The 52,297-nt window shown below is 70.8% G+C and carries 39 protein-coding genes; 14 read left to right on the top strand and 25 right to left on the bottom strand.

The features are described from left to right. Positions 1 to 63: 63 nt before the first annotated feature. The 3 genes from VNE60_05765 to VNE60_05755 form a co-directional block, all read right to left on the bottom strand. Positions 64 to 540 (bottom strand): c-type cytochrome, encoded by a 477-nt coding sequence (locus VNE60_05765; GenBank protein ID HVB31017.1) that lies wholly within the window; start codon positions 538 to 540, stop codon positions 64 to 66. Positions 541 to 614: 74 nt separating this feature from the next. Further along, positions 615 to 1,907, bottom strand: a complete 1,293-nt coding sequence (locus VNE60_05760) for a Zn-dependent hydrolase (protein ID HVB31016.1) — start codon at positions 1,905 to 1,907, stop codon at positions 615 to 617. After that, entirely contained in the window at positions 1,850 to 5,263 is a 3,414-nt protein-coding gene (locus VNE60_05755; GenBank protein ID HVB31015.1) for a PDZ domain-containing protein, read from the bottom strand. Before VNE60_05755 ends, VNE60_05760 begins: the two co-directional genes overlap by 58 nt. Positions 5,264 to 5,402: 139 nt before the next feature. Here VNE60_05755 and VNE60_05750 point away from each other — a divergent pair, with 139 nt between their 5' ends. Together VNE60_05750 and VNE60_05745 are read left to right on the top strand one after the other, a co-directional pair. Further along, the gene (locus tag VNE60_05750) at positions 5,403 to 6,254 is read left to right on the top strand and encodes a class I SAM-dependent methyltransferase (GenBank protein HVB31014.1); all 852 of its coding nucleotides are present in this window, start codon (positions 5,403 to 5,405) and stop codon (positions 6,252 to 6,254) included. A 102-nt stretch (positions 6,255 to 6,356) separates the two neighbouring features. Further along, a complete protein-coding gene (locus VNE60_05745) occupies positions 6,357 to 8,399 on the top strand; it encodes a sialidase family protein (GenBank protein HVB31013.1) in 2,043 nt (680 codons plus the stop codon). A 19-nt stretch (positions 8,400 to 8,418) separates the two neighbouring features. On the opposite strand, the gene VNE60_05740 is transcribed toward VNE60_05745, so the two are convergent. Then, positions 8,419 to 11,271, bottom strand: coding sequence for a prolyl oligopeptidase family serine peptidase (locus tag VNE60_05740; GenBank protein HVB31012.1), 2,853 nt, complete (start codon positions 11,269 to 11,271; stop codon positions 8,419 to 8,421). 122 nt (positions 11,272 to 11,393) lie between these two features. On the opposite strand from VNE60_05740, the gene VNE60_05735 reads away from it, so the two are divergent. Then, entirely contained in the window at positions 11,394 to 12,098 is a 705-nt protein-coding gene (locus VNE60_05735; GenBank protein HVB31011.1) for a VTT domain-containing protein, read from the top strand. A 33-nt stretch (positions 12,099 to 12,131) separates the two neighbouring features. Here VNE60_05735 and VNE60_05730 read toward each other — a convergent pair whose 3' ends face one another. The 5 genes from VNE60_05730 to VNE60_05710 all read right to left on the bottom strand — a co-directional run bounded on the left by VNE60_05730 (position 12,132) and on the right by VNE60_05710 (position 16,856). Further along, on the bottom strand, positions 12,132 to 12,977 hold the full coding sequence (locus VNE60_05730; protein HVB31010.1) for a GGDEF domain-containing protein: 846 nt from the start codon (positions 12,975 to 12,977) through the stop codon (positions 12,132 to 12,134). 3 nt (positions 12,978 to 12,980) lie between these two features. Further along, a complete protein-coding gene (locus tag VNE60_05725; GenBank protein HVB31009.1) occupies positions 12,981 to 13,709 on the bottom strand; it encodes a class I SAM-dependent methyltransferase in 729 nt (242 codons plus the stop codon). Beyond that, positions 13,706 to 15,016 (bottom strand): amidohydrolase family protein, encoded by a 1,311-nt coding sequence (locus tag VNE60_05720; GenBank protein HVB31008.1) that lies wholly within the window; start codon positions 15,014 to 15,016, stop codon positions 13,706 to 13,708. Before VNE60_05720 ends, VNE60_05725 begins: the two co-directional genes overlap by 4 nt. Positions 15,017 to 15,050: 34 nt before the next feature. Then, positions 15,051 to 16,259 (bottom strand): MFS transporter, encoded by a 1,209-nt coding sequence (locus tag VNE60_05715; protein ID HVB31007.1) that lies wholly within the window; start codon positions 16,257 to 16,259, stop codon positions 15,051 to 15,053. A 66-nt stretch (positions 16,260 to 16,325) separates the two neighbouring features. Then, positions 16,326 to 16,856: a nuclear transport factor 2 family protein gene (locus VNE60_05710; protein ID HVB31006.1), complete on the bottom strand. Its 531-nt coding sequence runs from the start codon at positions 16,854 to 16,856 to the stop codon at positions 16,326 to 16,328. 271 nt (positions 16,857 to 17,127) lie between these two features. On the opposite strand from VNE60_05710, the gene VNE60_05705 reads away from it, so the two are divergent. The 8 genes from VNE60_05705 (at position 17,128) to VNE60_05670 (ending at position 26,625) form a co-directional block, all read left to right on the top strand. Next, positions 17,128 to 17,739 (top strand): hypothetical protein, encoded by a 612-nt coding sequence (locus VNE60_05705; GenBank protein HVB31005.1) that lies wholly within the window; start codon positions 17,128 to 17,130, stop codon positions 17,737 to 17,739. Positions 17,740 to 17,940: 201 nt separating this feature from the next. Next, positions 17,941 to 18,516 (top strand): TonB-dependent receptor plug domain-containing protein, encoded by a 576-nt coding sequence (locus tag VNE60_05700; protein HVB31004.1) that lies wholly within the window; start codon positions 17,941 to 17,943, stop codon positions 18,514 to 18,516. A gap of 218 nt (positions 18,517 to 18,734) precedes the next feature. Beyond that, a complete protein-coding gene (locus VNE60_05695; protein HVB31003.1) occupies positions 18,735 to 20,003 on the top strand; it encodes an HlyD family efflux transporter periplasmic adaptor subunit in 1,269 nt (422 codons plus the stop codon). A gap of 41 nt (positions 20,004 to 20,044) precedes the next feature. Continuing rightward, complete coding sequence (locus tag VNE60_05690) at positions 20,045 to 20,752, top strand: ABC transporter ATP-binding protein (GenBank protein HVB31002.1); 708 nt, start codon at positions 20,045 to 20,047, stop codon at positions 20,750 to 20,752. A 35-nt stretch (positions 20,753 to 20,787) separates the two neighbouring features. Beyond that, a complete protein-coding gene (locus VNE60_05685) occupies positions 20,788 to 23,211 on the top strand; it encodes an ABC transporter permease (GenBank protein ID HVB31001.1) in 2,424 nt (807 codons plus the stop codon). Positions 23,212 to 23,231: 20 nt separating this feature from the next. After that, on the top strand, positions 23,232 to 23,891 hold the full coding sequence (locus tag VNE60_05680; protein ID HVB31000.1) for an ABC transporter ATP-binding protein: 660 nt from the start codon (positions 23,232 to 23,234) through the stop codon (positions 23,889 to 23,891). Between the two features lie 55 nt (positions 23,892 to 23,946). Further along, positions 23,947 to 25,308, top strand: coding sequence for a sigma-54 dependent transcriptional regulator (locus tag VNE60_05675; GenBank protein HVB30999.1), 1,362 nt, complete (start codon positions 23,947 to 23,949; stop codon positions 25,306 to 25,308). 9 nt (positions 25,309 to 25,317) lie between these two features. Then, positions 25,318 to 26,625 (top strand): ATP-binding protein, encoded by a 1,308-nt coding sequence (locus tag VNE60_05670; GenBank protein HVB30998.1) that lies wholly within the window; start codon positions 25,318 to 25,320, stop codon positions 26,623 to 26,625. Here VNE60_05670 and VNE60_05665 read toward each other — a convergent pair. Both VNE60_05665 and VNE60_05660 read right to left on the bottom strand, forming a co-directional pair. Next, the gene (locus VNE60_05665; protein HVB30997.1) at positions 26,614 to 28,059 is read right to left on the bottom strand and encodes an aminotransferase class I/II-fold pyridoxal phosphate-dependent enzyme; all 1,446 of its coding nucleotides are present in this window, start codon (positions 28,057 to 28,059) and stop codon (positions 26,614 to 26,616) included. The two genes, VNE60_05670 and VNE60_05665, sit on opposite strands and share 12 nt — an antisense overlap. A gap of 22 nt (positions 28,060 to 28,081) precedes the next feature. Further along, positions 28,082 to 28,489, bottom strand: a complete 408-nt coding sequence (locus VNE60_05660) for a hypothetical protein (protein HVB30996.1) — start codon at positions 28,487 to 28,489, stop codon at positions 28,082 to 28,084. A 206-nt stretch (positions 28,490 to 28,695) separates the two neighbouring features. On the opposite strand from VNE60_05660, the gene VNE60_05655 reads away from it, so the two are divergent. Further along, a complete protein-coding gene (locus VNE60_05655) occupies positions 28,696 to 29,121 on the top strand; it encodes a hypothetical protein (GenBank protein HVB30995.1) in 426 nt (141 codons plus the stop codon). Positions 29,122 to 29,149: 28 nt separating this feature from the next. Here the strand turns inward: VNE60_05655 and VNE60_05650 are convergent, their stop codons facing one another. Beyond that, complete coding sequence (locus VNE60_05650) at positions 29,150 to 30,289, bottom strand: P1 family peptidase (protein HVB30994.1); 1,140 nt, start codon at positions 30,287 to 30,289, stop codon at positions 29,150 to 29,152. A 100-nt stretch (positions 30,290 to 30,389) separates the two neighbouring features. On the opposite strand from VNE60_05650, the gene VNE60_05645 reads away from it, so the two are divergent. Next, positions 30,390 to 32,021, top strand: a complete 1,632-nt coding sequence (locus VNE60_05645; protein HVB30993.1) for an O-antigen ligase family protein — start codon at positions 30,390 to 30,392, stop codon at positions 32,019 to 32,021. Here the strand turns inward: VNE60_05645 and VNE60_05640 are convergent. The 11 genes from VNE60_05640 to VNE60_05590 all read right to left on the bottom strand — a co-directional run bounded on the left by VNE60_05640 (position 32,007) and on the right by VNE60_05590 (position 48,152). Beyond that, positions 32,007 to 33,563 (bottom strand): hypothetical protein, encoded by a 1,557-nt coding sequence (locus VNE60_05640; protein HVB30992.1) that lies wholly within the window; start codon positions 33,561 to 33,563, stop codon positions 32,007 to 32,009. The genes VNE60_05645 and VNE60_05640 overlap by 15 nt on opposite strands. Further along, entirely contained in the window at positions 33,560 to 34,150 is a 591-nt protein-coding gene (locus VNE60_05635) for a DNA-3-methyladenine glycosylase I (GenBank protein HVB30991.1), read from the bottom strand. Before VNE60_05635 ends, VNE60_05640 begins: the two co-directional genes overlap by 4 nt. A gap of 43 nt (positions 34,151 to 34,193) precedes the next feature. Continuing rightward, positions 34,194 to 35,441, bottom strand: a complete 1,248-nt coding sequence (locus VNE60_05630) for an ABC transporter permease (GenBank protein HVB30990.1) — start codon at positions 35,439 to 35,441, stop codon at positions 34,194 to 34,196. Between the two features lie 46 nt (positions 35,442 to 35,487). After that, the gene (locus VNE60_05625) at positions 35,488 to 36,729 is read right to left on the bottom strand and encodes a GGDEF domain-containing protein (GenBank protein ID HVB30989.1); all 1,242 of its coding nucleotides are present in this window, start codon (positions 36,727 to 36,729) and stop codon (positions 35,488 to 35,490) included. Between the two features lie 255 nt (positions 36,730 to 36,984). Continuing rightward, positions 36,985 to 39,336 (bottom strand): hypothetical protein, encoded by a 2,352-nt coding sequence (locus VNE60_05620; protein HVB30988.1) that lies wholly within the window; start codon positions 39,334 to 39,336, stop codon positions 36,985 to 36,987. 75 nt (positions 39,337 to 39,411) lie between these two features. Continuing rightward, a complete protein-coding gene (locus tag VNE60_05615; GenBank protein ID HVB30987.1) occupies positions 39,412 to 40,719 on the bottom strand; it encodes a hypothetical protein in 1,308 nt (435 codons plus the stop codon). A gap of 122 nt (positions 40,720 to 40,841) precedes the next feature. Continuing rightward, on the bottom strand, positions 40,842 to 41,471 hold the full coding sequence (locus VNE60_05610; GenBank protein HVB30986.1) for a DedA family protein: 630 nt from the start codon (positions 41,469 to 41,471) through the stop codon (positions 40,842 to 40,844). A 118-nt stretch (positions 41,472 to 41,589) separates the two neighbouring features. Further along, on the bottom strand, positions 41,590 to 44,748 hold the full coding sequence (locus tag VNE60_05605; GenBank protein HVB30985.1) for an efflux RND transporter permease subunit: 3,159 nt from the start codon (positions 44,746 to 44,748) through the stop codon (positions 41,590 to 41,592). A 10-nt stretch (positions 44,749 to 44,758) separates the two neighbouring features. After that, positions 44,759 to 45,874 carry an efflux RND transporter periplasmic adaptor subunit gene (locus tag VNE60_05600; GenBank protein HVB30984.1) on the bottom strand — a complete coding sequence of 372 codons (1,116 nt, stop codon included), beginning with the start codon at positions 45,872 to 45,874 and terminating at the stop codon, positions 44,759 to 44,761. A gap of 2 nt (positions 45,875 to 45,876) precedes the next feature. Next, positions 45,877 to 47,511: a TolC family protein gene (locus tag VNE60_05595; protein ID HVB30983.1), complete on the bottom strand. Its 1,635-nt coding sequence runs from the start codon at positions 47,509 to 47,511 to the stop codon at positions 45,877 to 45,879. Positions 47,512 to 47,546: 35 nt separating this feature from the next. Beyond that, positions 47,547 to 48,152 (bottom strand): helix-turn-helix domain-containing protein, encoded by a 606-nt coding sequence (locus VNE60_05590; GenBank protein HVB30982.1) that lies wholly within the window; start codon positions 48,150 to 48,152, stop codon positions 47,547 to 47,549. Positions 48,153 to 48,355: 203 nt separating this feature from the next. On the opposite strand from VNE60_05590, the gene VNE60_05585 reads away from it, so the two are divergent. Then, entirely contained in the window at positions 48,356 to 49,870 is a 1,515-nt protein-coding gene (locus tag VNE60_05585; protein HVB30981.1) for a hypothetical protein, read from the top strand. Here the strand turns inward: VNE60_05585 and VNE60_05580 are convergent. Further along, positions 49,858 to 51,504 carry a hypothetical protein gene (locus VNE60_05580; protein HVB30980.1) on the bottom strand — a complete coding sequence of 549 codons (1,647 nt, stop codon included), beginning with the start codon at positions 51,502 to 51,504 and terminating at the stop codon, positions 49,858 to 49,860. The genes VNE60_05585 and VNE60_05580 overlap by 13 nt on opposite strands. After that, positions 51,501 to 52,297, bottom strand: a 797-nt coding sequence (locus tag VNE60_05575; protein HVB30979.1) for a hypothetical protein, incomplete at its 5' end; no start/stop codon positions are given. The genes VNE60_05580 and VNE60_05575, both read right to left, overlap by 4 nt.

The following is a 52,297-nucleotide window of genomic DNA, read 5'->3' as shown; positions in this document are numbered from 1 at the left end:
CTTGTAACCGTTACGACCGAGCGAACACCCCCAACCGCGAAACAACGTCTCCGGTAATCACACCTAGTGGTTGCTCAGCGTCCACACGTACGCGGCGATGTCGCGGATCTGGTCGTCCGTCAGATCGTGGCCGCCGCGCGGGCGCATGGGAAAGCGATGCTCCTCGGGATGCTGGAGCTCCTTCTTCGTGATGCCCACGGTCACGATGTGCACGATGGACTCGTAGCTGCCGTCGATGTGGTCGAAGTCCCCGGTGGTGAGGTTGGGGCCGTTGCGTCCATTCACGCCGCCCATGCCGTGGCAGCCGTTGCAGCTCTTGGGCGCGCTGAACATCGAATCGCCGGCGGCGACCATCGCCGCGGTGACGCCCGGCGGGAGCATCCGTCCGGCCGGCATGGCCACCGCGGCGGCAGCGGGGGCGGGGGCGGCAGCCGGCGACGGCGCGGCCGCGGCGGGGGCAGACTGCGCACTGCGGCAGGCGACGACGGCGAACGCGGCGAGAGGGACGAGCGCAGCACGGGTGATGGCGACGAGGCGCATGGCGGGGTTGGCTGGGGTGGAAAGGAAATGGGCAACGCGAAACCGGCCGGCGGACGAGTCCGTCGGCTCGATGCTCAGGGCAGTTCCCGATCGGCGGCCAGCAAGGCGCCGAGCAGTACGTTGGCGCCGTTCACCACCGCTTCGGGAGTGGAGTACTCCCTGGGCGAATGGCTGATTCCGCCGACGCTGGGCACGAAGATCATGCCCATGGGGCCGAGCGTGGCCATGGCCTGCGCGTCGTGCCCGGCGCCGCTGGGCATGGCCCGCCACGACAGGCCGAGCGCATCGGCGGACTGCGCGATCGCCTCGCGCATGCGCGGATCGCTGGGCGCCGGCGCGCCCGTCATGAGATCGGCGAACGCGAACGTGGTGCCGTCGGACTCGCCGATCCGCCGCGCCTCGCCCCGAATGCGCGCGAAGAGCGAATCGATCTTGGCGGTGTCCAGGTCGCGCAGTTCCAGCGAGCAGACCACGAGGCCGGCGATCGCGTTCACCGCGCCCGGGGTGGCCTCGATACGGCCCACCGTGCCCACCTGGTGCCCGGGCACGCTCCGCACCACCCGGTTCACCATCTCGATGAACCGCGCCGCCGACAGCAGCGCGTCGCGGCGCTCGTCCATGGGCGTGGTGCCGCCGTGGTTGGCCGCGCCGGTGATGGTCACGTTCCACTCGCGGAGGCCCACGATCCCCTCCACCACGCCGATGTCGGTGTGGGACTGCTCGAGGATCGCGCCCTGTTCGATGTGCAGCTCGAGATATCCGGCGATGGCTCCCGGCTCGCGTTGGATCTCGTCGAGTCGCGCCGGATCGCCGCCGATGGACGCGATGCCGTCGGCCACGGTCTTGCCGCTGCGCGACACGTTCTGCAGCTCGCGCACCGGCAGTTGCCCGCTCACCGCGCGGCTGCCGAACAGTCCTCCCTCCTCGTTGGACCACACCACGACCTCGATCGGATGCCGCAGGGCGCGCCCCTGCTCGGCGATCACCGCGGCCGTCTCGATCGCCGCGAGGGTGCCGAGCGGACCATCGTAGTTACCGCCGTCGGGCACCGAATCCACGTGCGAGCCGAAGAGGAGCGGCCCGCGCGACGCGTCGGCTCCGGCGCGGCGACCGATGATGTTGCCGGCAAAGTCGACGGACGGCGCGAGGCCGGCCTCGCGCATCCAGTCCATGACCAGAGCGCGCGCCTCGCGGTCCGCGTCGCTGTAGGCCAGGCGCGTGACGCCGCCGGCCGCCGTGCGGCCGCAGTGCGACAGCGCGGCGAGGCGGCCGTGGAGACGCTCGGCGTTGACCGTTGGGGGTATCGGGCTCAGTTGCTGCCGCCCCCGTTCTTGAGCGGCGGCAGCGGCTTGATCCGCTTGCCCCACGTGGGAGAGGGCGGTTCCACGGAATCGCGGTGCACCGGATGCTCGGCCAGCTGCTTGAGGGCCACCTGCACGGCGGTCTCGAGCTGCATGTCGTGGCCGGCGATCATGTCCTTGGGCCAATCCTCCACCTGGACGTCGGGCGAGGTGCCCTCGTTCTCCACGTGCCACTTGTGGTCGGTGCCGAAGAACCCGCCGCGCGGCGCGATGGCCGATCCGCCGTCGATGAAGGGCGGCGTGTCGGCCGTATGCACCAGCCCGCCCCATGTGCGCATGCCGACCAGCGTGCCCACCTTGCGGGCCTTGAACATCCACGGCATGAGGTCGCCGCCCGAGCCGGCCATTTCGTTGATGATCATCACCTTGGGGCCCCAGATCCCCGCCTCGGGGCTGGTGAACGGCATGCGTGTGCCGGCCACGTTGTTGAAGTACCCGTCGAACGCGCGCTGGAGGACGTCGATGATGTAGTCCGCGGCCGATCCGCCGCTGTTGTACCGCTCGTCGATGATCGCGCCTTGCTTGTCCTGCTGCGAGAAGTAGTAGCGGTTGAAGTACGTGTAGCCCGGCTGGGCCGTGCTCGGCAGATACACGTAGGCCAGCTTGCCGTGCGACAGCGAGTCGACGATGCGCCGGTTGTCCTCCACCCAGGCGCGGCTGCGGAGCGGCTCGTCGTTGGCCACCGGGATCACCGTGATGTCGCGCGCGCCCTCGGGACCGGGCTGGGCGCTCACCGACAGCACGGTCTGCTTGTCGGCCGTGCCGTCGAGCAGCCGGTAGATGTTGTCCGTGCCCACCAGGTTCTGGCCGTTCACCGCCAGGACGTAGTCGCCCACGTGCACGTTGAGGCCCGGCTCCGCCAGCGGCGCGCGGAGGTCCGGGTTCCAACTCTCGTTGTCGTAGATCCGCGTGATGCGATAGCGCCCGTTCTCCACCTTGAAGTCGGCGCCCAACACGCCCGTCGTGGTGCGCGGAACCTCCGGCATGTCGCCGCCGCGCACGAACGAATGCCCGATCGCGATCTCGGAGCCCATCATGTCCATGAGGTAGTTGAGATCCGCGCGATGGTTCACATACGGCAGCAGCGCGCCGTACATGAGCTCCATGCGCGGCCAGTCGGCGCCCTGCATGTTGGGCACGTACAGGAAGTCGCGCTGCTGGCGCCAGTCGGCGTGGAAGATCTGCTTGAATTCCGCCTTGGGATCGAGGTACATCCGGAGCGCCACCTTGAGGCGCCCCTGATTGGCCTGCGGCGGCGTGCGATCGGCGTCCACGATGAACAGCGCCGCTGCCGGCGGCTCGGCGCCCGCGCCACGACCGCCGATGCCTCCGCCGGTGCGGTAGAGCAGCTTGTGGCCGTCCTGGCTCACGTCGTAGTCGGCCACGCCCGATACGAACGGCGCCTCGCGGCGATCGCTCAGGCGGTAGCGCATGAGTTCGGGGCCGCCGGTGGCGGCCTCCCCACCGCGTCCCCGCCCGCCGCCGGCCGCGCCGGCCCGGATGTAGTACACCGTGCCCGGGGCGCCGGCCTTGAGATCCGAGTACTGCGCCACCGGGACGTCCGGCACCGAGACGATGCGCCCCTGCAGCCCGTCGAAGTCGATCTGCACGTTCACCGGCGCGCGTGGCGCCGCGCTCGCGCGCTCGGCGTCACCACCCATCTCGCCGGCGCGACCGGCGCCGCCCATTCGGCCGGCCCGGCCGCCGTTCTCCGGCTCCGCCGGCCGCCCCGTCTCGTCGTCGCTGCGCGGCGTGAGCGGCGTGGCGTCCTTCTTGTTCAGGACCGCGAAGTAGAGCCCGAAGTTCTCGATGTGATCGTAGCTCGACATGTCGAGCCACTCCGACTTGAGCCCGAAGTCGGTGGACGCCAGGAACCACAGGTACTTGCCGCTCGCGTCCCAGGCCGGCGACACGGCGTCGGCCAGTCCATCGGTGACCTGCCGGGTCTGTCCGGTCTCCACGTTGTACACGAAGACGGCGTGGAACAGCGAGTTCAGGTGCGCCACGTAGGCCACCCACTTGGCGTCGGGGCTCCACACCGGATTCATGGTGCGCGTGGGCACCATCCACGGATCGTCGCCCACTTCCTTGGCCTGCCCGGTGGCCACGTCCAGCACCCACAGGTGCAGGTTCGTGTCGGTGTACGAGATGTACTTGCCGTCGGGGGACCACTGCGGCGTGAAGTAGTACGTGGGGTGCGGCAGGCTGATGAACCGCGGCGCCTTGAGCCCCTCCTGGTCGCGGATCACCAGCTGGAACTCGCCGGACTGGTCGCTGAAATAGGCGATCGACTTGCCGTCGGGCGACCACACAGGATTCTGCTCGGCGGCTCCGCTGGTGTTCGTGAGGTCGCGCACGTCGCCGTACTCGGCGGGAATCGTGAAGATCTCGCCGCGCGCCTGGACCACGGCGCGTTTGCCCATGGGCGAGATGGCCATGTTGACCACGCGGCCCGAGACATCCACCCAGTGCGGCATCATCCAGGGGAAGTTGCCGGTGGCCGTGATGTCCACGATGTGCTGTTTGCCCGACTTCGGATCGAGTTCATGCACGTAGCCGGCCTGCTCGAACACCACCACGCCGTCGCCCGTGTCGAGCGTCTTGACGTCGAAGTCGGAGAAGTCGGTGACCTGCTTGAGCGCCTTGCTCTCGATGTCGTACGACCAGATGTTGGCCACGCCGTCGCGGTCGGAGATGAAGTACACCGTGTGGCCGATCCACGCCGGCTCCATGTCCTTGGAACCCGTCCAGGGCGGCGACACGAGCTCGAACGTCTTGAGGTTGACGATCCAGATCGGGCGGTTCTGCCCGCCGCGGTAGTTGCGGCGCTCCTCGTCCCACGAGGTGTTCATCCGGTAGGCCACGTACTGGCCGTCGGCCGAGATGTGGCCCTGGTAGGCGCGCGGCATCGGCATCGGCGTGGCCTCGCCGCCGTCCACGGAGACGGTCCAGAACCGCAGCGCCGCGGTGGGGGCCGCGGTAGCCCGCCCCGACGAGAACACGACGCGCTGTCCGTCGGGCGTCCACCCCGTCACGTCGTCGTTGCCCGGATGCCAGGTGAGCCGCTTCGGTTGTCCGCCCGTGGCCGGCACGACGTACACGTCGGCGTTGCCGCCGTAGTTAGCGGTGAACGCGATCCACTTGCCGTCGGGTGAGAAGAACGGATCCGAGGCCTGGCCCTGGAAGGACGTGAGCATGCGCGCGGCGCCGCCGGCGCGGTTCACGACCCAGATGTTCTGGGCATAGGCGAATGCGATCTGCGTGGCGCTCACCGTGGGCGAGCGGAGCATGCGCGTCTGCGCACCGGCGGGCGCGGCGGCGATGCACGCGGCCGCGGCGAGGGAGAAGCGGAATCGGGACATGGGAGGCTGCGGTGAGGGGGTTCGCCGCGCGCGCCGCCGCCCTGTTCGGGCGGGCCCGGCCGCGCGTGGACTGGCTAAGCATTACGCCGGGGCCGCGAATCGGCTAGAGTGGTGGGGCTTCTCCCCCCGCGAGGCTCCGATGGCCATCGAACACATCTCCGACACGGCGCGCTGGGTGGCCGTGTACCGCGCCATGGAGACGGAGCGCCCCGATGCGCTCTTCCGCGATCCGTTCGCGCGCACGCTGGCCGGCACGCGCGGCGACGAGATCGTGGACAGCATGAAGCAGGGCCGCGCGATGGCGTGGGCGATGATCGTCCGCACGGCGGTGTTCGACGAGATCATTCGCGACGCGATCGCGCGCCGCGGCGTGGACACGGTGATCAACCTCGCGGCCGGGCTCGACGCGCGGCCGTGGCGGATGGAGCTGCCGGCCACGCTGCGATGGGTGGACGTGGACCTCCCGGCGATCCTCGACTACAAGACCCACGCCCTGCGCGACGCGACGCCCGTGTGCCGCTACGAAGCCGTGGCCACCGACCTCACGGACGCCGCGGCGCGGCAGGCGTTGTTCGCGCGCATCGGCGCCGCCGCGGAACGCGCGCTCGTCGTGACCGAAGGGCTGCTCATCTACCTCACCGCCGAGCAGGTGGCGGCGCTGGCCCGCGATCTGCATACGCAGCCGAGCTTCCGGTACTGGCTCATCGATCTGGCCAACCCCCGGCTGCTGACGTACATGAACCGCACCTGGGGCAAGGGCGTGCAACAGGGCAACGCGCCGTTCCGTTTTGCGCCCAGTGAAGGAACGGCGTTCTACCGGCCGCTGGGGTGGCGCGAGGAGCAGTTCCGTTCATCCATGGAAGAGGCGCGGCGGCTCCATCGCGAGATGCGGATGATGTGGCTGTGGCGGCTGATCGGACGCCTGTACTCCAAGCGCGTGCAGGAAGAGTTCCGCCGCATGTCGGGCATCGTGCTGCTGGAACGCGAGTAACCGGCCCTGGTCTTGCCGGCCACGGCGACGCCCGGCATGATTGCTCGGCCCGCGTTGCGCGGGCCATGTCGTGCCTCGTACCCGCGTCTCGCGGAGACCCCCATGAGCGCTCCTCGCCCCGTCCTGCTCCCTCGCGCCCGGATGGATGTCGCGCGCGCCACATTCGCCGTGGCCGCGCTGGCCGCGCTTGGCGCCATGCGGCCCGCGGCCCTGGCCGCACAGAAGATCACCGTCGGGCCCAACGTGCAGATCAGCGCCGCGCGCCCCGACGACCCGCACTCCGAGCCGGTGATCGCGGCCGATCCCAGCCATCCGGAGCGATTGATCGCGGCATCGCACATCGCGTGGCACGACACCACGGGCATCAAGTCGATCGCCTACGTGTCGTTCGACACTGGGAGAACGTGGTCGGTATCGCTGGAACGGCGCGACTCGACCTCGGGCGGCGACGCGGCGGTGGCCTACGGACCGGACGGCTCGGCGCTATTCGCGACGCTCGCGCGCTGGGGGCTCTACCGCTCGCGCGACGGCGGCCGCACGTGGGATCCGCCCAGCAAGGCGCCGCCGGCATACGCGTGGGACCGCGAGTATCTCGTCTCCGACTTCACCGGCGGCAAGTACAATGGCCGGGTGTACATGAACTCCACGGTGAGCGTGCCGTGGGCCACCGACTCGAGCGGGCCCGGATTCGGCGGCGCCGAGAAGGACATGGCCGTGGCGCTGTTCACCTCGCGCGACGGCGGCACGACATGGGACAATCCCGTGCTCCGGCTGGTGCCGCCCCCCGAGGGGATCCTCGGCATGTCCAACAGCGTGATCCTCTCCGACGGCACGGTGATGACGCTGTACGGGCACCGGAAGGCGCTGCTGCCAGGCGAGGGGCGCGGAGGCGGCGGGCGCGGCGGACTCGCCGCGCGCACGCCGCTGCCGGCGGCCAACTACTGGCTGGACGTGATCACCTCCACCGACGGCGGCGAGAGCTGGAAGCCGGCCGTGCACATCGGCGACTACTGGATGAACCGGCCGCGGTCGGAGTCGGCGGTGATCCCCGACCTCGCGGTGGACCCGGGCTCGCCGCTGTTCAAGGACCGCCTCTACGTGGTGTGGTCCGATTTCCGCACCGGCCGGCTGCAGGTGATGCTCTCGTATTCGAGCGACATGGGAAAGACCTGGTCGCCCGAGCAGGTCATCAGCGACGATCGCGCGGCCGAAGATCCGCTGGTCAACGGCCCCGACGACGTGACGCCGACCGTGGCCGTGAACAAGGATGGCGTGGTGGCCGTGCAGTGGTACGATCGCCGCGACTTTGCCAACGACATCGGCTGGAACATCCGCATGCGGGTGTCGATGGACGGCGGCGAGACCTGGTCGCCGAGCGAGAAGATCACCGACAAGCCGACGACGTTCGCCGCCGATCAGCTGGACTGGGTGGCGGCGGGGCGTGCCGGCCTGGGCGCCGGAGCCGGGCGTGGGGGACGCGGGGACGAGCCGGCGGCGGCGCGCAGCGGCGGGCAGGTGGTGTCGCTGTCGGCCGGCCTCGGGTACGCCGGATTCACCTTCGCGCCGGGGCACAACGGCGCGTTCGTGGCCGACGCGGCGGGCGACTTCCATCCGGCGTGGATCGACTATCGCACCGGGATGGCGCAGCTCTGGACGGCCCGCGTGCACGTGGACGGCACCGTGGCGCGCAACGGCGGCGGCGATCTGGCGGCGTTGTCCGATCTATCAGGGCGCGTCACGCTGCAGTTGCTGCGTACCGACATCGACCGCAAGACCGGCCGAGTGACCTTCCACGTGCGGCTCAAGAATGCCACGCGTACCGACACGATCCGCGGGCCGCTCAAGGCGCGCGTCCTGCAGCTCACGTCGGAGAATGCGCGCACCGTGGACGTGGCCAACTCCGACAACGGCCTCCGCGGCGTGGGGGCGGTGTGGGACCTGACGTCGCTGCTCCCGACCGGCGGGCTGCTGCCGGATTCGCTGTCGGCGCCCAGGGACCTCGTGTTCCAACTCACCGGGATGGCGCCGTTCCGCACCGGCACGGATCTCCACCTCATGTTCGTGAACATGGAGGCGAAGGTCCTGGGGCCGGCGGTGGTCGAGCACGCGGCTGGACGGGGGCGCGGACGCGGAGCGCGCGAATAGCGGGCCACCGCGCTCCGCGTTACCGGATCGGTTCTCCCTTGTGCACCTGCGGCACGCCGTTCTTCATCCAGTCCGGCTCGGGCGCGCCCTTGAGGTAGTGGTCGAAGAACTGCTTCATGCGAATCTGGAAGTCGATCTGGTTCGGCTTCTTGGCCAGGTGGTGCGGCTCGCCGGGGTATGACAGGAAGATCACCTTCTTCCCGTTGCGCCGGGCGGCGTTGTAGAACTCGAGTCCCTGATCCCAGTCCACGGCGTTGTCGGCCGTGCCCTGCAGGATCATGAACGGCGTGGTGATCTTGCGCACGTTGAACAGCGGCGACTGCTCCTCGTACAGCGCCGTGTGATTCCACGGCGTCACGTTCTCGCCCATGCGCACCTGCCCCACCTCGGTGATCCCCTGCTGCACGGTGCCGGTGCCGGGATACAACTCGTCGTAGAAGCTGATGAGGTCGGTGGGGGGCGCGCCGGTCACCACGGCTGCGAAGATGTTGGTCTGCGTGAGGATGTACGACGACTGATAGCCGCCCCAGCTGTGGCCCTGCAGCCCGATATGCTTGGGATCGGCGTAGCCCATGGCGATGACCTGCCTCACCGCGCTCGTCACGCAGTCCACGGCCGACGTGCCCGGGGTGCCGATCTGGTAGACCACGTCGGGCTCGAGCATCAGGTACCCGTTGCTCGCGTACGTGGATACCTGCGGCCGGTCGTCGAACGACGGCATCGAGAACTGATGATGCGTGTTCGACAGGATCTCGTAGAAGTACACGAGCATCGGATACTTCTTGCCCGGCTGGTATCCGGCCGGCAAGGTGAGCGTGGCCTGGAGCTTCTGCCCGCGGCCGTTGGTGTAGTTGATGAGCACCTTGCTTCCCCACGCGTACTCCCCGATGAACGGATCAGCGTCGGTCTCCCGGGTCGGCGACTGGAACGACGTGTTCGCCGCCCAGTAGTCGGGAAACTGGCGGAACGTCTGCTCGGTGAAGATCACGCGGTCGGCGTCCGTGGCCTTCTCGGCCTGGCCGATCATCTTGTCCTCATAGATGAGGGGCTTGGGCGCCTGGCCCGGATCGAGCGTCCAGTAGCCGCTCTTCTTGGTCCATTCGCCGTACGCCGAGAGGAGCACCGGCTTGGTGAGATCGATGCCATGATCCTCGACGTCGGGCGCGGGCGCGCCGAATCCGCCCCGTCCTCCGCGGCCCCCGCGGCCGCCGGCGCCCAGGTCGAGCCGCACGACGCGGAACTGGATCTGCTGCGCCTTGCCCACGCCGCGCGTGAGATTCACGGGCTTCCCGCCCGAGAGCGACAGCTGCCACACGTCGTATTTATCGTAGACGAGCACCGACTTCCCGTCCCGGGACCACCCGGCCAGCCCCCAGATGGGCAGTTCGTACGGGTGATCGTCGTCGGTGTTGACGAAGTTCATCCCCCCGTCCACCGGCGCGCTCCTCCCCGTCCCGGCGTCGTACGCGTAGATGTGCTTGTTCTGGAGATACAGGAACCACTTGCTGTCGGGCGACGTGCCCATCGTGCGCCACAGTTTCCTGGCGATCAGCGACGGCGCGCCCGTGCCGGTGTTCACGCGGTAATAATCGGCGTGCCCCCCGCCCCAGGCCACCTCGCCGCGGTACGTGGTGTCGTTGCGCCCCACGCCCCACGCCCCATCGTCCACCAACTGCACGGTGGGCATCGCGCTGTCGGCGAGCTGCACGAACCGGTCCGGCCCCACGAGGACGGCCGACGCGAACGTCTGCCGCAGTTCCTGCTGCAGCCGCACCATCTGCACCGACTGCACCTCGGCATCGTTCCAGTGCCACACGTCCACGTTGGCCTGCGGGTCCTCGCTCTTGGGCGGTTCCTTCTCCTGCTCCTTGATGCCCACGAACACGCGCGACCCGTCGGCGCTCCAATGCGGCGCGGCGAATTCGCTGAGCACGAATCCGTTGGGGAAGTCGGACGCCGTGGCGGGATCGTAGATCGTCGCCTTCGCGCCCGGCTCGCCGACGCCGGTCCAGGCGAGGAGCACATTGGCGCGCTGCTTCTCCCCCTTCGCCTTGTTGCCGCGGAGCACGGCCAGATTCTCGCCGTGCGCGCTCCATCCGATCTGATCGTACGTGGCGGCCGTCGCGTCGAGCGCGCGCGTGGCGCCGCTGGCCAGATCCACGAGGTAGATGCCATTGCCCATCTTCTCCACCGCGTCCACGGTGTACGCGAGCAGGGTGCCGGCGTCGTTGAAGGCGTACTGGCTCACGTTGCCAATGTTGCGCGTGGCGTCGGGCCCCAGGACGCGCAGCAGCAGATCCGAGCCCGTGTGCGTGGTGTCGGTGCGCGAGTCGCGGTTGATGTGGACGGCGAGGAACCGCGAGCCCTTGGCGAACTTGAAGTCCTCGGCGTTGGGCGCCGACCACTTGGCACCGGTGGACAGATCGAGCAGTTCGAAACCGCGGGCCGGCGCGGCCGCCGCACCGCGTCCGCCGCGTCCGTTCGGCGGCGTCTCGCCCCGTCCGGCGCCGCCGCCCCGCCCGGTGCGTGCCGGCGGGCTCACGTAGTAGCCCACCCAGCGCGAGTCATCGGAGAACGACGGCGCGGCGCCCCGCACGATCGTGTAGAGCTTGGCGTCGTTCAGGTTCTTGACGAACAGCGTGTCGTCGCCGTCGTTGGGATGGTACACGTACGTCATCCACACCCCGTCGGGCGAGAGGCCGGCGGCGGTGATGCGCTTCCATCGGCCGTAGTCGCCGACGTTGAGGGTCTTGAGCGCGGACGCGGTGTCTCGAGCGGCCGGCGTCTGGGCGCGCGCACGCGGCGCGACGGCGAACGCCAGCGAGAGCACGAGCGCCGCGACGGGCGCCTGGAGACGGGGTTGACGACGCATGGGAGGGTCCGGGGAGGAGCGGTGTGATGGCCGACGGTCGAGCCATCATCATGCAGGGCGGTACAGCGCCCGACAAGACGCGCCGGTGCGCGCTGCGGCGGCCTGGTCTATACTCAAGGCGCATGCATGAGGAGCTGACAACCCCTACCCCGAGCGCCGCGCCGCGCCGGACCTCCACGGCCTCGCTGTGGACGCGCGGCCTGCTGCTGGCGCTCCTCTGCGTGGCCCTGGCGTTCGCGGCGGCCTCCGACACCGTGCACGCCGAGCTCGTGCGCCTGCTGGCCCATGTACAGACCATCATCCTCAACCATCCGGTGGGCGGCGCCACGCTGTTCTTCGTGCTCGCCGCCCTGTCGGCCATGCTGGCCTTCTTCTCCAGCGCGGTGATCGTGCCGGTGGGCGTGTACGCATGGGGCAAATTCGGCTGCCTGCTGCTCCTGTGGGGCGGTTGGCTCGTGGGCGGACTGTGCGCGTACGCCATCGGGCGGGTGCTCGGCCGTCCCGTGGTCGCGGCGCTCACGTCGGCCGGGACGTTGGAACGCTACCAGCAGCGCATCTCGCGCAACGCGCCATTCGGGCTCGTGCTGCTGTTCCAACTCGCCATGCCGTCGGAGGTGCCGGGCTACCTGCTGGGGCTGGCGCGCTACAGCGCCGCCAAGTACGCGGCGGCGCTGGCCATCGCCGAACTGCCGTTCGCCGTGGGGACCATCTATCTCGGCGCCAGCTTCTTGAACCGGCAGATTCCGCTGATGCTCGGCCTGGGCGCGCTCGGCATCGGGTTCAGCGCGTGGGCCATGACCCGCCTGCATCGCCGGCTGCAGGACTGAGCCGCCGCGCGAGACCCGGGGGTCCGGGGAGCGTCAGCCGCGGCGGGTCAGGAAGTGCACGCTCCCCTTTCCGGAACGCTTGACCGCGTACATCAGATTGTCGGCCGACTTGATGATGTCGGCCACCGAGTCGGGCGGGGTGGCGAACGTCACCACGCCCACGCTGAACGTCACCGGCCAGCTCCATTGCCGCATCTGGGCGCTGAGCGCGTCGTGGACCTTGGTCATCACGGCACGCGCCGCTTCATCGGACGTCTCCGGCAGCAGGAGCACGAATTCGTCGCCGCCCATCCGCCCCACGAGATCGGTGCGGCGCAGCGCGTCCCGGAGATGCTGGCCCACCGCCTGCAGCACCTGATCGCCGGCGGCGTGCCCGAACCGGTCGTTCATCTCCTTGAAGTTGTCCACGTCGAGGTAGGCCACCGTGAACGTGCGCGCGTAGCGACGCGACCGCGCCAGCTCGGCGTCCGCCAACTCGAGGAAGTGCCGCGCGTTGAGGACCCCCGTCAGGTGGTCGATCCGCGCGAACCGTTGCTCTCGCTCGTGCGCGGCCCGCAGCGCCCCCAGCAGCGACGCCACGGTGACGAAGAATCCGAGGCGGATGAGCATGTTCCAGACGGGGATCACCGCATTGGTGTACCGCGCCCCGCTGGCCACATCGGCCCCCAGCCACACGATGGCGCTCAACCCCGAGATGGACAGCGCCAGATGCCGGGTGGAATACCAGCCCACCAGGAACACCGGAATCAGGTAGAACAGCGAGAAGCTGATCTCGTATCCGGTGAAGTAGTCGACCACGCCGAGCCCGGCCACGAGGACGGTGCCGCTCACCGCCCAGAACGCCGGACTGCGCTGCTCCAACTCGACGGGGAATCGCATGGGTCAGTTGGCCAACGTCACGGCCAGCCAGTCCCACGGCAGCACCGAACGCAGGCCCCGCGGCGGCGACAACCGCTCCGTCTTCCACGCATAGTTCACGCGCAGCAACTCCACCAGCCGGAATCCGGAGCGCGAGAGCGTGGCCGTCAGCTCGTCGCCCGTGAAATGTTTGGTCGGCACGCCCTCGATGCTCACCACCCCCGCTTCGGGCGCGCGCATCGCCGGCGTGAAGTCGTACGACGACCGCTGCCGCGGCGCCGTCTCGCGCCGCATGTATTCGCAGTACGCCGCCGACTCCAGCGACGGCACCACGAAAAGCATCGTGGCGTGCTGCCTGGCCACGCGGCCGATGGACCGCAGGAGCCGCTCCCGCACGGCGCGCCGGGGATGGATCACGACATTGGCGGCGATCACGCAGCCGAACCGGTGCTCCAGACGGGCGAGCGCTCGCGGCGTGTTGCCCTCGATCGTCACGTTGGCCAGCGCGGCGGTGCGTTCCCGGGCCCGGGCCACGCACCGCGCCGACCAGTCGATGGCGTGCACGCGCTTGAAGGTGCGGGCGAGGAACGGGAGATACCCGCCCACGCCGCATCCGAAGTCCAGCACCTCGGCGTGGCGCGCCGCGGCACGGCGCAGCGCCCCCCGGATGCCCCCCGTGCGATCCTCGCTCAGGCTGTCGAAGATCTCGGCCTCCCAACGATCCGCCTGACGGTCCCAGTAGTCGCGGTTCATCGCGCGCGCACGACCTTGCCGCGCTGGATCACCACGCGCACGGCGCGGGTGTTGCGGATGTCGGCCGTGGGATCGGCGCCGAGCAACACCAGGTCGGCCGCCTTGCCGGCCACGAGCGTGCCCAGCGTGCGGTCCACGCCGATCGCCCAGGCGCCGTTCTCCGTGGCCGCCGTGATCGCCTGCAGCGGCGTCAGCCCCGCCCGGGTCACGAGCAGTTCCAGCTCGCGGTGCAGCGTCGGCAGCGAATCGCGCTTGGCGTCGAACATCCCATCGGTGCCGGCCACGATCCGCACGCCCAGCTCGGCGGCGCGGCGCGTGACCGCGTACATCCACGGCGAGCGCACGCGGCTCACCGAATCGCGCGGCAATTCCTCGGCGAACACCCACAGCGTGGGATTGAGCGCCACGCCGCGGTCGCGCATGGACCGGAGCAGCTGTTCGATGACCGGCGCGTCGGCCGGCACGTGCAGGAAGTCGCCCTTGGCGCGGTCGGGAAAGTCCGCGGACCGTGGACTACCCTGCCACACCAGATACGGCGTGTGGGCGAGCATATCCGCGCCCGCCGCCACCAGATCGCCGGGCCGCGCGGGAAAGGTCGTGGCGTGCGCGATCACGCGCAGGCCCTGGCGGTGCGCTTCGGCGGTGGCCCGCGTGACGGCCACGGAATCGAGCGCCGCGTAGAGCTTGATCCCCACCGCGCCCGTGCCGCGCGCCAGCGCCACGGCGCGCGCGAAATCGGTGCTGTCGGTCACCGCCTGCATCCACGGCGCCGTGCCGGCCGCGAAGCCGCGCGACGCGTCGAGGGTGCGGGGATCGGTGAAGAACGCCGGCCCGCCGAACAGCGCCACGTAATAGATGCGCGGCCCCTCGATCTGGCCGGCCAACTCGGCGCGCTGCAGATCGCCGGTGGCGCGCGCGTCGCCGGCCAGATCGAACACCGTAGTCACGCCACCCATCAGCGCGTGCCGCAGATCGTCGGCGCGCTCGCTCCACGGCGCCGTGCCCAGGTGCACGTGCGCGTCGATGAGTCCGGGAATCGCGAACAGGCCGCGGCCGTCGATCACCGAATCGGGCGGCGCGCCGCCCACGTCGCCCGTCGCCGCCACCTGCGCGATGCGTCCGCCGCGCAGCACGAGGTCCATGTGCGGACGCGGTGCGGCGCCCGTGCCGTCGATGAGCGTGACGTCGCGCACGAGGATCGGAACGTCGGCGGCAGCCCCGCCCCCCTGGCCGGCGGCCGGCGCGGGGAGCGCGGCAAGCGCGGCCAGGAGCGCGATCAGAGCGCGTGCGGCAGCAGTCTTTCCCATGGGCCAACCTGCGACGGACGCCGCCGCGGCGCAACTACGCCGCGCCGCGCGCCGCCACCAGCCGCCGGATGGCCGCGATCCCGAACACCGGACCCAGGGCCAGCATCGCGAACGCCCAGCGCCAGCCGACCAACGCCTCGGCCGGCGGCACGAGCTGGATCGACACCATCGTCAGCAGGAAGCCCAGCGACGTCTGCAGCGTGAGCGCGGTGCCCACGGCGTGCGCCGGCACGCTCTCGGTGACGAGGGCGCTGAACTGCGCCGAGTCGGCGACGACGAAGAATCCCCACACGATGGCCACCGCCGCCACCACCCAGAACAGGCGTCCGAAGGTGAGGCCGATGAGCACCGCGCACGCGCCGCTCGCCGCCATCGCCACCGTCACCAGCCACTCGCGGCCGCGCCGGTCGGCCACCAGCCCGCCCCACACGCATCCCACGCCGCCCGCCGCGATCGCCAGGAAGGACACCAGCGAAGCGATCTCGGTGGTGCGCGCCCCCGTGGCCATGCCGCTCGCCGCCGCGCTCGCGGCGATGAACACCGGCGCCCAGGTCCACATCGAGTACAGCTCGAACATGTGCCCCAGGTATCCGCCGGTGGCCAGGCGCCATTCGCGTTCTTTAAAGACGGTGCCGACGAGCGACCACGAGAACGGCCGCGACGGAAAGGCGTACGGCCCATCGTGGTAGCCCACCGTGACGATCGCCGCGCTCAGCACGGCGAACCCGGTCACCGTGTACAGCACGGCGGCGATCCCGGCGCCGGGAAAGGCGTGCACCAGGTACGGACTGGCCTTGCCCACCGTGAGCGCGCCCACCACCGTCCCGATCCCCAGCCCGCGCTGCGACCGGAACCAGGTGGAGATCATCTTCATCGCCGGCGGATACACGCCGGCCAGCGCGAAGCCGGTCACCAGGCGGAGCACCAGCGCCCGCTCGTACGTGGGCGCGTGCACCAGCGCCGCGTTCGCCGCCGCGCCCGCCAGCGCCGACGCCGCGAACAGTCGCTTGGATGGAATCACGTCGGCCAGGTTCAACACCGCCGTCGTCGCCGTGCCGAGCACGAACCCGAGCTGCACGATCGTCACCAGCCAGCCCGACTGCGACGGCGAGAGCTGCCAGCGGACGGCGAACTGCGGTCCCACCGCCGCCGCGGCGAGCCAGAGCGACATCCCGAACAGCTCGGCCAGCGACAGCAGGATCAGTTGGCGCCAGCGGCGGGGGTCGGCATCGACGGTGGTCATGGCGCGCCGAAGCTAACACGCGCGCGCCGGTCCGGCATCATCGCGCGGCGGCCCGCGCCCACGCGCTCACTTCGCCGGCGGCGGCGCCGGCAGATCCGACAGGTGCTCCTGGATGATCACCCACCGCGCGCCCTGGCGCACGAACACCGCCGTCCACGCGCCGCCGATGTCGTGCGGTTGGCCGGTGGGCGTATGGTGCGGCACGTGATACGTGGCCGTCATCACCGCCGCGTCGGGCGAGAGCACGTCGATGATCATCTGCTTCCAGATCCAGGTGGGCTTCTGCATGTAGCGGCCCACGTTGTCCCAGAAATAATGGATGCCGGCGGCCAGCGAATCGCGCGTCGTGACGATCTTCCCGCCCGCCGCCGAGATGATGCGCCCCGAGTCGGGATAGAGACTCAGCATGTTGCGGGCGATGTGGGGGCGCGACAGATCGTATGCCCTGGTCACCTCGTCGCGGATGTCCTTGCGGATCGCCTCGGCCTGTGCGTGCGTGAGCCCCCAGGGCTCGGACGGCGGGCTGCTGCAAGCGGAGAGCGCGGCGAGCACGGCCAGCGCCCCCGCGATCACGACCCCTCGGCGCGATGTGAGCATGGTCAAGAGAGTACCCCAAAATCTGGCAGATCGCATCCCGACCGTCCGCTGCCGACTGACCACCGCCGGCATGCCGCGCACCGTGCGCAGGGCGCGTGGACTTCCGTCTCTGTCTGCGCCACCTGATCCCGCCCTGTCACCGTGCAGAGACAGATATGCTCGCTTAACGGCGCCGTTGGTTCGTTAAGCCCTGGCGTGAAGCTTGCAGCTTTTGCAGTGCGGCGTATTGTATACAGGCCCGCCGCTCACCCCAGTCGGCACAGGAGACGCTGTGCGCAACTCCACCATTCTCTCCATCGCGCTGCCGCTTGCCGCGGCACTCGGCGCGTGCGGACGTGCCGATCGGACCACCAGCAGCACCGTGGATCTGCAGCGCGATCTCAAGTTGGCCTCCACGACCACGATGGAAGTCCCTTCGACGCCGGTCAATCCCGCCAACTTCAACGATCTCGAGACGCGTCCGCTGAGCGCGCCGCGGCCATCCAGGCGTCTGCGCAAGGAGCCGGGGCCGAGGGCGGTGGCGTCCAAGGCGCCCACGCTTCCGGCAGCGCCCGCGCCCGAGGTGAGCGAGATGCAGCACGCGCCGCAGGCCCCGACGGTCGCGGTCTCGCCCGTGCCGCTGTCCGCGCGCGACCCGGTGGCCACCCTGTCGCGCCCGGCCGCTTCGCCCGGCGCCGCGGGCGCCATGGGAAGCGGCGACTTCGGCCGCGCCGGATCCGGCGGCGGCATGGGACCGTTCACCGGCGTCGTCATTCGCGGCGGCGGCGTGGGCGACGATCACTGCGAGCCGCACGGCCGCGGCGGCGTCTACCTGCCCATGCCCGGCGGCTTCGGCGGTTCGCGCTTCCCCACCATCCGCCCGACGGTCCCCAACATCCACTGAAGCGCGGGTCGTCCCACTTACAAATTCCGTGCATGCCCGCGCCGGCCACGCCCGCCGCGCATCAAGTCGCGGCCCCGTCGCTGCTTACCACACGACATCGCCGCGGCAGCGTACCGCGCCATCTGTTCTGCTTCTGCAAACTGGTTTGACTAACGATCCCGGTTTGCTCATCCTGCATCGTGTCCAGCACGGAGGTGCAGAATGATCGGGCGATTCTTCAGGAGCGCGGGGCCGCAGGTTCTCATCGCCCTCGTCGCGTCGGCGGCCATTGCCGCGCCGAGCAGCGCACAGTCGTCGGCCGGCCGCGCCGACACCACGACCCGAGCCAAGGTCGACACCGTGTGGGTGGATGGCGACACGGCGCGGCAGACGCCCGGCATGCAGGAATTCGAGGCGCGGCGAAAGCTGGGCACCGGCTACTACCTCACGGCCAGTCAGATCGCGGCCCAGCGCGATCGCTCGTTCGCCGACATCATCGTCACCCGGTTCCCGGGGCTTCGCGTGATCGGGAGCGGGCGGCTCGGCGTCCAGTATCTGGCGAGCACGCGCGGCGAGGGCGTGGGCGCGCTCGCGTCCACCAACGGCATGGTCCCCTGTTACATCCATGTCTACGTGGACGGCACGTACCTCAACGACAGCGAGATCAGCTGGATCAACGCGCGCGACGTGGCCGGCGTGGAGTTCTACGACGGCACGCGCACGCCGGCCGCCTACCGCCGGTCGGGCAACGGCTGCGGCGCGCTGCTGGTCTGGACCAATTCGTCGGCCGCGAACTGACACCCGGCGCGTCCACGCCGCATAGGTCACCAGGGTCCCGAGGCTGAGGGGTGTTCGGATGTGGGACGTCCAATCCCACATCCGCACACGCGGCCCCAACCTTCCGCCCGCCTCGGTGGTCTAACTCCTGAACAACGTGGCACTTGGCCCGGCCAGCGTCTGGCACGGGCCTTGCTTTGAAGGGGGGCACGCTCTGCACCCCCTGGCCGAGGATTCGCGTGGACGTCGCCCGCCCCAAGAAGAAGAACACCAAGCGCTATGTCGGCATCGGCATCGGCGCGGTAGCCGTCGTCGTCATCACCGTGATGCTCGCGCGGCTCAAGCCCGCGGCGCCCACGGTGGACGGCGGCACGCTCTGGACCGATACCGTGCGTCGCGGCGACATGGTGCTCGAGGTGCGCGGCCCGGGCAATCTCGTGCCCGAGCACATCCGCCAGGTCACGGCCGGAGCCACGGGACGCATCGACCGGCTGGTGGTGCAGGCCGGCGAGCGCGTGACGCCGCAGACCGTGCTCATCGAGATGTCCAATCCCGACGTGGAGATCGCGGCGCTCCAGGCCCACCAGGCCTATGCCGAGGCGCGGTCCACGCTCATCCAGTTGCGGAGCACGCTGTCGAGCAATCAACTCAGCCAGCAGGCGAGCATCGCCACGCTCCAAACGCAGTACCTGCAGGCGCTGGATCAGGCCAGGGCCACCGATACGCTCGCCGCGCGCCACCTCGCGGCGTCGATGGACGTGGACCACAATCGCCAGGTCGTGCGCGAGCTCGCCGAACGCATGAAGTACGCGGAGCAGACGCTGGCGCTGATGCGGCAGCAGGCCGACTCGCAGATCGTGGCGCAGGTGGCGCAGGTGAACCTGCTCAACACCATGGCCCAGGCGCAGGACCGGAAGTCGAGGAGCCTCATGGTGGTGGCCGGCGATTCGGGCGTGGTGCAGGAGGATCAGGTGCCCGAACTCGGGCAATGGGTAACCGAGGGGCAGCTGGTGGCCAAGGTGGTGCAGCCCGGCAAGCTCAAGGCCGTCTTGCGCATTCCCGAAACACAGGCCAAGGATGTGGTGATCGGACAGAAGGCGCAGGTGGACACCCACAACGGGATCATCGCCGGCCACGTGGCGCGCAAGGACCCGTCGGCGCAGAACGGCACCGTGACCGTGGACGTCTCCCTGGACGGGAAGCTCCCGTCGGGCGCGGTGCCCGACCTCAGCGTGGACGGCACGATCACCATCGAGAAGCTGACCAACGTGCTGTACACCGGGCGGCCGGGCTACGGCGCGGGCTCGGGCACCGTGGGGCTGTTCAAGGTGATCCAGGGCGGATCGTACGCCGAACGGGTGCAGGTGGAACTGGGCCGCAGCTCGGTGAATACCGTGGAGATCCAGCGCGGGCTCGCCGTGGGCGACACGGTGATCCTGTCGGACATGTCACAGTGGGACGCGGTGGACCGGGTGAAGTGCAGCCCCAGATGCCGGGTGGGACAGTAGCGCGGACCGCCGCGCCACGAGTCATTCAATCGGAGCGCTTCATGGGAACGAACGGGCAGGGGCTCATCCAGTTGCAGGGCATCCGGAAGGTGTTCTACACCGACGAGGTCGAGACGCACGCGCTCTCCGACGTGCATCTCGAGATCAAGCAGGGTGAGTACATCGCCATCTCCGGCCCGTCGGGGTGCGGCAAGACCACGCTGCTCTCCATTCTCGGGCTGCTCGACACGCCGTCCGACGGCGAGTACCTGCTCGACGGCCGCCCCGTGGCCGGCCTCGACGCCGGCGACCGGGCGCGCGTGCGCAACCGGCAGATCGGGTTCATCTTCCAGGCGTTCAACCTGATCGGCGATCTCACGGTCTACGAGAACGTCGAGCTGCCGCTCACGTATCGTGGCATGAGCGCCAACGAACGCAAGGAGCGCGTGCACGCGGCGCTCGACCGCGTGGGGATGTCGCACCGCGTGAAGCACTTCCCGGCGCAGCTCTCCGGCGGCCAGCAGCAGCGGGTGGCGGTGGCCCGCGCCGTGGCCGGCGACCCGGCCATCCTCCTGGCCGACGAGCCCACCGGCAACCTCGACTCGGCCAACGGCGAGCAGGTGATGGATCTGCTGCGCGAGCTGCACCGCAACGGCGCCACGATCTGCATGGTGACGCACGATCCGCGCTACGCGGCGCACGCCGATCGCAGCGTGAACCTGTTCGACGGGCGCGTGGTGGACGAGCAGCCGATCGTGGCGCACGCGTAGGCCGGCACCCGGCGCGGACGCGACTGGAGACCCCGATGGACACGCTGTGGCAGGACGTCCGCTTCGCGGCGCGCTCGCTGGGCAAGCACCGCCTGTTCACCCTGGTGGCGGTGCTCACGCTCGCGCTCGGCATCGGCGCCAACACCGCGATCTTCAGCGTCGTCGACGCCGTGCTCATCCGGCAGCTGCCATACGCCGACGCCGGCCGCCTCTACACCATCTGGACGGCGCCAACGGCCACGCCGTCCGACCAGCACCCCGCGTCGCTGCCCGACGTCCGTGATTGGCAGGCCGCCAACACCGGCTTCTCCGGCATCGCCGCCTACGGGTTCAACCGCGTCCAGCTCTCCGGGCCCGAGGGCAGCGAACCCATCCGCGCCGTGCTCGGGACGGCGACCCTGTTCGACGTCCTCCGCGCCACCCCCGTGCTCGGCCGCGTCCCCCGCCCCTCCGACGACCGGCTGCCCGTCGTGGCCATAAGTTATCGCATATGGATGCGCCACTTCGGCGGCGACCGGTCGGTGATCGGCCGGACCGTGGACCTGGGCGGCGACCCGTTCACGGTCATCGGGGTCATGCCCCCCGGCTTCCACTTCCCGACGCCCGACATCGACGCCTGGACCTCGCTCTACGGCATCTACAAAACGTCGGGCCGGGGAGGGGTCGGCGACTGGATCGACAATCGGGGCCTGTTCGGATATCTCGTCGTGGGACGCCTCGCGCCGGGCTCCACGCCCGCCGGCGCGAGCGCGGCGCTGAACCGCGTGCAGGCGCAGCTCGCCCGGACGTACCCGGCTTCCGACAAGGGAGTGGTGATCCACCTCGAGTCGCTCCGCGATCAGACGGTGGGGGGCGTGGCGCGCCTCCTCTGGGTGATGCTCGGCGCGGCGGGATTCGTGCTCCTGCTCGCGTGCGCGAACGTGGCGCACCTGGCGCTGGCGCGCGCCACCGAGCGCGCGCGCGAGATGGCCGTGCGCCGGGCCCTCGGCGCGCCGCGCCGGCGCCTGGTGCGGCAGTTGATCACCGAGAGTCTCGTGCTGGCCGCGGCCGGCGGCTTGGCCGGCGTGCTGCTCGCGACGTGGGCCGTGGCCGTGCTCGTGAAGCTGAGCCCGCCGGACATTCCGCGCATCGAGAACGTGGGGGTCAACGGCCAGGTGATGGCCTACGCGGCGGCGGTGAGCGTGCTCACGGGGGCGCTGTTCGGCCTCGCGCCGGCGCTGGCGTCGTGGCGGCAGGATCCGCAGATCGCGATGCGCGATCAGGGGCGCGGGTTGACGGGCGGCCGCCACTCGGGCCGGCTCCGCTCGTGGCTGGTGGCGGCCGAGACCGCGCTGGCTCTCATGCTGCTCGTTGGCGCGGGGCTGATGGTGCGGGGCTTCGAGAAGTTGACGCACGCCGATCCGGGGTTCGATCCCCACGGCGTGCTCGCGTTCGGCGCGCTGTTCGATCTCGACCGGTACGCCGACGTCTCCAAGCAGGCCGCGACGATGGACGAGCTGCTGGCCCGCTTTCGCGCCATCCCGGGCGTGACGAGCGCAGGCGCGGGCACCAGCCTGCCGCCGTCGCACGTGCAGGAATCGCAGGTGTACACCGTGGTGGGACGGCAAGCGCCCGACCCGGGGCACGTGCCCAACGCGTGGTTCGTGCCGGCGACGCCGGGCTACCTCGCGACCCTGGGGATCCCCGTGACCTCCGGGCGGGACTTCACGACGGCGGATGACCCGCATGCGCCGCTGGTGATGATCGTGAACCGGGAGTTGGTGCGGCGCGCGTTCCCGAAGCAGGATCCGCTCGGGCAGCAGCTCAACGTGGGCGGCGTGATCCGAACGATCGTCGGCGTCACGGGCGACCCCACGTTCAATGGCATCGGGTCACCGCCGGCTCCCGCGGTGTTCGTCCCGTACGCGCAGGCGCCCTTCCCGGGCGTGTGGTTCGCCGTGCGGACGCGGGGCGCGCCGGCGCAGCTGGCCGGCGCGGTGCGCAACGCGTTCCACGCCGTCGATCCGCAACTCGATCCCATCTCGATGGAGCCGATGGAAGCGATGATGGGCGATGAGTTCATTCGCCCGCGCTTCCAGACGTGGCTCCTGGCCACGTTCGGCACCCTGGCCATGGTGCTCGCGGCGATCGGGATCTACGGCGTGGTGGCGTACGGCGTGGTGCAACGGACGGGAGAGCTGGGGCTGCGGCTTGCGCTGGGCGCGCCGACGCGCCACGTGCTGGGCATGGTGGTGCGCCAGGGGATGCTGCCGGTGGTGATCGGGCTGGCAGCCGGCATCGTGGGGAGCGTGGCGCTGTCGCGCCTCATGACGGGACTGCTGTACGGCATCACCGCCACCGACCGGCCCACCTTCGCCGTGGTCGCCGCGGTGTTGGCTGTCGTCGCGCTGGCGGCGGCGTATCTTCCGGCGCGGCGTGCCGCCCGCGTCGATCCCCTCGTCGCGCTGCGCGCCGATTGACCCTCCACGCGACCCCGTCGATGATCTCCCTGCGCAACGTCGAGAAGAGCTATCCCATTGCCGGCGGCCAGACGTTCGTGCTGCGCCGGATCACGCTCGATATCGCCCCCGGCGAGTTCGTGACCATCATGGGCCCGTCGGGCGCCGGCAAGTCCACGCTGCTCGCCGTGCTCGGCATGCTCGACGGGGCCTGGACGGGGGAGTACTTCCTGCACGATCACCCGGTGCACACGCTCGACACCAAGCGGCGCGTGGCGCTGCACAAGCAGTACGTGGGGTTCGTGTTCCAGCAGTACCACCTGCTCGACGATCTCACGGTGGCCGAGAACCTCGACATCCCGCTGTCGTACCGCGACATCAGGAAGTCGGAGCGCCAGGCGATGGTGGCCGACACGCTCGACCGGTTCGGGATGGTGGCCAAGAAGGATCTCTATCCGCACCAGCTGTCCGGCGGCCAGCAGCAGCTGGTGGCCGTGGCCCGCGCCGTGATCCACCAACCGTCCATCCTGCTCGCCGACGAGCCCACCGGCAATCTCCACTCGGCGCAGGGCGCCGAGATCATGGAGCTGTTCACCAGGCTCAACAAGGCCGGCACGACGATCGTCCAGGTGACCCATTCCGAAGTGAACGCGGGCTACGGCAATCGGATCATCAATCTCAAGGACGGCTGGATCGCCTGACGCGTGGCGGCGGCCGGCAATGGCCGCGGCCCGCCGCCCGGCGTAAGCTTCACGCATGACCGCCCCCGCCCGCCTCCTCGTCGCCGACGACGACCGCGACGTGCTCGAAGCCCTCCGCCTGCTGCTCCGCGGCGAGGGCTACGAGGTCGAGACCGCGGCGTCGCCCAACGCGATCGTGTCGTCGGTGAGCACCAGCGACTTCGACGCGCTGCTCATGGACATGAACTACACGCGCGACACCACGGGCGGCGTGGAGGGGCTCGATCTGCTCGGCCGCCTCCAGCGCCTGGACGCCACGCTGCCGGTGATCGTGATGACGGCGTGGGGGAGCATCGAGGGCGCGGTGGAGGCGGTGCGCCGCGGCGCCCGCGACTACATCGAGAAGCCGTGGAACAACGCGCGGCTGCTGCACGTGCTGCGCACGCAGGTCGAACTGGGCCGGGCCATCCGCCAGAGCCAGCGGCTGGAGAGCGAGAACCGGACCCTCCGCCCCGCAGGCGCCCCCCGGTTGATCGCCCAGTCCGCCGCCATGCAGCCCCTGCTGCGGCTCATGGAGCGCATCGGCCCATCCGACGCCAGCGCCCTCATCACCGGCGAGCACGGCACGGGCAAGGAAGTGGTGGCCGGGTGGCTGCACGCCGCGTCGCCGCGCCACCCACGCCCCATGGTCACCGTCAACCTCGGCGGCCTGTCCGAGGGCGTGTTCGAGAGCGAGCTGTTCGGGCATGTGAAGGGCTCGTTCACCGACGCCAAGACCGACCGCGTGGGACGCTTCGAGCTGGCCGACGGCGGCACGCTGTTCCTGGACGAGATCGCGAATCTCTCGCTCGCCCAGCAGTCCAAGCTGCTGCGCGTGCTGCAGACCGGGGAATTCGAACGCGTGGGCTCGTCCAAGACGCGCCGCGTGGACGTGCGCATCCTCGCCGCCACGAACGCCGATCTGCGCGCCGAGGTGGCGGCCGGACGGTTCCGCGAGGATCTGTTCTTCCGGCTGAACACGGTGGAGCTCCACCTGCCGCCGCTGCGCGAGCGCCGCGAGGACATTCCGCTCCTCGCCACGCACTTTCTCCAGAGCTTCGCGGCGCACTACCGGCGAGCGGTCGCCGGCTTCAGCCCCGAGGCCATGCAGGCACTGTTGCGCTACGGGTGGCCCGGCAACGTGCGCGAGCTCGCGCACGCCGTGGAGCGCGCCACGCTGCTCGCCCAGGGCGAGTCGGTGGGCGATGCCGACCTGTCGCTGCGGCAGGCCGCCGGCGGCGCCGCGCCGCCGCTGGACGAGATGAGCCTCGAGGACGTGGAGCGCGTGCTCGTGAGCAAGGCCATGGCCCGCTACGAAGGGAACGTGAGCCTGGCCGCCAAGGCCCTCGGCCTGTCGCGCAGCGCGCTCTACCGGCGCCTGCAGCGCCACAACCTGTAGCCGCCGGCCATGGCGTCGCACGAACGCCAGGTCACCCTCCTCGCGCTCGCCTCCCCGCTGCCGGCGTTGCTCGTGGCGCTCGGGTTGCTCTGGACGGGCGGCTACGCCCCGCGCATGCAGTGGACGCTCACCGTGCTGCTCGTGGCGCTCTGGCTCGTGCTCGCGTTCGCGCTGCGCGACCGCGTGGTGCGCCCCCTGCAGACGCTGTCCAACATGCTCGCCGCCGTGCGCGAGCAGGACTACTCGCTGCGCGGCCGCCGCGCCAGCACCGAGGACGCGCTGGGGCTGGCCATGCTCGAGATGAATTCGCTCATGGACGAGCTGCGCGAGCGGCGCCTGGGCGCGCTCGAGGCCACCGCGCTCCTGCAGCGCGTGATGGCGGAGATCGACGTGGCCGTGTTCGCGTTCGACGACGCCGGCGCGCTGCGCGTGGTGAACGCGAGCGGCGAACGGCTGCTCGGCCAGCCGTCGGAACGGCTGCTCGGGCGGCGCGCCGAGGAGGTCGGCCTCGAGGAATGCCTGAGCGGCGACGCGCCGCGCGTGGTGGAACTCGCTCTCGCCGGCCAGCGCGGCCGCTGGGAGGTGCGGCGCGGCGGCTTCCGGCAGGGCGGCCGCCCGCACCGGTTCGTGGTGCTCGCCGACGTGAGCCGCGCCCTGCGCGACGAGGAGCGCAAGGCGTGGCAGCGGCTGATCCGCGTGCTCGGCCACGAGATCAACAATTCGATCACGCCCATCAAGTCGCTCGCCGAGCAGTTCCAGGAGTCGCTGCGCCGCGGTCCCCCCGACGAGGCCATGCGCGCCGACATGCAGTCGGGATTGGGCGTGATCGCGACCCGCTCCGAGGGGCTGACGCGATTCCTGGCGTCGTACACGCGGCTGGCCAAGCTGCCCGCGCCGCGGCTCGCGTCGATCGCCGTGGGCGCGTGGGTCACCCGCGTCGCGCAACTCGAGACGCGGCTCCCGGTGGAGGTGCGCCCCGGCCCCGACGTCGTCCTGCTCGCCGACGGCGACCAGCTCGATCAGCTGCTGATCAATCTCGTGCGCAACGCCGTGGACGCGGCGCTCGAGACCGGGGGCGGCGTGCGCGTGACGTGGCGCCGCGACGGCGCGAGGTTCGAGCTGGTGGTGCAGGACGACGGCCCCGGGCTGCCGCACACCACCAATCTGTTCGTCCCGTTCTTCACCACCAAGCCGGGCGGCACCGGGATCGGGCTGGTGCTGTCACAGCAGATCGCCGAGGCGCACGGGGGATCGGTGGCGCTGGTGGATCGCACCGAGGGACGCGGGTGCGAGGCGCGGCTGGTGCTATCGTGCTGAGGGTTGGGACGCCGAGCTCGCGTCCCGCACCAGCGCGATCACCGTCGCGATGTCCGCCTCGGTGGTCCGATAGCTGAGGATGCACAGCCGCAGCGAGAACGCGCCGCGCAGCCGCGTGGACGACATCAACACCTTCCCGCTGGCGTTCACCGCCGCATTCACCCGTTCGTTCAACGCGTCGAGCGCGGCCGCATCGTCCACGCCCGGCGGATGGACGCGGAAGCAGATCACGCCGAACTGCGCCGGCGACAGCACTTCGAGATCGGGCGCGGCGCGCACCAGCCGCTCGGCGTGATCGGCCAGCTCCATGCACTGCGCGATGGCGGCGCGGATCGGCGCCACGCCGAAGTAGTTCACCGACACCCACACCTTGAACGCGCGTGAATACCGCGTGAGCTGCTCGCCGGAGTCGGCGAAGTTCACGTCCTGGTCGCGGGCTTCGGCGTCCTTGAGGTAGTCGGCGAAGATGTGGAACGCCGCCTCCAGGCGGGCCGGCTCGCGCGCCAGCAGGCACCCGCACTCGAACGGCACGAACAGCCACTTGTGCGGATCGAGCGTGACCGTGTCGGCCCGCGCGATGCCGTCCAGCAACGCGCGTCCGCGCGCCGTGAGCACGGCGAAGCCCGCGTACGCGGCGTCGATGTGATACCAGAGCCCCTCGCGCGCCGCCACGTCGGCCAGCGCGTGCAACGGATCCACGGCGCCGGTGTTCGTCGCCCCCGCGTTGCCCACCACGAGAAAGGGCCGCAGTCCCGCCGCCCGGTCGGCCGCGATCGCCGCGTCGAGCGCGTCCACGCGCATGCGAAACCGGCCGTCGCTCGCCACCGCGCGCACGTTGGCCCGCGGAATGCCGGCGATCCACGCCGCGCGCGCCACCGACGAGTGCGCCTGGTCCGACGCGTAGAGCGTGAGCCGCGGCAGATCCTGCGGCTCGTCCCCCAACGCCGCGTGCCGCGCCGCCACGACCGCGGTGAGCGTGGCGTTCGATCCGCCGGACGTGAGCAGCCCGCGCGTGCCCTCCGGCATGCCCATCCACTGGCGGAACCACTCGAGCACCGTCAACTCGATCTCGTTGGGCCCCGCGGCCACCGACCACACGCCGGCGAAGAAGTTGTAGCCGGTGGCGATCCAGTCGCCCACCACGGCGGGAAAGGTGGGATGGCTGGGCACGTAGCCCATGAAGAACGGGTGCGGCTCGCGCGCATGATACGGGAACACCCGTTCGCGCAGTGTGGCCAGGATCTGGTCGAACGACGTGCCCTGTTCGGGCGCGCGGCCGGAAAGCCCCACCAGCTCGCGCGCCGTCTTGCGGTCGATCGGATGCTGCACCGGCTCGCTGCGGACGTTCGCGAGATGCTCCGCCACCAGGTCGGTGACTTGATGGCCCAGCCGTCGCATCGTCTCCTGGTCGAGATCCAGAGGAGACGACGCCATCAGCAGGGGTCCGCGCCGCGCATCAGCGCTTCTTGCCGTGCTTGGCTGGCTTCCGGGCAGCAGGCTTCCGCGCCGCGGTTTTCCCGCTCGGATGCCTGGCGGCCAGCTTCCTGGCCGCCGGCTTGGAGGCCTTTTTCGCGGCGGGCTTGGCGGCGGCCTTCTTCGGCGCCGCCTTGCTCCCGCCCGCGTGTTTGGCGGGCGGGACGGCCGCTTTCTTGGCCTTGACCGGAGCCACCGCCGCCGGGACCACCGCCCGCAGGGGCGGAAGCGGGTTCTTGCGGGGACGGCCGCTCTTCCGCGCCGCCTGGCCATCGGCCATCAGCTTGTCGAAGGCGGCCTTGGCTTCGGCCAGCAGCACCGCATGGGTGGAACCGCGCTCGCTCTGCGAGCGCTCCTTTTCCGCGCGGAACAGATCTTCCGGAGAAGTCATGGGTCGGGCCTGTGCAGTGGTGAACCGCGGTCGCCGGCCCCCTTGGCACCAAGGGGAAGTCGCGGGATAGCCTAACGAATATGCCACCGAATGCTCGCGCTGCCTATGGGGGAAGTCCGGAATTGCCCCCTCGGGCAACCACCGGCCCGGCGGCATCCCGGCCCGGCCCGATCCCGGAACGCTATTATTGGGCAACGGAGCACCACATGCCCTCTCGCGTCTCCACCCGCGCCGGCGTTCTCGCCCTGGCTCTGGCCGGCGCCCTCGTCTCGGCCTGCGCCACCCGCGTCCCCGACCGCGTCCCCAACGGCCAGTGGGGCGGACCGCACGCCGGCATGGTGGTCTCCGACACCGGCGCCACCATCGAGTACGACTGCGGAGCCGGCCGCATCTCCGGCGCCATGACGCTGGACGCGCACGGCGCGTTCGACCTGCCGGGCCTGTACATCCGCGAGGGCCCGGGCCCCGTGCCCGCCAACGATTCCCTCGTGCCCAAGCTCCCGGCCCGCTACACGGGGCACACCGACGGCCACACGATGACGCTCACCATGACCGTGCTCGACGGCTCGATCGCCCCGCAGAGCTATGAGCTGGTGTTCGGGGGAAATCCGAACGTCTTCAAGTGCGTGTGAACGATGGCCGGCCGTGAGCGGCGCGCGGTCATCGGCCGTACCCGTACTTGCTGAGAATGGCCTGCACCTTGTCGATCGGCACCGGTTGCACGGTGCGTCCCTGGTTCGTTACCGGCGTCGCCATGAACAGCGAGTTGTAGATCGCCTCTTCCGTGGCCTCGACCACCGCCTCGAACAGCGGGGACATCTCGTCGTTGGTCAACTCCTCCACGTCGGGACGGCGCTGGTCGGCGCCGCGCTGCAGCGCCGGGTTGGCCGAGAAGGCGATGACGTAGTCGCCCGACCCGTTGGCCGCGAACGACCCCGTGCGGGCCAACCCCATGATCGCCCGCGACGCCAACCGCCGCAGATTCCGATCGAGGATCGGCGCGTCGGTGGCCACGACGATCATGCACGACCCGTTGGCGCTCTGGTCGTCCACGTCGTGCTGGAACGAATACTGTCCCAGCTCCCTGCCCACCGGCGCCCCCAGCACCTGCAGGATCCCGCCGTAGTTGGTCTGCACGAGCACGCCCACCGTCCACCCGCCCAGCGACTTGGGGAGCACGCGCGACGACGTGCCGATGCCGCCCTTCCAACCGAACGCGATCGTGCCGCGGCCGGCCCCCACGCTTCCCTCGGCCACCGGTCCCCCCGTGGCCGACTCGAGCGCGTGCACCACCTCGGCCGGCGTGATCGGACGCGACCGGATGGCGTTGAGGGTGCCGTCGTTGGTTTCCCCCACCACGGGATTGATGGACTTCACGTGCTCCATGCCGGGCTGGGCGAGCAGCCACCCCACCATCGCGTCGGCGGCGCGCCACACGCAGAGCGTGCAGGTGAGCAGGATCGGCGTCTCGATCTCCCCCAACTCCCCCACCTGGGTCACGCCCACCAGCTTCCCGAACCCGTTGCCCACGACGATGGCCGCCGGCACGCGCGCGGCGAACATGTTGCCGGCATGCGGGAGGATGGCGGTGATCCCGGTGTGGATGGAGTCGCCATCGTCCACCGTGGTCTGGCCCACGAGCACGCCGGCCACGTCGGTGATCGCGTTGTTCGCGCCGGGCGCGAAGATGCCGGGCGCCACGCCCAGCTGACGCGCGCGCCGCGGCGCCTGCGACTGCGCGTGAAGTGTCGCGGACGCGAGGACCAGGAGTCCGGCCAGGGTCACTGCGCTGCGGGCCATCGTCATCGTATACCTCGGGTTGCGGGACGCCGGTGCGTGCCGTGCGCGTCCAATGTACCTTGGTGCAGTCCGCCGCAGAACGCCGGCGCCACCCGCCTCCATGGCCTCTACCTCTACCTCCCCCTCGCCCGCTGATTCCGCGGCGCCACTCCACACCGCGCTGGGCGTGGTGCTGCTCGGCATCGCGGCGCTGGGCGTGGGATTGGTGGCGGCGCCCTACAAGGCGTTCGACCTCGACCGCTTCTTCGTGCCCAAGGAGCTGGTGCTGCACGTGGCGGCGCTGTGCATCGCCTTCCCGATCGTGCGGCGGAGCCGGCGCGTGCCGTTCACCGGCGTGGACGTCCTGCTCGCGCTGTATCTGGCGCTGAGCGTGGTCTCGGCGCTGTTCGCCGCCAACGCGTGGCTGGCCACGCGGGCGCTGGCCGTCACCTGGTCGAGCCTGCTGCTCTTCTGGAGCGCCACCGCGTTCACGGCGGGGAGCCCCAGGCGCCGGCGCACCATCACCGGGCTGCTGGCGGTGGCCGTGGTCGCCGTGGCGGTCTCGGCGCTCGTCCAGGCCTACGGGGCGGACTCCACGTTCTTCAGCACCAACCGCGCGCCGGGCGGCACGCTGGGCAACCGCAACTTCGTGGCCCACCTGGCCGCCATCATCACGCCGCTGCTCATCGTGACCGCCGTCGGCGCGCGCCGGTGGTTGGCCACGGCGGCCGCGGCCCTGGGGTTGGCCGCCGTGTCGGCCATCCTCGTGCTGTCGCGCACGCGCGCCGCGTGGATCGCCCTCGCCGCATGCGTCATCGTGCTCCTGCCCGGCGTGTGGCGGGCGCGGCGCAAATGGCGCGTGCCCGGCATGCGCCGCCGGCTGGCATTGATCGGATGCGTGGCGGCGGCGGCGGTGGGCGCGGCCGTCTTCGCGCCCAATGCGCTCGAATGGCGCAGCAAGTCGCCGTACCTCGACACGATGAAGAACGTGGCCGACTACAAGGGCGGCAGCGGACGCGGACGCCTGCTGCAATACGAGAATTCCATCCGCCTCGCGCTGCACCATCCCCTGCTGGGCGTGGGCCCCGGCAACTGGGCCGTGGCGTACCCCGCCATCGTGCCGGCCAGCGATCCGTCGCTCGACGACCAGACCCGCATGACCGCCAACCCGTGGCCGAGCAGCGACTGGATGGCGTTCGTCTCGGAGCGGGGGTGGATCGCCACGGGGTGCCTGGCGTTGGCCATGCTCATGCTGCTGAGCGATGCCGCCGGACAACTCCTGTCGGCCACCGCGTTCGACGACTACCTGCGCGGCCTGGCGCTGGGCGGCACGGTGATCGCGACGGTGATCGTGGGACTGTTCGACGCCGTGTTGCTGCTGCCGGCGCCGGCGCTGATCGTGTTCGCGGCCCTGGGGGCGTTGCGCACGCCGCCCGTCCGGCGCGCCTTCGCGCCGCCGGCCGCCCTGCGGGCCGCGCTCGCCGCCGCGGTGGTGGCGGTGGGCGTGGGCGCTGCGGCGCGCAGCGCCTTCATGCTGCGCGCCATGCGCGACTACGAACACGACGCGGTGGTCACCGCGGCCCGCGAGGATCCGGGAAGCTACCGCATCCAGATGCGCCTGGCGGACGACGCCGCGGCGCGCGGCCGGTGCGATCTCGTGCGCGTCCACGCCGGCGCGGCGCGGGCGTTGTTTCCCTATGCGCCGGCGCCCAAGCGGCGGCTGGCGGAGTGCTCCCGGTCAGCGCCGCGTTGAGTCGCGCGCGCCCACGTCGAACACGTAGAGTCCGCCGGTGCTGTCGGCGAGCGTGAGGCGGGGCGACGCGGTGGAGTCGGCGGCCAGCGCACGCGCCGCGTCCACTTCGCCCGGCGACTGGACCAGCACGAACCGGGCGCCCGACGCCTGCAGGATCTGCCGCAGGTATTCCGCGTTCTGCGCCGGCGTGCGGTCGTGCAGATACTGCGCGGCCGTGAACGTGGCCACCGGCACCGCCTGGCGCTCGGCGTACAGGTAGATCATCGGCTCCGCCTCGCCGGCGATCACGTCGCTGCGTCTGGTGTGCAGGCGCACCCATTGGATGGCCGCCTGCGCGCGATCTCCCATCGAGCGCGGAATGCTCGCCCACCACGCCCCCCGGTAGCCGCGCGCGTTGTAGCGCAGCATGCCGGGCACCAGGCACAGCCCGGCCACGGCCACGGCCACGCGAAGCGCCCGCGGGGCCGTGGGCGATCGCAGCACTTCGAGCGGCACCAGGAGCACCAGCATGAGCAGCGGCCACACGCCCCAGATGAACCGGAGCGGCCCGCCGGGCCACACCACCACCAGCGCCACGTACAACGCCAGGAACAGCAGCGTGACCGGCGCCCGGCGCCGTGCCCGCCACGCGCCGTAGCCGAGCAGCGCGGCCAGCAGCAGCACCACCAGCCTCGTCATCGCCGTGGACACCGAGTAGCGGAACGACGTCGCCACGCCCACGGCGATCGTGGCCACGTTCACCCGCGCCGTGTCCAACAGTTGCGCCGCGCCGAGCGCGCGCACCCCGTCCACGAACCAGCCGAAGTAGCCGCCGTACGCGCCCTGCAGCACCGGCGCCACGTCGTGCGCGTGCACCGCCGACCAGAGCAACCAGGGCGAGAGGCAGAACAGCGACGCGCCCAGATACCAGCCCACGGCGCGCCAGGCCCGCCGTGCCGCCCACACCAGCACCACGGCCACGATCAACATCACGCCGATCGACCGCACGAGCACCACGGCGGCGCTCAGGATCCCCAGCCAGAGCGCTTCGCGCCGCGCCGGCTGATGGCGGATCATCTCGTCGGCCAGGATCAGCGCCGGGATGAGCAGTGCCAGGAACAACGGCTCGGAGAGCACCATGTTGGTGAGCACGAGCATCGGGATGGTCAGCGTCCCGAGCACCGTGGCCAGCACGGCTACGCCCGGCGACATCTCCAGCACGTGCACCGCATGGCGGCACGCGGTCCACGCCACCACGCCCAGCAGCAGCACGTTCAGGAGCTTGAACAGGACCACGTTGGCCGGAAACGCCGGGCCGATCTTCCACAGCAGCGCCAGCAGCAGCGGATAGCCCGGCGGGTAGTGCACCGCCGCCGGCAGGCCGGGCAGGTTGAGGAACCGGTACCCGTGTCCCGTGGCCAGCGACTTGGCGAGAATCGCGTACAGGCCGTCGTCGTAGAATCCGCCCACCGGCAGGTAGTCGAGCGTCACGAGCCCCACGATCACCGCGAGGATCGCGACCGTGGTCTCCGCCGGAATGACGATGCGGTCGTTGTCGCTCACTGGGTCCCGCTCCCGAAACAGGTGACGAGATGGTCGTTCACGAGGCCCATGGCCTGCATGAACGCGTAGCAGATGGTGGACCCCACGAACCGGAATCCGCGCCCGCGCAGATCCTTGCTCAGCGCATCGGATTGCCCGGTGCGCGCCGGCACCTGGCGCATGGTGCGCGGGCGGTTCACCCGCGGCGTGCCGTCCACGAACCGCCAGACGTAGGCATCGAAGCTGCCGAACTCGCGCTGCACCGCCAGCAGCGCCCGCGCGTTGGACACCGCGCTCTCCACCTTGAGCCGGTGACGCACGATGTCCGGATTCGTGAGCAACCGCTCCACGCGCGCCGGCGTGAACCGCGCCACACGCGCCGGGTCGAACGCCGCGAACGCCTCGCGATAGCCCTCGCGCTTGCGGAGAATGGTTTCCCAGCTCAGCCCGGCCTGCGCCCCCTCGAGCACCAGGAACTCGAACAGCACCCGGTCGTCGTGCACCGGCACGCCCCATTCCTCATCGTGGTAGGCGATGCTGAGCGGGGTGGCGGCCCACGCGCAGCGCGCGGGCGGACGGGCGGTTCGACGCGAAGGGGAGGCGGGCATCGGCTATCAAGCTGCGCCCGCCGCGCGCGAAAGTAAACGCCGGCTATTCGTGCCGGATGGCGTCGATGGGCGACAGCCGCGCCGCCTTCACCGCCGGATAGAGTCCGAATCCGATCCCCACGACCAGCGCCGCGAGCGCCGCCACCAGCACCGTGCTCCACGACAGGCCGGCGTACAGCCGCGCGTGGGTGCGCATGCGCATGAACGCCGTGACGGCGTACGCGGCGCCCACCCCCGCCCCCGCGCCGACCACCGCGCCCGCCCCCGAGATCGCGACCGACTCCGACAGGAATTGCATCATGATCTCGCGACGCCGCGCCCCCGTGGCGCGCCGGATGCCGATCTCGCGGGTGCGCTCGGCCACGCTCGCCAGCAGCACGTTCATGATCCCGATCCCGCCCACGAGCAGCGAGATTCCCGTGAGCGCGCCCATCAGCAATTTGAACAGCAACAACCCCTGCTGCACCTGCGCCACCCGATACTCGTTGGTGATCACGTCCACCCGCTGCGCCCAGGCGGTGTCGCCGGCGGCCAGCCACTTCTGCACCGCAGCCCGCGCCGCGCTCACCTGGTCCACGCTGTCCACGTGCACCAGCAGGTCCGGAACGCGCGGCTCCGCGGTGGGCGTCATCAGCGCCGTGGCGCCCACCACCGGCACCGCCACGAGCATCTCGAGCGAATCGGCGTCGGGCGCGATCACGCCGATCACCCGCCGGGGCGCGCCCTGCACGTCGACGGTCGAGTCGAGCAGCGAGGCCGGCGGCCCGGGCGCCGCCAGCGCCGCCGCCAGGCGGCGCGACAGCACGGCCACCGGCGCCCCGGTCCGCGCCTCGTCCGCAGAGAAGAACCGGCCCGCCTCCGGCCGCATGCCGCGCATGGCCAGCAGCCGTGGCGTGACCCCGAGCACGGTGGCGCCGCGCGGAAGCCCGCTCGCGCCGGCGCGCGTCACGAGGGCGCTGCCGCGCACCAGCAGCCCCACCTCGCCGCGCACGGGGAGCGCGCGCTCCAGGGCGTCGGCGTCGGCCGCGGTGAACACACGGATGTCGGCGCGCGGAAAACGCTGGCCGTCCACGGTCCGCGTGGTCAGCGACCGCACCTCCACGTACTGCAGGTCGGTGGTCTGGTTGATCTGGGACCGCGCGAACCGCTCCATCCCGTCGCCCAGCGACAGCACCGACACGAGCGACGCCACGCCCATGACCACGCCGAGCGTGGACAGCAGCGTGCGCAGGGGGTTGGCGCGCAGCGCCGAGAAACCCACCCGCGTGGAAGCCAGGGACGAGGTGAACATGGTGGACCGGAAGATGAAGCGCCCGCCGGCGGCGGACTGCCAGGCCTTACGATTCGACGGCGCGCAGGGATTCAGTGGTCCGGCCGGAGCGCCGGGGCGCCAGCGCCGAGGTCCAGACCCGCACGCAGTCGCGGCCGCTGCGCTTGGCATGGTACAACGCGTCGTCGGCGCGCCGCTTGATCTCCTCCACCACGTCGTCGTGCAGGTCCGCGCCCTTGGACACCACCCCGATGCTCACCGACAGGCGCACCGGCCGGTTGCCGGCCAGGAAATCGTGCGCCCGGATGGCGTCGCACATCCGCACGGCCACCTGATGCGCGCCCGCCGGGGTGGTGTCCGGCAGGATGATCGAGAACTCCTCGCCGCCCGTGCGCGCCACCACGTCGCCGGCCCGGCGCGATTGCTTGAGCAGCATCCCGATCTCGCGCAGCACCGCGTCGCCCGCCAGGTGTCCGCGGGTGTCGTTCACGGTCTTGAAATAATCCAGGTCGAGCGCCAGCAGCGAGAACTCGCTTCCGGCGCGCGTGGCCCGGGCCACTTCGCGCGCCACCTCCTGGTCGAACCCGCGCCGGTTCACGCATCCGGTGAGGGCGTCGGTGAGCACCATGCTCGAGATCCGCTCCCGCACCCGGTTGTACGCCACGCCCACCATCGTCACCGCGTCGGGATGCGGGTCGGCTTCCACGTCGTAGGGAATCGCGAACTCGCCTTCCTCCCCCCGCTCGATCAGCCGCGCGATCACGCCAAGCCGCCGCGTCAAGCTGCCGTATTGCAGGAAGAAGGTCGCGCCCACCACGGCGAATGCCGCCACCGACCACAGCTCCTCGGACCACACGAGCGGCGCGTGGGCGTTGATGGCCACCGACACCAGCACCAGATATCCGCAGATCACGGCGAACAGCGCCAGCAGCGCCTGCGCGCGGCCGAAATACAGGTCGGTGAGATGCAGCGCGACGAACGAGAGGATGAGGATGCGGCCGTAATACGCCGGCGCGGACACGAGCAGCGTGACCGCGAACACGTACGCGATGTCGGCGATGATCGTCGCCGTCACGCCCCACCCGCCCACCTCGCGCCGTGTCGCGGCCACCGCCATCACGCCGCCCACCACCACCGCATAGCTCACCAGCGCGATCGCCAGCGGCGCGATGGGCCGTGCCGCGCCCGACGCCTGCAGCAGCAGGAACGCGGCGATACCCACCACCACCGCAACGCAACACCGGATCTTCCCCTGCCAGAGAAGTGTGTCTGCCTGGAACCGGTTGCGGACGCTGGGAGGTAGAGTCACGGGCGGAGGGATGACATGAAGCCGGCATCGGCCGAGCGCGCGTCTCGGTCCTCCGGAGACGGGCGGCTCACGACTGCCCTGTGCGACGATCGTGCCACATCGAGAATGTTGCATAACCGACGCCCAATCCATCACTTACGTCACGCCCCCGTGGGGGGTGGGCCCGCCCGGTCTCGCGCTTTGCGCGAAATGCGTCGTTTCGCCACACGGCCCGCGGGCGCCCGTCAGACGCCGCGTCAGACCACGGCGCGAGCGCTAGAACCGGGCTTCGACGTACATGTCCATGCGCCATTGCCGGCGCGGATACAGCCCGCGCGACACGTCGAACCGGAACAGGCCTTCGAAGAAGCTGAGCCCGGCGCCCACGCCGCTCAGCGGCCGCCCCACGTCGCCGAGCCGGGTGCGATCCCCCGCCCATCCAATGTCCGAGAAGATCGTCGGTCGCATCCCCGTGGTGTTGAGTCCGAGTTCGGTGCGCGTGAGCCAGTAGGCGTTGCCGCGCTGCAGCGTGTCGGGCGTCTGGCCGCGCACGGTCTGCGCACCGCCCAGGTACCACAGGCGCTGCGCCGGCACCGCCCCCACCGAACTTCCCCCCGACAGCGTCACCGCGCCCGCGAGCGGCCCCAGCCCGTCGGAAAAGGTGAACTCGAGCGCGCCCCGTCCGTACGACGAATCGCCCCCCGCCGCCTCCAGGCGCAGGCTCGATTGGACCTGGAACGCCTGCGGATCCTCGCCGTAGCTGCCGCGCACGCGCAGCGCGCCGCCGGCGTACGAGCCGGCGCGCGCCGTGAGATTGGGGATGAACGGCGCGCCCAGCGACCAGTGATTCTCGACCGCGGCCGTGCGCTCACGCTCCGCGAACAGCCGCCAGTCGTACTGCAGCCCGCGCGTATTCGACCCGGTGAGTTCCACCCCGGAGGCCCGGTAGTAGAACCCCTCGTCGCGTCCGAACAGCAGCGCCGAGAGCGAGCTGCCGAAGCTCAGCGGATTGCCCCAGTCGCCCGCCGACACGAGCCGGTTGTAGCCGGTGACGCCGATCGTGCGCGTCAGGTTGCTCCGCGCGACGGTCACCTCCACGTTGGGTTCGAGGTCGGCGGTGCCGATGCGCCCCAGCGCCGATCCCGTGTATCCCGCGCCGAACTGCTCGTCCACGCGCCCGCCGATCGAGAACCCCTCGATGCGATTGAACCGCATCAGGTCGGCCCCCCAATGGAACGTGGGCGGCAGCGGCGCCCACTGCGGCTGCGCCGCGAGCGACAGCGCGGTGGCGATCAGGGCGTCGCGCTCCGTGGACCCGAAGATCGCCTCGCCCGGATCGTAGATCGACTTGGGCAACAGCGGCGACGTGGCGAGCTGCGACTGGTCGCACGGCACCTGATAGGCCACCGGCAGTCCGGCGTCGCCATACCGCCGCGTCATCTGCGTGACGAACCTGGAGGTGTCGCATTGCGCGGTGGGCCTGGGCTTGAGTCCCTTGCGCACCGAATCGCGCTCGGCGCGCTCCGCCTGGCGCCGCGACTCGCGGATGCTGTCGCGCACGGCTTCGGGCAGCGAGTCGGGAATCTCGGCATACGCGGGCGTGATCCTGGGCAGGGAGTCGCGCCCGTTCACCGACGCGTACGTATAGCTCTGTTCGATGCTGAACGGCACGTGCATGAAGCTCACCTGCGCGTCGCCCTGAGCGCTCTGCAGCCGCGGCAGCCAGAACCGTCCCTCGTAGAGTCCGTACTCCAGCGCCACGGCCGTCACCTGCGCCTTCATGGGCGAGATCATCGGCTTCACCCAGAACGGCACGTCGTCCATGCTGTGCGGATCGTCGGCGTTGGCCACCGCCCAGATGTCCATGGGCACGGCCAGTCGGAACACCGCGCGCACGAGTTGGCCCGTGGACACGTCGAACCAGAGCGACCCCACGGCCAGATTCCACCGCGGGGCGCGCGGACTGACCTTGAGTTCGCGCAGCTCGATCCGCTTGCCGCCGGGCAACCGCAGCGTCAACGAGTCGCCGGTGGCGTACGTGTAGTACGCTTCGGCGCCCTCGGCCAGCGGATGGACGATCTCGCGCTCGTTCACCTGCGCCTTGGCCACCCCGCCGCCGATCCACAGCGTCTCGTAGCCCGGGTAGTACGGGATGGCCGAGCCGTCGTCGAAGTTCATGTCGTGGTCGGCCGAGTCCTGCGCTTCGGACGGCGCGATCGGGATGGCCGTGCGCGCGCCTTCGAGCTGCACCCACGCGCCCACCCCGCGCTGCCAGCGCACGTGGGCCACGTCCTCGTGGCGGAACATCAGCCGGTCGCGACCGATGCTGGAGAATCCCAGCCCCGCCGAGATGCGTTGGTACGACATCGCGTCGTACGAGAGCAACGCCGAGTCCTGCGTCATGCGCGCCGCGCGGGCCCGCAGCAGGAGCGTGCGCGCCTCCGGGTCCTTGAACGCCGTGCGCAGCAGTTCGGGCGTGACCGGAATGCGCTTGGGTTCGCGCCGCGCGCGGCGCCCGCTGTCGCCCGCCCCGATCATGATCGAGACCTCGTGCTTCCGGGTCGTGTCCGGGTTGGCGCGGACCTGGGCCTGGAGCGCGAGCGTGGCGGCGGCGAGGAGTGCGAACATCGGGTGGGGCTGAAGGGTTGGCGGCCCTCCCTACGGCCCCGCTCCGCCCCGTGTTTCAGGGCGAGCCGGCGCGCGCTACGGGCGGATGAGGGGTCGCGGCGGCACGGCCCGCAACTGGTTGGAATCGCGCCTGGCGTGCAGTTGCCGGCGGTGCACCTCGAGCGCCGTGCGCCGCACGCGTACCCACTGATCGGCGGCCCGCGCGTGCGCGTCGGGCAGCCGGGAGAACAGCAGGGCCGTCATCACCGCCACGGCGCCGCCGAACACGAGCGCGGCATGGGGCACTGCGCGCCGCCCCGCCTGCGCGGCCTCGACCTGCCGCGCCAGCGACGGATACCGCCGCTGCAACCACACGGTGAGCAGGATCACGCACACGCCGAACGTGGCCAGCACCACCGGGAAGCTGAGCGCATTGCGGAACACGTCGAACGCGAGATAGGCCAGATAGCCCACGATGCCGAGCGTGCCGAACACCAGGAACATCGGCCGCCGCAGATACAGCGACAGCGCCAACAACGCCAGCGCGGCCACCGGCACAGCATGGCGGATGGCGCCGGCGTAGCTCCACGCCGAGAGTACGCCGATGGCCAGCGCCACTAATCCGGTGAGGTACACCCAACCCGCGTAGTCCTCGTCGCCCTGCTGCCGCCGGTCGGTGGCGTAGCCGCAGGCGATGAGCGCGGCCCCGGAGACGAGCAGCATCCAGGCGGTCATCTCGTTGGCGATGTCCGGGTCGAGCACGAGCGGCACGAGGTGGCCGGCCACGAGCGGCACCACCGCCGCCACCGGGATCGCCAGCACCGCGAACCGCACGCGGCGGAGCGCGACCAGCGCCGCCAGCGCCGTGGCCAACTCCACGGGAATCCAGCGCAGAGTTTCCAACACGTCCACGCGCATGCCGTATGTCGGCCCCGCGAGCGCGCCCGGTTCGTACCACAGTCCGGCCAGTTGGAGCAGGCTCCACGCCACCACCGGCGCCATCGAGACGGTGAGCAGCGCGGCCAACGCCGACGCGGTGCGGAATCCCTGCCGGCCCAGAAACCGCGCCGTGAACGCGAAGATCGCCGCGTACGCGAGCGCGATCGCGAGGACTCCCGCCGCGCCCAGCGCCTGCCAGCGGTCCACGAGGAACCACCAGAACGCGAACACCACGGCCGCGGCGCCCAGATAGTACGCGATGGTGACGGCGTTGAGTCCGCGGCGCGCTTCCGCGGCGGTCTGGCGGTCCGGCGCCGTGGGGCGCGCCGCCAGCAGCGCGTCGAGCTGCTCGGCCGAGAGGATGCCGCGCGCCACTGCCTGCCGCAGCTGGTCCAGCGAGATGCCGTCGGTGCTATCGGGTGTCCGGTCCGCCGCGCCCGGGGTGTCCCCCGCCTCTCCGCGCATACGTACCCTCCGGCAAATTCCCGATCGTTCCGATCGGGGTGCGCTTGCCAACGTCGTGCATCGCCAAATCAAGATCGACAGCTGCCACGCCCCGGGCAATGGGGTGCCGCCGCCGGCGGTTGCTAGTCGGCCTCGAGCACTTCCACCGTGCGCTCTTCCACGTGGCGGCGGCGCGAGATGAAGTACGCCACCAGCCCGACCACGAACAATCCGATCATGAACGGCAGTTCATGGAGGCGGGGATGCCAGCCGAGGGCCTGGGAGGTGCGGCCCACCACCCAGCCGGCGGTGGTGAAGACCAGCGACCAGACGATGGAGCTGATGGCGCTGCCGATCAGATACAGCGGCACGGGCAGCCGCGCCGCGCCGCAGGCGATCGGCAGCGTGAACCGCAGTCCATACGCGAACCGCACGGCGAGCGACGACCGCCACGGATGCCGGCGGACGAATCGGAGCGCGCGCAGGATCACGCGCCGCAGCTTGGGCCAGCGCTCCCGCAACCACCGCCCGCGCCAGCGGCCCAGATAGTAGAGCACGATGTCGGCGCCCCACACGCCGGCCGCCACCCAGAGCACGACGAGCGCGAACCGAAGGTGATGGTTGTGCGCCGCCAGCCCGCCGATCATCGGCGAGGTCTCCTCGGTGAAGATGCCCGTCGCGCCCAGCGTGATGTACGCCCACAACCGCTGCAGGTGTGTGGACGACTCGCTCAGATGCGACAGCGACTGCCAGAGCAGGGGAACGAAAGTCATTGCACCGGGAAATGAAATTGGAGGCCCCTGGCCGAAGCCCGGACCTCCAATTTAGCCTCGACGAGCGCACGCCGTTGTCAGGGGATCGGCGTGCCTGTCGGGGAGATGACGCGGCGGGTCAGTCGTCCCCCATCCCGGGCTGCGGCACCGCCCCCGGCGGCACGTGGTGCTCCGCCGTGTGCGGCGGGGTGAGCCCGAACTTCCGGGCCAGCCCCGACCGCCAGTCGTCCATGATCTCGTAGAACGTCGGGATCACGAGCAGGGTGAGCAGGGTGGACGTGATCACGCCGCCGATCACGGCCACGCCGAGCGGGGCGCGGAACTGCGCGCCCTCGCCGCGTCCCAGGGCCACCGGCACCATGCCGGCGATCAGCGCGAACGTGGTCATGAGGATGGGCCGCAGCCGGATGGCGCCCGCCTGGATCAGCGCCTCGCGCAGCGGCGTCCCCTGCTCCTCGCGCGACCATTTGGCGAAGTCGATCAGCAGGATCGCGTTCTTGGCCACGATCCCCATGAGCAGGATCACGCCGATGAGCGACATGATGTTGATCGTGTTGCCCGTCACCGCCAGCGCCAGCATCACGCCGATCAACGACAGCGGCAGCGAGATCATGATCGCCAGCGGATCGAGGAACGATCCGAATTGCACGACGAGGATCAGATACATGAGCAGCAACGCCACGCCGAGCGCCGAGAAGATCTGCCCGAACACCTCGGCCTGGTTCTGGGCGTCGCCCCCGTACGACAGTCGAACGCCCGGCGGCAGCTGGATCTTGGACAGCCGCGCCCGGATGTCGCTCGTCACGTCGCCCGAGGCGCGGCCCGACGTGTTGAGCTCCACGTTCACCACGAGATCGCGATCCAGGTGATCGATGATCGCCGGGCCCACGCTGTCGACGATCGTCGCCACCTGGCCCAGCGGAATCGTGACCGGCGCGCCGTTGGGGCCCGCGATCACCAGCGGGAGCTGGCTCAGGTCGGCGGCGCGACGCCGGGCGTCGGGCGCCAGCCGTACCTCGACGTCCCGCGGCTCGCCGCTCGGATCGATCCAGTCGCCGGCCTTGAGCCCGGCGAACGCCGGCCGCAGCGACTGCGCGATCTGTCCCACGGTGATGCCCAGCGCGCCGGCCACGCCGCGATTGAGTTCGATGTTCAGCTCCGGCTTCTCGCCCTTGGTGGACAGCCCCACGTCCACGGCGCCGGGCACGTGCTCGACGATGGCTTCCACCGTGTCGGCGGCGGCGTTGAGCGACGCCAGGTCGTTGCCGCGCAGTTGCAACTGCAGCTGCTTGCGCCCGCCGCTGAAGTCGTCGGTGAACACCGACAGCGTGACGCCGGCCACGTGCTGGGTCTCGTTGCGCACCATGGCGGCGAACTGGGTGACGCTCACCGAGCGCGCGGCGCGCGGCACCAGCTTCACGTAGATGTCGCCCGCGTCCACCTCGCCGGTGGCCTGCGTGCCGAGCGTCGCGTACGTGTACTTCACCTCGGGATGGGCGCGGATGAACCGGGCCGTCTCCTCGGCCTTGAGCCGCGTGTACTCGAGGTTCGAACCCGGCGGCGTCTCGATGTGCACCGTCAGCTCGGCGCGGTCGTCCTCGGGCATGAACCCCACGCCCACGACGCCCGTGGTGGGCAGCACCATGGCCAGGACCAGCGACCCCAGCGCCAGCGCCACCATCGCCACCCGGTGGTCCAGCGCCCACGCCACCACGCCCTTGTACCGCTCCGACTGGCGGTTGAACCAGCGGTTGAACTTCACCAGCTGCCGGCCGATCCACACGCGCTCGTGCGGCTCCTTGTGGGGATCGGCCCAGTAGGCGGAGAGCATGGGGTCGAGCGAGAACGACACGAACAGCGACACCGCCACCGCGCAGGCGATGGTGAGCGCGAACGGCTTGAACCACTGGCCGCCGATGCCGGGCATGAACCCGATCGGCACGAACACGGCGAGGATCGAGAACGTGGTCGCCGCCACGGCGAGCCCGATCTCGTCGGTGCCGTCGTGCGCGGCGGAGTAGTGGTCCTTTCCCATCTCCACGTGGCGCACGATGTTCTCGCGCACCACGATCGCGTCGTCGATCAATATGCCGATGGCCAGCGAGAGCCCGAGCAGCGACATCGTCTCGAGCTTGAACCCCATCACCCAGACGGCGATGAACGACGCCAGCACCGAGACCGGCAGCGCCAGGCCCGTGATCACCGTGGACCGCCACGAATTCAGGAACAGGAACACCACGAGCACGGTGAGGAGCGCGCCCTCCACCAGCGCCTCCTCCACGTTGCGCACCGCCGCGTCCACGCGGACGCCCGAGTCCTTCACCAGCTCCATCGTCGTGCCCGGCGGCAGCGTCTTCTCGATCTCGCGCACGGCGGCGCGGATCTTGTCGCTCACGTCGGTGGTGCTGTAGCCCGTGGCCTTCTTGACGTCGATGCCCACCGCTTCGCGGTCGTTGTACAGCGCCAGCGTGCGCGGCTCGGCCGTGCCGTCCTTGACGTTGGCCACGTCGCCCAGGCGGATGAGCTGCCCGTTCCGCTCGGCCACCACCAGCTGCGCGAACTCGGCCGGCGTGTCCAGGCGCCCCTTGAGGCGGATCGAGCGCTCGGAGAGCGTGCCGATCACGCGCCCCACCGGCGCCGCGAGGTTCTGCAGTTGGAGCGCCGTCACCACCTCGGCCACGCTCACCCCCGCCGCCTGCAGCGCCGTCGGCCTCACCTCCACCGTCAACTCGCGGTTCACGTTCCCGAACACCTCCACGTCGGCCACGCCGGGAATGGACCGCAGCTTGCGCGTGATGTCGGGGTCGGCCAGCCGCGTCAACTCGGCCGGAGACAGCACCGTGGACGACAGGGCCAGCGACACGATCGGCCGGTCGGTGTCGTTGAACTTCTTGATCACCGGCTCCTTCATCTCGTCGGGCAGATCCGAACGGATGGCCGAGATCGCGTCGCGGGTCTCCTGCGTGGCGACGTTGAGATCCTTGCCGAAGTAGAACTCGATCAGCACGCTCGCGTAGCCGTCGTACGCCTGGCCCGTCACCTGCTTCACGCCGCTGATCGACGAGATCTGGTCCTCGACCGGCTTCAGCACCTGCTTCTCCACCACGTCGGGCGACGCCCCGGGATACGGGATGCCCACCGTCACGTAGGGCGGCGCCACGTCGGGAAATTCGTCGGTCTTCAGCCTGAACAGCGCGAACAGGCCGAACACCACCAGGGCCAGCATCGTGACGACGGTGACCAGGGGCCGCTTGATCGCGAAATCGGAAATCACCATGGCTCGCTCGCTATCGCTTCGCGTCCGACGGCGCGTTCACCCGCACCGGCGTATCCGGCGAGAGGCCCCGTGCCGCCCCGACGAGGATCGTGTCCCCCGCCGCCAGCCCGCTCTGGATCTCCACCGTCTCGGCCACGTCGTCGCGGATGCCGAGCTGGACCTCCACGCGCCGCACCCTGCCGCCGCGCAGCGCCATCACCGACGGGCGCACTCCGTGCTCGTCCACGGCCGAGATCGGCACCACGGGGGCCGTGTGCGTCTCGCTCGCCACCCGCCCTTCGGCGAACAGGCCCGCCACCAGCGAGTTGCCGGCGTTGGGAATGCGCGCCAGGATCGCCACCTGCCGCGTGGTCGGATCGGCCATCGGGTTGATGCGCGTGATGTGTCCCACGAACTGGCGCCCCGGATACCCCGTCACGCTGAACGCCACCGGCATGCCCACCCGCACGTCGCCCAACTGGTCGGCCGGCACCGACGCCTCCAGCCGCATCGTCGCCGGATTGACCACCGAGAACATCGCGCCGCCCGGCGAGACGAAGTCGCCGCCGGTCACGTTGCGCGCCGCCACGACGCCGTCGAACGGCGCCCGCACCTGCGTCTTGTCGAGCGTCTTCTGCGCGTTGGCGTACACCGCCCTGGCGTTGTCGAGCTGCGTCTGCGCCACCATCGCCGCGTTGCGCGCCGCTTCGAGATCGCGGTCCGCGATCGCGCCCACCTTCATCAGCGCCTCGCTGCGCTGGAGATTGCGTTGCGCGATGTCGTCGGCATTCTGCGCCGTGCCCACGGCCGACTGCGCCGACAACGCCTGGGCGCGGATCGCCGTGTCGTCGATGCGGGCGAGCAGCGCCCCCCGCGCCACCCGCTGCCCCGGTTCGGCGTACGTCTCGAGCACCGCGCCCTGCACCTCGGCGCGCACCACGGCCTGCTGGTCGGCGTCGAGCGATCCCGAGATCGCCGGCCCGGTCTGGATCTTGCGCGCCTCGACGACGGCGATGTTCTCGGGGCCGATCGTCACCCCGGAATCGGCCGGCGCCGCCTCCGCGGCGTCGCGCTTGCACGCCGCCGCCCCGAGCACGACGGCCGCCGCGAGCAGCGCGCGCGCCGCGCGCGCGGTCTGGACCTTCACGTTCATTGGTTCATGCCCCCGGATTGACCCGCCGTGCCGGCGGTGGTCGGTGTCGTGGTCTGTGTCTGCGTGGCCGACGACGGCGCCGAGCCGCCCGACGTGGACTGCGTCGTCGCGCCGGCGGCGGAGCCGCTCGCGCCCTGCTGCAGCGGCAGATCGCGCAGCAGCGCCAGCCGCACGCGGGCCACCGCCAGATTGCGCGCCGCCTGGGCACGGTTGGCCGCCGCCTGCTGCAGCAGGAGCCGCGATTGCGCCAGATCGGTCTGCGTCGAGATCCCTTCCTTGTAACGCACCTCGTCGATCGCGTACGCCTTCCGCGCCTGTTCCGACGTGCCGGCGCTGGCCTGCCACGCCGCCTCGGCCTGCGCCAACTGCTTCAGCGCCACGCGCGCGTCGAGCGACGCGTACTGCCGCGTCTGGTCCAGTTGGGCCCGGGCCTGCTGCACGCTCGCCTGCGCCACCAGTTCGTCGCCGTGCGTGCGCCCGCCGCTGAACAGCGACACCGACGCCGAGAGTCCCACCGTCCAGTTCTCGCGGAAGTCGCTCCACGACGGGAAGGTGTTCTGCGGGAAGTACAGCCGCTGGTAGCCCGACGTGAGCGACAACGCCGGATACCGCTCGGCGCGCGCCACCTGGAGCAGCCCTTCCTGCGCCTGCAGGTTCTCGGCGGCTTCGCGCACCGCCGCCCGGCGTACCGCGCTCGTGTCGGGCGTACCGGCCGTGGCGATCCCGGTGAGCGCCGGCGCCGGCGTGTCCTCGATCGGCGTCGTCAGCTCCAGGGAGTCGTCCAGCGGGAGCGCGAGCAGCTGCTTGAGCTTGAGCACCGCCACGTCACGGTTGGTCTCGGCCTGCAGCACCTGCGGCACCTGGTTGTCGCGCGTCACCTGCGCCTTGAGCAGGTCGAACTCCGACGCGTTGCCCACCTGCCGCGCCACGGTGGTCTGCCGCAGCAGTTCGTTGGTCTGCGCGAGCGTGGAGTCGGCGATCGTCACCAGCTGGCCGGCGAGCACGGCGTCGTAGTACGCCTGCGTCACATCCAGCGCCAGTTGCGCGCGCTGCGCCGTGAGTTCGATGTTGGCCACGCGCTGTCCCGCGAGCGCGGCCGTGCGCTGGCCGGTGAGCCGGCCCCAGGTGAACACGTTCTGCGAGAGCTGCAGCCCCAGCACGTATTGATTGGCGGCGCCGAACCCCACGCTCTGGAAGCTCGACAGTCCGCTGCTCGTCGAGGCGCACGTCACCGCCGCGGCCAGCGCCGCCTGCCGTTCGGCGGGGGTGGCGCTGCTGGCGATGTGCGGCGCGCACAGCGATTCGGTCTTCGGACCCGTCGTATCCGCCGGCGCTGCGCCCAGACTGAATCCCGAGAACTGCGATCGCAACGTGCGCGTGTAGCCCGCCGAGGCGTTGATCTGCGGCAGGAACTGGCTCTGCGCCTGATCGAGCACTCCACCGGCGCGCGTGACGCCGGCGCGCGCGATCCCGATCGTGGCGCTCTGCGTCTCGGCGGTCCGGATGGCGTCGTCGAGCGACAGGCGTCGCGGGCCGCTCACCGTGCCCTGCGCCGCCAACGGCGCGGCGCCGAATGCGAGAACGCCGATCAGCGCGACGGTGTGCGCGCTCCTGGCGATGAGGTGTGGCATGGTCCCGGGTGTTGAAAGGTGATGGGGCCGCGGCATCACGCCGCGGTCGCGTCGACGTGCGCCGCGGCGCTCACGCGCACGCCCACGGCGCGCAGAAAGCAACGCGCGTACCGGCCCGGCGCCTCCTCGGCCGGCTCCGGAAACGCGTCGGGCATCACGTCGCGGCACATCGCGTCGCCGAACAACGACGACATGAACATCGAGATCGCCGTGCCCGTCTCCCCTTCCGGATGCGCCAGTTTGTGATCGCGCAGCGTCTCCACGTACTCGGCCAGCACGTCCCGCGCGCAGTGGGGCCCCTTGCAGGCGGCCGCGGCGGCGAGCGGGCGCTCTTCCAGCTCGCTCATCGACTTACGGAGATAGGAGCGATGCTGTGTCAGATGGTCCAGCACCGTGCGGCACCACTCGGTGAGTTCCCGCTCGGGGTTCGCCGGCTTGGCGGGCAGCGGCGGCACGCTGGTGGCCTCGGCCTGGCCGCGGGCCAACTCCTCGAACAGCGTGTCCTTGGAGCCGAAGGTGCGGAACAGCGTGACCTCATTGACCCCGGCTTCATTGGCGATGAGCCGCGTGGTGGCGCCGCGATACCCGTGCAGGGCGTAGACGCGCGCGGCGGCTTCGAGTATTCGATCGCGAATGTCCATGGCGTCGCAGGCTAGCGGGTTGAACACGAGCAAGCAAGTGTGTACTTGCTTCGGCAGCCGCGCGCGTCCGGTGGCTGGGCACGCGGCCGCGCGCGATACTTGGGCACGCGCGGTCGAGTTTCCCCATCCCATCGACATCACTGGTATTGGAACAGGACCTCCAAGGGCCGGCCGGCCGAACGCAGTGGGCGCTGAGCGCGATCGTGGCACTCGCCGTCGTCGCGATCGCGCTCTGGGCCGCGCGACCGTACGCGGTGGGCGTGTATCACGACGACGGCGTGTACGTCATCCTCGCCAAGGCGCTCGCCACGGGACAGGGCTACCGCTTTCTGCACCTGCCCGGCGCGCCGGTGGCCGCGCACTATCCGCCGGGCTATCCCCTCGTGCTCGCCCTGCTCTGGCGGATCGTGCCGCGCTTTCCGGCCAACGTGATGCTCTTCCTGTTCGCCAACGCCGTGTTCACGGGCATCGCGGCATGGTACACGCAGCGATTCGCGCGCCGCGTGCTGGGGTGGGGCGCGGCGGCCGCGGCGGCGGCCGCGCTCATCGCCACCGCCACGTTCCCCATGCTCCTGCTCTCGGGGCTCGTGCTCTCCGAGCCGCTGTTCGCCGCGTGCCTGCTGCCGGCGCTCATCGCCGGCGAGCGTCTCGTCGCGCCGTCGAACGACGCGCCGGCGGGAGGGCGTCGCGCCCTCGCCGTCGGCCTCGCGGCCGGCGCGCTGGCGCTGGTGCGCACGCACGGGCTGGCGTTCGAACTCGCCATGGTGGCGCTGCTCGCGCTGCGGCGGCGCTGGCGCGACGCGGCGCTCTGCGTGGCCGGCGCCGCGATCGTCATCGTACCCTGGTCGCTCTGGGTGGGGCATCGCGCCACGCCGCTCCCGCCTGGCCTCGAGGGCAGCTACGGCAGCTACCTGGGGTGGTTCCTGGCGGGCCTCCGCGCCACCGGGGTGCACGGGGTCGTGAGCACGGTGACGACGAACGTGCGCGAGGTGGGCGAGTTGCTGGCCGACCGCTGGTCGCTGGCCGATGCCGCGGTCGTCCGGCACGCCACGGCGCTGCTCGCCGCGGCCGCGCTCGTCGCGGGCCTGTGGCGCATGGCGCGCCGCGCACCGGTCACCGCCGCGTTCGTCGCGATCTATCTGCTCGTGATGCTGGCCTGGCCGTTCACGCCATGGCGCTTTCTGTATGCCGTATGGCCGCTGATCGTGCTCTGCATGGGCGCGGCGGTCGCCTGGGGCGCCCGCCTGCCGGCGCGGGCGGCGCGGAGCGCGGTCGTCGCCGCCACCGCGGTGCTGCTGCTCGGCATGGCGCGCGCCGAAGTGCGGAGCGACGCCGCGCGCTCGTGGCGCAGCGGCGCGGCCAACGCCACCGCCGCCATCGGGCCGCTCGTGCGCTGGGTCTCGTCCAACACATCGCCGTCCGACGTCGTCGCCGTGGACGGCGAACAGCTCGTGTACCTGTTCACCGGCCGCACCGCGGTGCCGATCGTGCCGTTCACGGCGGCGGAATACGTCACGCCGCGCACGACGGCCATGAACGCGGCGTCGATCGCGCAACTGCTGCGCGCCGTGCCCGTGAATTACCTGGTGACGATCGCGCCGCCGCTGCGCGATGCGGCGCGACTCGTCGCGCAACGCGACACCACGGCCGGCGCGCCCCGGCTCCGCGCGCTCGGCGCCGTCGGGGCCGGTGAGGCGTTCCGGGTTCAGAACCGGTAGCTGATCGACAGGTAGCTCTGCCCGTCGTGCAGGCCGGGCCCCGACTCCCGATAGAGCGAGAACAACAGGTAGATCGACGGGCCGATGCCCCAGTCCGCGTCGAAGCTGCCCCAATTCACGCGCGACGCGCCCGGGCCCATGATCGGCGTGACCGACGTGCGCACGCCCCCGGTGAGTTCCAGGTGCACCAGATCGAACGGGTTCGCTTCGGCCGATGCCGACTGCAGCGTGCCGCTCGACATCTGGCCCGTGTAGCGCGTGGCGCGCAGATGGACGCCGAGTTGCAGCGGGGTCAAGCGCATGACACTCGCCGCGCCGGTGTACGACTGCGCCGTGCCCGCCAATCCTCCGCTCGAGGTGCGTTCGTCGGCGCTCACCCGGAATCGGCCGCGCATGTTGAGCGACGCGCCCGCCCACACGCCCTGCCGGAAGCTGGCGTCGAACGCCGCCTCGGGATTCAGATAGTCGGTATAGAGGCGAACGTTGCGGCGGTTGTCCACGCCTCCGTACAGGCTCACCGCGTCGGTCACGGCGTACTGGGCGGTGGCGAATGTGGCCGTGGGCGTCGTCGTGGAATGTTCCTGCACGGCCCGCCATCCGCGGTTGATGTCCAGCTCCTGCGTGGCGTAGAGCGTCAACCGCGGGCCGGCATACATGGCCGACAGATAGCTGAATTCGCGGTCGATCTGCCCCATGGTGTACGCGCCCACGCCGCCCAGGGTCAGCGACCACACCGGGAGCGCGAGCGACGCGTTGTGCCACTGCACGTACGCGCCGTACTCGCGCGTCGAATCGGAGAAGCCGAACGTCGCTACGCTCGGCTCGAATCCGCCGAACGCGCCGACGCTCCACCGGCGTCGAGCGTAGTCCAGACCGACGCCGTCGAACAGGCCCACCGACGAGCTGCTGGACGAGAACTGCCGCCCGACGGTGGCCGTGGCCGGCGACCCGGCGGGGTTCCAGATCAGCGCCGCCTTGTACACGTGCGTGACGTTGAGCGGGTACGTCGGCGCCGGGTGCGTGCTGTCCGGCGGCGGGAGGATCGACCGCTGCGCGCGGACGTCCACGGCGAGCCCGAGCGACGAGCCGGACAGATGCATGCCGTCGAGCCGCACGTCGAACGCGGGCTGCGTCATCATCCCGGCCGGTCCGGTACCCGCATCCACGACCAGATACCGCACGCCGATGCGGCCGCGCAGCGCGTTGCCGGCGCTCCACGGGCGCGCGGACGCGGCGGCGAGCGGCGAGGCCGGCGCGGCCGCGGCCGGCGGCGCCGGCACCGGCACCGGCGTGAACCGCACCGAGTCGCCCACGGCGATAGGCGGCCCGCTGCTGCGCACGATCGTGCACGCCGCGCTGCTCGAAGAGATGTATTCCACCGCCAGCTCGGCGATGACCACCGTATCGCGCACCACGTCGAGGCGGCTGCCCTGCCGCAAGCCGTCCCTGGCGCCCGCGTCGATGTACACGGACGGTCCGCTGATGTAGCTCACGTGCGCCCACCGCGGGGGCGCGGCGCCCGGATGCGCCGCCCCCGTGGCCTGGGCGGAGAGTGCGCCGCTCCAGAGCCCGAGCCATCCGGCGAGGATGGCGCCCAGGCCCGGCCAGCGCGCTGCGCCGCGCACGCGACTCATCCGCCCTGCCCCCTCGGGTGGCACGCGTAGCAGGCGTTGCTCTCGTACCGGTATCCGGACACGCCGCTATGGTGCGAATCGGTGGTCGCCTGCGCATGGCACGCGCCGGTGCAGGTGAACACGGCGAAGTTGGTCGGCGACGTATGACAGTCCGCGCATTGCGTCCATCGGTTCTGGTGCGTTCCCGAATAGATCGGGAAGAACGAGCCGTCGTGGTTGAACGTGGCGCCGGACCAGGTCGTCGTCGTGTGGCACTGATCGCACGTCTGCGGAAAGCCCGCCGCGGCATGCGCCGGATTGTTCGTGCCGTTGTAGTCCGTGAGGTGACACGACACGCAGGCGGTCGGCTTGCCGGCGTACACGCCATCGCCATGGCAGGCATTGCAGGCCAGAGTCACGTGCGCCCCCGTGAGCGGGAACTTGGTGGCGTTGTGGTCGAACGTCGCGCTCGTCCAGTTGGTGGTGCTGTGGCAGAGCTCGCACGTCGTCGGGAACCCCGCCGCGGCGTGGGGCGGACTCGACGTCTTCGCGTAGTCCGCCTGGTGACACGACACGCACGCGGTCGGCTTGCCAGCGTACACGCCGTCGCCGTGGCACGCGTTGCAGGCCACCGCCAGATGCGCGCCCGTGAGCGGGAACTTGGTGGCGTTGTGGTCGAACGTCGCGCTCGTCCAGTTGGCGGTGCTGTGGCACGTCTCGCACGTGGTCGGGAATCCCGCCGCGGCGTGGGGCGGGCTCGACGTCTTCGCGTAGTCCGCCTGGTGACACGACACGCACGCCGTGGGTTTGCCCC

The organism is Gemmatimonadaceae bacterium, from assembly GCA_035533755.1.
Taxonomy (GTDB): domain Bacteria; phylum Gemmatimonadota; class Gemmatimonadetes; order Gemmatimonadales; family Gemmatimonadaceae; genus JAGWRI01.
This window is presented reverse-complemented; position numbering and strand designations above follow the sequence as displayed.

Excerpts from the sequence above, each read along its gene's own strand:
- VNE60_05765 (HVB31017.1), bottom strand. The coding sequence starts at position 540 with ATGCGCCTCGTCGCCATCACCCGTGCTGCGCTCGTCCCTCTCGCCGCG.
- VNE60_05755 (HVB31015.1), bottom strand. The coding sequence starts at position 5,263 with ATGTCCCGATTCCGCTTCTCCCTCGCCGCGGCCGCGTGCATCGCCGCC.
- VNE60_05750 (HVB31014.1), top strand. The coding sequence starts at position 5,403 with ATGGCCATCGAACACATCTCCGACACGGCGCGCTGGGTGGCCGTGTAC.
- VNE60_05745 (HVB31013.1), top strand. The coding sequence starts at position 6,357 with ATGAGCGCTCCTCGCCCCGTCCTGCTCCCTCGCGCCCGGATGGATGTC.
- VNE60_05740 (HVB31012.1), bottom strand. The coding sequence starts at position 11,271 with ATGCGTCGTCAACCCCGTCTCCAGGCGCCCGTCGCGGCGCTCGTGCTC.
- VNE60_05735 (HVB31011.1), top strand. The coding sequence starts at position 11,394 with ATGCATGAGGAGCTGACAACCCCTACCCCGAGCGCCGCGCCGCGCCGG.
- VNE60_05730 (HVB31010.1), bottom strand. The coding sequence starts at position 12,977 with ATGCGATTCCCCGTCGAGTTGGAGCAGCGCAGTCCGGCGTTCTGGGCG.
- VNE60_05725 (HVB31009.1), bottom strand. The coding sequence starts at position 13,709 with ATGAACCGCGACTACTGGGACCGTCAGGCGGATCGTTGGGAGGCCGAG.
- VNE60_05720 (HVB31008.1), bottom strand. The coding sequence starts at position 15,016 with ATGGGAAAGACTGCTGCCGCACGCGCTCTGATCGCGCTCCTGGCCGCG.
- VNE60_05715 (HVB31007.1), bottom strand. The coding sequence starts at position 16,259 with ATGACCACCGTCGATGCCGACCCCCGCCGCTGGCGCCAACTGATCCTG.
- VNE60_05710 (HVB31006.1), bottom strand. The coding sequence starts at position 16,856 with ATGCTCACATCGCGCCGAGGGGTCGTGATCGCGGGGGCGCTGGCCGTG.
- VNE60_05700 (HVB31004.1), top strand. The coding sequence starts at position 17,941 with ATGATCGGGCGATTCTTCAGGAGCGCGGGGCCGCAGGTTCTCATCGCC.
- VNE60_05690 (HVB31002.1), top strand. The coding sequence starts at position 20,045 with ATGGGAACGAACGGGCAGGGGCTCATCCAGTTGCAGGGCATCCGGAAG.
- VNE60_05685 (HVB31001.1), top strand. The coding sequence starts at position 20,788 with ATGGACACGCTGTGGCAGGACGTCCGCTTCGCGGCGCGCTCGCTGGGC.
- VNE60_05680 (HVB31000.1), top strand. The coding sequence starts at position 23,232 with ATGATCTCCCTGCGCAACGTCGAGAAGAGCTATCCCATTGCCGGCGGC.
- VNE60_05675 (HVB30999.1), top strand. The coding sequence starts at position 23,947 with ATGACCGCCCCCGCCCGCCTCCTCGTCGCCGACGACGACCGCGACGTG.
- VNE60_05670 (HVB30998.1), top strand. The coding sequence starts at position 25,318 with ATGGCGTCGCACGAACGCCAGGTCACCCTCCTCGCGCTCGCCTCCCCG.
- VNE60_05665 (HVB30997.1), bottom strand. The coding sequence starts at position 28,059 with ATGGCGTCGTCTCCTCTGGATCTCGACCAGGAGACGATGCGACGGCTG.
- VNE60_05660 (HVB30996.1), bottom strand. The coding sequence starts at position 28,489 with ATGACTTCTCCGGAAGATCTGTTCCGCGCGGAAAAGGAGCGCTCGCAG.
- VNE60_05655 (HVB30995.1), top strand. The coding sequence starts at position 28,696 with ATGCCCTCTCGCGTCTCCACCCGCGCCGGCGTTCTCGCCCTGGCTCTG.
- VNE60_05650 (HVB30994.1), bottom strand. The coding sequence starts at position 30,289 with ATGGCCCGCAGCGCAGTGACCCTGGCCGGACTCCTGGTCCTCGCGTCC.
- VNE60_05645 (HVB30993.1), top strand. The coding sequence starts at position 30,390 with ATGGCCTCTACCTCTACCTCCCCCTCGCCCGCTGATTCCGCGGCGCCA.
- VNE60_05635 (HVB30991.1), bottom strand. The coding sequence starts at position 34,150 with ATGCCCGCCTCCCCTTCGCGTCGAACCGCCCGTCCGCCCGCGCGCTGC.
- VNE60_05630 (HVB30990.1), bottom strand. The coding sequence starts at position 35,441 with ATGTTCACCTCGTCCCTGGCTTCCACGCGGGTGGGTTTCTCGGCGCTG.
- VNE60_05620 (HVB30988.1), bottom strand. The coding sequence starts at position 39,336 with ATGTTCGCACTCCTCGCCGCCGCCACGCTCGCGCTCCAGGCCCAGGTC.
- VNE60_05615 (HVB30987.1), bottom strand. The coding sequence starts at position 40,719 with ATGCGCGGAGAGGCGGGGGACACCCCGGGCGCGGCGGACCGGACACCC.
- VNE60_05610 (HVB30986.1), bottom strand. The coding sequence starts at position 41,471 with ATGACTTTCGTTCCCCTGCTCTGGCAGTCGCTGTCGCATCTGAGCGAG.
- VNE60_05605 (HVB30985.1), bottom strand. The coding sequence starts at position 44,748 with ATGGTGATTTCCGATTTCGCGATCAAGCGGCCCCTGGTCACCGTCGTC.
- VNE60_05595 (HVB30983.1), bottom strand. The coding sequence starts at position 47,511 with ATGCCACACCTCATCGCCAGGAGCGCGCACACCGTCGCGCTGATCGGC.
- VNE60_05590 (HVB30982.1), bottom strand. The coding sequence starts at position 48,152 with ATGGACATTCGCGATCGAATACTCGAAGCCGCCGCGCGCGTCTACGCC.
- VNE60_05580 (HVB30980.1), bottom strand. The coding sequence starts at position 51,504 with ATGAGTCGCGTGCGCGGCGCAGCGCGCTGGCCGGGCCTGGGCGCCATC.